The sequence below is a fragment of the Paenimyroides viscosum genome, assembly GCF_003858535.1.
GTDB lineage: Bacteria > Bacteroidota > Bacteroidia > Flavobacteriales > Flavobacteriaceae > Flavobacterium > Flavobacterium viscosum.
On the sequence record NZ_RQTJ01000004.1, the window covers coordinates 1 to 57,671 of the forward strand.

The following is a 57,671-nucleotide window of genomic DNA, read 5'->3' on the forward strand; positions in this document are numbered from 1 at the left end:
ATTCGACAGAAATATTAACAACCTAAAAATTAATCTCGTTTAATAATGCACTATGGGTTAGTATAGGTTGAGAGTACTTATATAAAAAGGAGTTCAATATAATTTTGAGCTCCTTTTTATATTTTGTCTAAAAAATAGGTTTAAATACAATTCCTAAGGAATTAAACATACAATTAATGTATATTAAAAAACTTTGGTCAGTAATTAAATTTTCAAACTGACATTTATCATATTTTATTTAATCTGCCAATTATAGTTTTGTACAAAGATTTAAGGTATGGGCGTAATTTATATTTTAATATGCATTAGCATATTTGTAGCTGCCGTTTTTATGATACTCTTCATAAAATCTGTTAAAAGCGGACAGTTCGATGATCAGTATACTCCGTCTGTGAGGATGCTTTTCGATGATGAAATCAAAGAGAAAAAAGAAAGAAAAACAAAAAAACAATCAAATTAATTATTATTTATGGAAGTGCAACAATTTTATTACGACAACAAAATTGTTAAGAAGTTTCTGTATGCGGCAATTCTTTTTGGAGTTGTTGGTATGCTTGTAGGATTGCTTTTAGCAGTTATGTTTATATTTCCAAACATCACAGATAATATTCCGTGGTTAAGTTTTGGAAGGTTAAGACCTTTACACACCAATGCGGTAATTTTTGCTTTTGTAGGAAATACCATTTTTGCGGGGGTTTACTATTCGTTACAACGTTTACTTAAAACGCGAATGTATAGCGATTTTTTAAGTAATATTAATTTTTGGGGTTGGCAGTTAATTATTGTAGCAGCAGCAATTACTTTACCGTTAGGTTATACTTCATCTAAAGAATATGCCGAATTAGAGTGGCCTATAGACATTGCCATTGCAGTAGTATGGGTAGTTTTTGGTATAAATATGATTATGACCATATTAAACCGTAGAGAACGTCACTTGTATGTTGCTATTTGGTTTTATTTGGCAACGTTTGTTACGGTTGCAGTTCTGCATATTTTTAACAATATAGAATTGCCTGTAAATATGTGGAAATCGTATTCGGTTTACGCAGGGGTGCAAGATGCTTTAGTACAATGGTGGTATGGTCATAATGCGGTAGCATTTTTCTTAACAACACCGTTTTTGGGTCTTATGTATTACTTTTTACCCAAAATTGCAAACCGTCCTGTTTATTCTTATAGATTATCTATTATTCACTTCTGGTCGTTAATATTTTTATATATCTGGGCAGGACCACACCATTTATTGTACACATCATTACCAGAATGGGCTCAAAATTTAGGTGTAGTATTTTCTGTAATGCTTCTGGCACCATCTTGGGGTGGTATGATCAACGGTTTATTAACACTTCGTGGAGCTTGGGATAAAGTACGTACAGAACCTGTTTTAAAATTCTTTGTAGTAGCAATTACAGGTTATGGTATGGCTACGTTTGAAGGACCAATGTTATCATTTAAAAACGTAAATGCTATTGCGCATTATACAGACTGGATCGTAGCACACGTGCATGTTGGGGCTTTAGCTTGGAATGGATTTATGGCATTTGCTGTTATGTATTGGTTGTTGCCAAGAATTGCAAAAACAGAATTATATTCTAAAAAACTAGCAAATTTCCATTTTTGGATTGGAACTTTAGGAATCATTCTTTATACTATTCCTTTATATGTTGCAGGTTTCAGTCAGCACATGATGTGGAAACAATTTAATCCAGACGGAACTTTAAAATATGGTAACTTCTTAGAAACTGTAACAGCTATTATGCCAATGTATGCAATGCGTGCTATAGGCGGATCGTTATACTTAATTGGTATTTTGGTTCTTGTGTACAACATTTATAAAACAATGACGGCTGCACCACAGGTTGAAGATGAGTTGGCAGAAGCTCCAGAATTGGTTCGTATATCTCCAACTCGTGTAAAAGGAGAAAGATTTCATGCTTGGTTAGAACGTAAACCAATTCAATTAACCATTTTAGCAACCATAGCTATTTTAATTGGAGGAATTGTCCAAATTGTACCTACATTGGTGGTCGATTCTAATATTCAAACCATATCAAGCGTAAAACCTTACACACCATTAGAACTAGAAGGACGTGATTTATATATACGTGAAGGTTGTGTGGGTTGTCACTCACAAATGATTCGTCCGTTTAGAAGTGAAGTAGAACGTTACGGCGAATATTCAAAATCAGGCGAATATGTATACGATTATCCATTTTTATGGGGATCAAAACGAACAGGTCCAGATTTACACCGTTTAGGTGCAAAATATTCAGATAACTGGCATTTTAATCACATGTACGATCCGCAAAGTACCTCACCAGGTTCTATAATGCCGGGTTATAAATGGATGTTCGACAACAAAGAAATGAACATTGCCGATACCGAGAATAAAATGCGTGTATTACAAAAATTAGGAGTTCCTTATACCGATGAAGATATTGCCAATGCTAAAGCTACAATGAAACAACAAGCACAGCAAATAGAAGATAATTTAAAGAACGATCCTGATTTCGTAAAATCTTATGAAGCAAGTAAAAAGACAGCACAAGCAAATGGTGAAAAGTTTGTTCCAATGAGCGATCGTGAAATCACTGCTTTAATTGCATATTTACAACGTTTAGGAACCGATATTAAGGTAAAAGAAAATAAATAGAATGTTATGTTAAAATTTATTAAACACAATATGGAAACTATTTCAGGAATTGAAATATATCCAATAATAGCCTTACTAATATTCTTTTTATTTTTTACAGGATTAATTGTTTGGGTTTTTACTTACAAAAAAAGTGTAATAAACGAAATAAGTAGGTTGCCTTTACAAAATGATAACGAAAACGAAAATCAAACCAATACGAATTTATAGTTATGAAACGATTTTTTCCAGTATACGTCCGTGTTCCACTGATATTTTTCACCTGTTATGGTCTGTTAGAATATTTTATAGATTCTGGTGATAAACCTGCAATAATAGCTTACCCATCTGTAATGTTGCTTTTAGCATTAGTGTTATTAGTGATAATAGCGCTAGAAATTGTAGCAAGTGCATCAAATAACATCATTAATCAGCTAATGACGCCAGAAGAACGAGCTGAAAAGGAACGATTAGAAAATTTGCCTATATCGCAAATACCATTTGTAAAAAATCTTTTACAAAAGTTAACCAAAACTAAACCTATTACTAGTGAAAAAGAGATAGAGTTAGATCATGATTACGATGGAATTAAAGAATTAGACAACGATTTACCACCATGGTGGGTGTACCTTTTTTATGCGACTATTATTTTTAGTGTGATTTATCTTGGAAAGTATCATTTATTTGGTGGCGATAATCAATTCCAAGAATTAGAAAAAGAATTAGCAATTGCACAAAAAGATATCGAAGAATATAAAAAAACGGCTCCTGATTTACTTACTGCAGATAAAGTTATTCTATTGACTGATGCTGGCGATATTGCTGCCGGAAAAGCTATTTACGATGCTAATTGTGTGGCTTGCCACCGTGCCGATGGTGGTGGAGGTATTGGGCCAAATTTGGCAGATGAGTATTGGATATTAGGCGGCGATGTAAAAGAAATTTTTAATACTATTATGGAAGGTGGTCGCGATGGTAAAGGAATGGTTGCTTGGAAACAACAAATTAAACCAAGTGATATACAAAAAGTATCAAGTTATATTTTATCATTACAGGGCAAAAACCCTGCAGACGGTAAAGCACCCGAAGGTGATAAAGTTACAAACAATCCGGCTAGTACAACTGTTGCCACAGACAGCTTAGCAGTAAAACAAGCAAGTGCACCGGATGCATAATAATTTCCAACCAAATTTGGAGAGTTTTTAGTTTTATTTTTCTTCCACAGCTCTTCTATAAAAGGGCTGTGGTTATTTAAACTAAATTTAAAAGATCTTAGAAATGATTAATGAAGATAGCAATTTTAGAGACAGATTAGGTACTGTTGATAAAGAGGGTAAAAGAATTTGGGTGTATCCAAAAAAACCATCGGGTAAGTTTTACGATTTACGCAAAATTGTAAGTTATTTACTATTGGTAATTTTAATGGTTTCGCCTTTCATTAAAATAAACGGAAATCAACTTTTTTTATTTAATGTTTTAGAGCGTAAATTTTCAATTTTCAGCTTTACATTTTGGCCACAAGATTTTTACATAGTAGTTATTGCAATAATTATTTGTGTCGTATTTGTAGCACTATTTACTGTTGTTTTCGGAAGAATTTTTTGCGGATGGATCTGTCCGCAAACTATTTTTTTAGAAATGGTTTTTAGACGAATTGAATATTGGATAGAAGGTGATCGCGGAGCACAAATAAGGTTAAACAAGCAACAATGGAATGCCGAAAAAATAAGAAAAAAAGCATTAAAATGGTTTGTGTTTTTTATTATATCTTTTGTAATAGCAAATGTTTTTCTTGCCTACCTTATTGGTTCAGATCAAGTTTTGGCTATGGTAAAACATGGACCATTTGTAAATATATCAACCTTTATATCACTAATTGTTTTTACAGCAGTTTTTTATTTTGTATTTGCATGGTTTCGTGAACAGGTTTGTATTATTGCTTGCCCATACGGAAGGTTACAAGGTGTTTTACTTGATGAAAAGTCTATTGTTGTAGCTTACGATTATAAACGTGGTGAATCAGAAAAGGGTAGGGCAAAGTTTAAAAAGAATGAAAACAGAACAGAAAAGGGACTAGGCGATTGTATTGATTGTGCACAATGCGTACAAGTTTGTCCAACAGGGATTGATATTCGTAACGGCACACAGTTAGAATGTGTAAACTGTACCGCTTGTATTGATGCTTGCGATTTTATGATGGAATCTGTAAACCTGCCAAAAGGTTTAATTAGATACGCATCAGAAGTTGAAATTGACAAAAAAGAGAAGTTTGTATTCACTGCCAGAATGAAAGGTTACTCTGCCGTTTTATTAATATTAATGGGTATTTTAACCGGATTGCTTTTTTTACGAAGCGATGTTGAAGCCAAAGTATTGCGTTTACCAGGGCAGTTGTTTGAACATAAAGGAGAAAATATTAGCAATGTGTACACTTATAAAATTGTAAATAAAACAGCTCGTAATTTCGAGAATGTGACTATTAAACTTGTACATCCGGAAGGTAAGATTGATTTAGTTGGAAAAAAATCAATCATTATACCTAAAGAACAAATGATTCAGGGTACGTTATTTATAGAAATTCCGCAGGCTTTACTTAAAAGTGATAAAACCGAAGTTCAGCTAGAAATCTATAATAACAATGAATTAATAGATCATACCAAAACCAACTTTTTAGGACCGCGAAGTTTTAATTAGAATAGAAAATTTGAATACTAACATATATCAAAATTGAAATGAATGTTGTCAATCCAACGAAGCAGGAATCTTTTTCAGAATATATAGATTCTTCGATTCCATTAAGAATGACAATTTTTAATGATATATGTTAGTTCAATGATAAAAAAAAAGAAAAACTAAAACTTGAACAAATGAAATTTAATTGGGGAACAGGCATAGTTATAGGTATTGCAGCCTTTATGATATTTATACTGCAATATGTTATTCGTGTACAAATGTATGCACGTTATGATAATGAATTGGTAACAGAACAATATTACCAAAAAGAAGCTGAAATTAACGGCAACCGCTTAAAACAAGAAAATGCTGTTGATTTAGGAGAAAATTTATATGTAAAAACAACCGAAAAAGGTATCGAGGTTTTTTTTCCTGAACATTTTAATGCAACAGAAATTAATGGCAGAGTATCCCTTTACAGACCGTCTAACCAAGCCTTTGATCAGACAATTCCTTTAGAATTGACTTCCAATCATTTGCTTATACCTAAATCTCGCTTGGTAGACGGTCGTTGGGATATTACAATAGATTTTACATATAAAAACACAGCATACTTAAAACAACAAATTTTAGTTTTATAATGATAATTCCGTTACTGTTAGGTTTATTAGGTAGTTTGCATTGTGTTGCAATGTGCGGACCAATAGCTTTAGCATTACCAGTACATCAATTTAATACTACAAAAAAAACAGCTTCAATATTATTGTATCATTTAGGCAGAATAAGTGTTTATGTAGTATTAGGTGTTGTTTTTGGAACTGTAGGTAAAGGTTTGTTCATAGCCGGGTTTCAACAAAATGTTTCAATAATTTTAGGGATACTTTTAATACTTGGTGTGCTTTTTTTTAATGAAAAAAAAATGCAAAATTTGGTATTAAGCCCAAATTCTAAAGCATATATAAAATTTAAGAATACATTTGGTACTTATATTCGTAAAAAAACACCTGTATCATTTGTTATTATGGGTATGTTAAATGGTTTGTTGCCTTGTGCAATGATTTATATGGCACTATTTGGCGCTACTGCAACGCAAGGTAGTTTATACGGTGGCTTGTTTATGTTATGGTACGGTTTAGGAACTATTCCGTTACTTTCGCTTTTGGTTTTAATGGGAAATTGGGTTACAAACAACTTTAAAAATAAATTTAAAAAGGCTGTGCCGGTATTTTTAATATTCACAGGATGTTTATTGATTATACGAGGTTTAAATTTAGATATTCCGTATTTATCACCATCGAGTTTGCAACTATTTATTTCGGGAAATCCACAGTGTTTTTAATAAAAAAACGAGATTCGCAATGAATCTCGTTTTTGTTTTTATTTGATTAACGATAATCTATATTCCACTTTACTCCAGTCAACCAACTGCCAGAAGTTTTCAATATATTTAGGTCGTTCGTTTTTATATTTTAAGTAGTAAGCGTGTTCCCAAACATCAATATTCATTAAAGGATATCCTTTAACTTCTGCATTTGGCATTAACGGATTATCTTGATTGATTGATGTAGTGATTTTCAATGTACCATCGTTCTGATATACCAACCAAACCCAGCCCGAACCAAATACTCCTTTTGCGGCATCGGTAAACTGAGTTTTAAATTGATCGAAACTTCCAAAATCTTTATTAATTAATTCGGCAACTTTACCTGTTGGACGTCCGCCTGCTTTTGGTCCTATAATTTCCCAAAAAATATTGTGATTATAGTAACCACCTGCATTATTTCTCAACGCACTATTTTTAAGATCCATCCCTTTTAAGATTTCCTCAATAGACATTGTTTCTAAAGGTGTTCCTTTAACAGCATCGTTTAATTTATTGCAGTATCCTAAATGATGCTTACCATAATGTGTTTCAACGGTTTGTCCGTCCATATAAGGATCTAAATCGTTGTAACCGTAATTTAAACCTTTCATTTGAAAAGCACCTTGATTAGCTACTACCGATTTTGGATCTCCTTTTGCTGGGATAGAATCTGTAGCTGTAGCACTTGGTACTTGTACCTCTGTCATTTCTTCTTTATTTTTACAACTAAATAATAATAAAGAAGTAATTGTTGTTAGTAATAAAATGTTTCTTTTCATACAATTTATAGCTTTAATGATTTTACAAGGTCAATATACAAAATTTTAGCTTCTTCTTGTGTTAAATGTGTTACTTGTTTCCAAGCATTAAATTTAAAACCTCTAATAAGATCTACCTCTTTATATACAAAATCATGAGAATAATTTAACGTTGCTTGTTTATAATAGGCATATAAGCGCAAGCGTATATCTGGCGGTAATTTAATAATTGTTTCAGATGCTTTTTCAAAAGCTTCTTTAAATAATTGATCGGTATTTTGTGACATTTATTTATTGGCGATTACCGTTTTGTTTCCGCGTGCTTTTTGATTTAAAACTACGTTTACATTTGTTCCCAAAGGAAGATACAAGTCCACACGTGAACCAAATTTTATAAATCCTGCGTCTTCACCCTGATTAACTCTGTGACCAACTTTTGCATAATTTACAATTCTTTTTGCCAATGCACCGGCAATTTGGCGGTACATAACTTCTCCGTATACAGGATTATCTATAACAATGGTGGTACGTTCGTTTTCTTCACTTGCCTTAGGATGCCATGCTACTAAATATTTACCTGGGTGGTATTTGCTATAAGTAACCATTCCGTTTAAAGCATATCTGGTAACGTGTACGTTTATAGGCGACATAAAAATAGATACCATTAAACGTCTGTCTTTAAAATATTCTGGTTCGTAAACTTCTTCTATTACAACTACTTTACCATCTACAGGAGCCAATATCAAATGATCGGCAATATCGTCTAATGTTCTTTTTGGATTTCTAAAAAACTGAAGTACAATTACCAAAAACAATAAAGTAACTATTTGTACAACTTTTACCAACCAAGGAATAGAAATTAAATATTCAACCCCCAATATAATAGAAACTGCAATTAAAAGTGAGAATAAAATAATTTTAGCGCCTTCTTTATGAAACATTAGATAATAATTTTATAAATTAAAAATAAAAATGGTGCAGCAAATAAAATGCTGTCTAACCGGTCTAAAATACCGCCGTGCCCAGGCATAATTGCTCCACTGTCTTTTACACCAGCTTGTCTTTTGTATTTAGATTCTACCAAATCGCCTATGGTACCAATTACACTTATTGTTAAGGCAAGAAGCATCCAAAATGGCAAAGTTGCTTGAATTCCGGTGTATTTAAATAAAATAAATGCTGCAACTTGGGTAAACACTACACCGCCTATAAAACCTTCAATTGTTTTTTTTGGCGATATTTTTTCGTAAAGCTTGTGTTTACCTAAAAGTTTGCCACAAATATAAGCAAAAGTGTCGTTACACCATATCATTATAAAGATACTTAATAATAACAAGGGTGTATATTGTTGGTTATAATAGGGTAGTTGTGTAATAATTAGAATAGGAAGTACTACATAGCCAACTAAATGCAGATATTTTATAAAATTTGTTGGCTGTGTAAAACTTTTATTTTTAAAAAGATCAAAAATTAAATAGATAGAAAACGGTAAACCTATTAAGTAGAAAATGTTTTCCGGAGTATTATCAAGCAAAAAGAACGAAACCGAAATAGCTAATGAAATTAAGTAACCAGCTATTTGGTTTATTTTATATAGTTTACAAAATTCGTAAACTGCTACCATAAAAATAAGTACAAAAAGAATAAGAAAAGTATCTTTTGAAAATAAAATTGCACCAACTAATAGTGCAATATAAACAATTCCCGAAAGGGTACGTTTTGTAACTTCATTCATACTTTAAAAATCTTCTAGTAACAATAGGTAAAAGTTTTTTGCTTGTATTCCATATTGCAAAAAATCATCATTTTTACTTTCTTTAAAATGCTGCATGGTTGTAATGTTTGTTGGGATTTCATTAGCGTAACGTATTTTTATATTACGTAAACCATCGCTTTTAGAACGTGTAATCTGGCTTGCTTTTGCAACTACTATAATGTTTTTAGGTAACTCGTTTGGTTTGTAATGATATAGTTGTTTAGACGAGAACAGGATCGATCCGTCTTGTGCAATTAAACTTTCGCAACTTGTTAGTAAAAATATAGGGTTTATAGGGTTTTTATAATTTAGTTTATTGTCTGATAAAAAATGTTGAAGTCCTTTTTCAAAGGTTAAAGCTTCAATTTCAAACCAATCATTTTCTTGTAAAATACTTATAAAGTTATCTTCAAGCTCTTCATCATTTTCACAATATAAAAACTTGCCGCCATTTATCTTAAAGTTGTAAGTAAACTGTTCGTCTACAGGAGTTTCTTTTTCAGGCAGATACTTGCTTTCCTCATCGTTATTATTTTGACGAGGAGAAGTAAAACTACTTAAAATTTTTTTAAATATATTCATTGGCAATTTAAAAAGTACACTTTGGTATTATCTTCAAAGATAAAAAAAAACTTGGTTTAACTAAAGGCTAAACCAAGTTTTTGTATTGTAAGCTAAAGTGCTTATTTTAAATAACTTCAGACTCGTTTTCGGTAGTAACATCGATAATCTCTTTGTTGTCGAAGGTACGTTTTCCAAAAATATCTTCTAAATCTTCTCTAAAAATTACTTCCTTTTCACAAAGTAAGTCCGCAAGCTGAATTAATTTATCTTTATTTTCTGTCAATAATGTAATTGCTCTTTGATATTGCCCTTCAATTAATCCTGAAATTTCTTTGTCGATCAATTTTGCAGTTTCTTCTGAATAAGGTTTAGAAAAATTATATTCGCTTTGCCCGGATGAATCATAGTATGTAATATTTCCTAATGAATCATTTAAACCGTAGATGGTAACCATTGCACGTGCTTGTTTGTTTACTTTTTCAAGATCACTTAAAGCACCTGTTGAAATTTTATCGAAGATTACTTTTTCTGCAGCTCTACCGCCCATGGTTGCACACATTTCGTCTAACATTTGTTCTGTTCGCACAATTTGGCGCTCTTCTGGTAGATACCATGCAGCACCTAAACTCATACCACGTGGAACAATAGTAACTTTAACCAATGGCGCAGCGTGTTCTGTTAACCAAGAAACGGTTGCATGACCAGCTTCGTGTATAGCAATAGCATATTTTTCTTCTGGGGTAATAATTTTGTTTTTCTTTTCTAATCCACCAACAATACGGTCAACAGCGTCTAAAAAGTCTTGCTTGTCTACTTCTGTTTTACCTTTACGTGCAGCGGTTAAAGCTGCTTCGTTACAAACGTTTGCAATATCTGCACCAGAGAAACCTGGTGTTTGTTTTGATAAAAAGTCAACATCAAGGTTGTCTACTTTTTTAATGTTTTTTAGGTGAACAATAAATATTTCTTTACGTTCATTAACGTCTGGTAAATCAACATAAATTTGTCTGTCAAAACGTCCGGCACGCATTAAAGCTTTATCTAAAATTTCAGCTCGGTTTGTTGCAGCTAAAACAATTACGTTGGTGTTTGTACCAAAGCCATCCATTTCGGTAAGTAATTGGTTCAGTGTGTTTTCACGTTCGTCATTAGATCCTGAAAAGTTCGATTTTCCTCTGGCTCTACCAATAGCATCAATTTCATCGATAAAAATAATGGCAGGCGATTTTTCTTTAGCTTGTTTAAATAAATCACGTACACGAGATGCACCTACACCTACAAACATTTCAACAAAATCAGATCCTGATAAAGAGAAAAAAGGTACTTGTGCTTCACCAGCAACTGCCTTGGCAAGTAATGTTTTTCCTGTTCCTGGAGGTCCAACTAATAAGGCACCTTTAGGAATTTTACCTCCGATAGATGTATATTTTTCTGGATTTTTTAAGAACTCTACAATTTCTTGAATTTCTTCTTTTGCGCCAACTAATCCGGCAACATCGTTAAAGGTTACGCGAATGTCGTTCTTTTCATCAAACAAACGAGCTTTAGATTTTCCTATAGAAAATATTTGTCCGCCACCGCCACCGCCGGCACCGCCACTCATTCTGCGCATCATGAAGAACCAGAAAGCAATAATTAAAATAATAGGTAGTAAGGATAAAAGTATCGATCCAAAATTACTTTCTTTCTCGGTTGTAAATTCTTTTAATTTTCCTTCGCTAGTAGCTTGTACTAATTTTTCTTCGAATAAATCTTTATTAGCAATTTCTACGACATAATCAGGTCCAGTAGACATAGAGCTTAATAAAGTCGGCTTGTTTTCTTTTTTGTGTTCTGCGGTTTTTTTAACAGCTTCGTTTAAATATACTTGTGCAGATGAGTTGTTAAAAACAACTTTTTCTACCTGACTTTTATCTAGATATTCATAAAATTTAGATAAGCCAATTGTTTTACCATCGCCAAAACCACCACCGCCTGTGGTTAGTGAAATAGCAAAAAGTATAAATATAATGCCGCCATAAAGCATCCAAGGATTGTACTTTGGCTTATTGTTTACGGGATTTTTCATAAAATTTGTTACTGGATTGATTGGTTAGAAGTTACTTGGGTAATTTTAGCATCGCCCCAAAGATCTTCAATATTATAGTATTCACGGGTTTCTTTTTGAAAAACATGAACTACCACATTTATATAGTCCATTAAAACCCAATTTGCTTGTTCAGAGCCTTCTACGTGCCAAGGTTTATCTTTTATTTCTTTTGATACGGTACGTTGTACAGATCCTGAAATAGCGTTAACTTGTGTGTTAGAATTTCCGTCGCATATTACAAAATAATCACAAGCGGTATTTTCTATGTCTCTTAAATCTAAAATGGTAATATTTTCTCCTTTTACGTTTTCTATTCCTTCAATGATAAGGGCTAATAAAGCCTCATTATTCTTTTTGTTTTCGTTCATGTATGTATTTTGTACTTAATTTATTGCAAATTTATTAAATTGTATTGTCTTATAAAGTAATTTTGTTCTAAAGATAGTATTTATAATGTATTTAATCAAACTCAGTGCCACATCTTCCACTAACGATTTCTTAAAGAAACTGTCAGCCACATCGGTTTTAGAGAACTTTACTGTTGTTTGGGCAAACGTACAGTTGCAAGGTAAAGGACAAATGGGTAGTGTTTGGGTTACAGAAGATGCTAAAAACCTAACGTTTAGTATCTATTTAAAAGAAAATAATACTTCGATTGATAATTTATTTAACCTGAATGTATTGGTTGCCAACGCTGTTTTAAAGGCTTTGTTTTCTTTAAATTTAACGAATATTTATGTAAAATGGCCAAACGACATTTTGTCATACAACAAGAAGATTGCAGGCATTTTAATTGAAAATAACATTCATGCTAATGGCAGTATAAGTTCGGTAATTGGTATTGGAATTAATTGTAAACAGACAAATTTTGAAGGATTTCCGCAAGCATCGTCTATTTTAAAGCAGTATGATATCATTCCAAATAAAGAAGAATTGCTAACTGCGATTGTTGATAATATAAAAAAGAGTTTAATTGATTTAGATGATCAATCTGATGATGAATGGAATTACTATCACAACTACTTATTTAAAAAAGATGTTGTAAGTACTTTTGAAAATAAAGACGGAACGTTATTCAACGGTATTATAAAACAAGTAAATCGCCATGGTCAGCTGGTTTTACAGCTAGAAAATGACGATTTAAAATGTTATAACTTAAAAGATATTAAGTTGATGTATTAATCTGCAGGAATAAATTTCATGGAAACAGAATTCATACAATAACGTGTTCCTGTGGTGTCTTTGGGACCATCATCGAAAACATGCCCTAAATGCCCTTTGCATTTTGCACAAGTAACTTCGGTACGAATCATTCCGTGCGTGGTATCTTTTGTGTAAACTACCGACCCTTCTATAGCTTTATCAAATGAAGGCCACCCGCATGAAGAATCATACTTTGCATCAGAATTAAATAGTTTGTTTCCGCAAGCAGCACAAACGTAAGATCCTTTTTCAAAAAAATCATTGTATTTGCCACTAAAAGGTCTTTCTGTACCTTTTTCGCGTAAAATATAATATTCTTCGGGTGTTAGTTTTTCTTTCCAATCTTTTTCTGTCATAGCTTTTGTTGTTTGGGTTTGTGCGTTGGCGTTGTGTTCTTTACAGCTTATAAATTGTATACATAAAAATATCCAAAATATTTTAACTGGTAACGAACTGTATAATTTTTTCGATAACTTTTTCATCTCCTAAAATTTTTCTGTGACCTAAACCGGTAGTTATTAATAATTCGTTGTTTTGCAGGTTTGCTGAAATTGCTTCTGCAGCAGTAAAAGGCACGTCTTTGTCATTTTTGTCATGAATAATTAAAACGGGAACATACACTTTTAAGGCTTTTTCGGCAACATCGTAATTATTCATTTTATCATTATACTTTCTTTCGAACAAATTAATTAGTACAGGTGTAATTTTTTTGCTCATACTAATAGTATTTAAAAAATCTTCGGTAATGGCTTTTGTAGTGTTTCCACTTCCTATAATTACTGCTTTATCGGTTTGCAAACCTCGACCTAAAGAGTTTATAACACTCATTCCGCCTAATGAATGACCAATCATAACATCGAAACCATTGTGTTTTTTATCTAATTCAAAAATAGCTTCAATAAAATCCTTCATGTTCGATGCTGATTTTGGACTGTTTCCATGCCCAGGAGCATCAAAACTAATAATGGTATAATTTAATTCTTTAAAAGCCTTTGCTATTGATACCAATTGTGTACCGCGACCATTCCAACCATGAACAAGTAATACTTTTTTAGAACCGAACTTATTTTCATAAACCATTATTTCTTTACCACATTTAGGTAATAATATTTTTGATTTATGAGAAACCTCGAACATTTTTTGTTCTCTTTTAGGAGTTTTATATTTAATAGGGGTTTCAAATAATTTTAATGCAAATGCAGCCGCTAAATTTTTATTAAGCGCTTGTAAAACTTTCGATGTATTTTTGATATAACGTGGAACTTCTAAAACTTTTGCTTGTTTTTGTGCCATATTTTATATTTTTGTACACAAAGTTAAAAGGTATTCTTGGGAATATTTTATAATTTTAGAAAAATTTAAAGATTAAATTATATAGCTATGAAAAGATTATTAGTACTATGCAGCGTAGCAGCTTTAATGCTGGCGTGTGCTACCAATCCATTAACAGGAAAAAAGGGATTGGCGTTAACAAATGAAAATGAACAGTTAATACCTATGGCGTATCAACAATATACTACCTTTTTAAAGGAGAATAAAGTTATTACAGGTACTGCCGATGCTACAAAAGTACAGAATGTTGGTGCAAAAATTAAAGATGCCGCAGTAAAATGGATGGCATCTAAAGGAGCACAAAACCAAATAGCTTCTTATAAGTGGGAGTACAATTTAGTTCAAGGTAAAGAAATTAACGCTTGGTGTATGCCTGGCGGGAAAATTGCTGTATTTACAGGAATTATGCCTGTAACTAAAGACGAAGCTGGTTTAGCAACAGTAATGGGGCACGAGGTTGCACATGCATTATTAAGTCATAGCCGCAAACGTATGGATAAAGCCTTAATTCAAGCAGGTGTAGCACAAGGTTTAGGTGCAGCGACATCTGGTAGTTCGGCAGCAGTACAGCAAGGATTAGGATTGTTGTACGGAACCGGATCAAACTTGGCAATGTTAGCTTATGGTAGAGGTGATGAATCTGAAGCAGACCGTTTAGGATTAATGTTAATGGCAATTGCAGGTTACAATCCTGATAATGCTATTGGTTTTTGGCAACGTATGTCATCGCAAGGCGGTAGTAAAACACCCGAATTGTTAAGTACGCACCCAAGTGATAAAACACGTATTGCCGATATTCAAAGATTAATTCCCGAAGCAAAAGCTGAAGCTACCAAATTTGGTAAAAAATATTAAATACATTTAAAAGGCAGTAATTAAACTGCCTTTTTACTTCTTCTTTATGAAAACACATATTAAAGGCGACAAAAAAGTTCTTAACGCTTGGGCTTTTTACGATTGGGCAAACTCTGTATATGCTTTAGTAATATCATCTTCTATATTTCCATTGTTTTATGGAGCATTATTTAGGTTAGAAGATAAAGAATCTGCTTCGTTTTTTGGTATCGAAACTCCAAGTGAATCAATTATAAGTTACGTAACTGCCATTGGTTTTTTAATAATAGCTTTTATTTCTCCGCTTTTATCAGGTGTTGCAGATTATTTAGGTAACAAAAATTTTTTCTTGAAATTGTTTTGCTTCGTAGGATCTATTTCATGTATGATGCTTTACTTTTTCGATTTAAACAACCTATATTTAAGTCTGTTCTTTTATATGATGGCGTTAATTGGTTTTTGGGGAAGTTTGGTTTTTTACAATTCTTATTTGCCCGATATTGCTTACCCTGAACAACAAGATGCTGTTTCTGCAAAAGGGTATTCGTTAGGATACATTGGTTCGGTAATTTTACTTATAATCAATTTGGCAATGGTTATGAAAAGTGAACTTTTCGGGTTTGATGGACCTATGCAAGCAATGAAATTCTCTTTTGTTTTGGTTGGAATTTGGTGGTTAGGCTTCAGTCAGATATCATACAGATTGTTGCCTAATTTCAGAAATTCAAAGAAAATAAGTACACAAGCTTTCTTTTCGGGTTTCACAGAATTAAAACGAATTTTTAATGAATTAAAGCAATACCCCGTTTTAAAAGGATATTTAAGTGCCTTTTTTGTTTACAGCATGGCAGTACAAACTGTTATGATTATTGCTGCTTATTTTGGTGAGAAGGAAGTTCAATGGGAAGATAACGATCAAAGACAAATGGGGTTAATAGTAAGTATCCTTCTAATTCAATTGATTGCAGTGGTTGGAGCGATTCTTACATCAAAATTATCAAAACGTATCGGTAATATTTATGCATTAATTGTTATAAATACCGCGTGGATTTTTATCTGTATATGTGCTTATTTCGTTGTAAAGCCAATAGAATTTTACATAGTTGCAGCAATGGTTGGTTTAGTAATGGGCGGAATACAGTCACTTTCACGATCTACCTATTCAAAATTACTGCCCGAAACAACAGATACAACTTCGTTTTTTAGTTTTTATGACGTTACCGAAAAAATAGGAATCGTAATTGGAATGTTAATTTACGGAGTAATAGCTCAAATTACAGGAAAAATGCAAAATGCAATTTTATTTTTGGTTGTGTTCTTTGCAATAGGTATTATTTTATTGATAAAAACAGCAAAAAAACAAGCAGTTAGTTAAAATAAATAATATTTTTACAAATACTTTCGTATGTAAAAAAAATAATTTTATATTTGGATAAATTTAACATTCTTACTAAATCTTATGAAAAAATTAAAATATATTTTGGCATCTGTAGTTTTGGCAACTGGTTTTGCTTCATGTGAAACAGAATCTATAGATGAAAAAGTAAAGGATGATAGTTTAACAGGAACCCCAATTCTTAGTTTTGATTTAAATTCTAAAGAAACGGTTGTAACTGATAAAGTAGAAGTTGGTTTTACAGGTAATGGGGTATCTATTTATGCGCGTTTATCTTTAGTAAATCAAGATGACACCTCAAATCCTGAAATTCGTTATAAAGCAGCTAATTTAGAAATTAATTTTAGCTCTTTAGCAGTTGCTAATTTCCCTACTGTTTTAAGTATTGATAATCCAAGCAACCTTACCAGTATGGCTTCTTTACAAGTTCAAGAATACACACCTGCTGAAGAAGAAGGTAAATTTGATAAAGTATGGGTTAGTTATTCAACCTCTTTTGCAGCAGAAAATCAAAATGCTGGTTACGGAAACATTACACATGTTAACGGAACTGCAGAATACATGAATGGTAATTTTGATTATATTCTTTTTCCACAAGAACCAACAGAGGAAACACAAGATATAGACTTACAACCACAACGTATAACTAAAGGAAACTTTAATTACTTACATTACTAAAATAGAAAAAATATAAAACCTTACCAACGTAAGGTTTTTTTATTGGCATAAATATTGAAACATTAAGTACTTAGTTAGAAATACATACGAACTTAATGTTTTAAAATGTTATTTATCTTTTATAATGACATTTTGACTTATAAAATATTTATGTCACACGAAAAAATTATATCATTAGACAATTTGTCACTTCAAGATTTAGATTCAAACGCAGAATTTATTCCGTTGTTTTCGCAGGAAGACGAAGAGGCAATGAACAAAGAAGAAATCCCTACAGAACTTAGCATATTACCTTTACGCAACATGGTTTTGTTCCCGGGTGTTGTAATTCCTATTACGGCAGGTCGCGACAAATCTATTAAATTAATTAACGAAGCTTTAGAAGGAAATAAAACAATCGGAGTTGTTGCCCAACTTAACGAAGAAGTTGAAATTCCTGGTGGAAATGATGTTTACAGATTTGGTACTGTTGCTAAAATTTTAAAGACTTTAAAATTACCCGATGGTAACATTACCGTAATCTTACAAGGTAAAAAGCGTTTCGCAATTGATGAAATTATTCAGGAAGAACCTTATTTAAAAGCAAAAGTTGTTGAAGCAGAAGATGCAAAACCAAATACAGACGATTTAGAGTTCAAAACCATCATTGAAACCATTAAAGAAACGGCGCAGGAAATTGTTCGTGAAAACCCGAATATTCCTTCAGAAGCTGCTTTTGCGCTTAAAAACATCGAAAGTGATTCGTTTTTGGTAAACTTTGTTTCATCAAACTTAAATCTTGATGTAGAAGATAAGCAAGCGCTTTTAGAAAAAAATGATCTAAAGGAACGTGCGCTGGAAACGCTGCGCAGAATGAATACCGAACTTCAGAAACTGAATTTAAAGAACGATATTCAAACTAAAGTCCGTATCGATTTAGATCAGCAGCAAAAAGAATATTTCCTACATCAGCAAATAAAAACCATTCAGGAAGAATTGGGCGGCGTTTCGCATGAGCAGGAATTCGAAGAAATGCGCACAAAAGCGAAATCTAAAAAGTGGGATACTAAAATTAAGGAGCATTTTGATAAGGAATTAAGCAAAATGCAGCGTATGAATCCACAGGTTGCAGAGTTTTCGATCCAAAGAAATTACCTGGAACTTTTATTGGAATTACCTTGGAACGAATATACAAAAGATAAATTCGATCTTAAAAACGCCAAAAAGATTTTAGATAAAGATCATTACGGGTTAGAAGATGTTAAACGTCGTGTAATTGAACACATGGCTGTTTTAAAACTTCGAAACGATATGAAATCGCCCATTTTATGTTTGTATGGTCCGCCGGGTGTCGGTAAAACATCTATCGGAAAATCGGTTGCAAAAGCATTGGGTCGTGAGTATGTTCGTATTTCGTTAGGTGGTTTACGTGACGAAGCCGAAATTCGCGGACACCGTAAAACCTATATCGGAGCTATGCCTGGGCGTATCATTCAATCGATAAAAAAGGCAAAAACATCAAATCCGGTGTTTGTTTTAGATGAAATCGATAAACTTTCAAGCAGTAATCAGGGTGATCCGTCAAGTGCAATGTTAGAAGTGTTGGATCCGGAACAAAACAAAGAATTCTATGATAATTTCGTAGAATTGGGCTTTGATCTTTCAAAAGTAATGTTCATTGCCACATCAAACAGCTTAAATACCATTCAGCCTGCGTTGTTGGATCGTATGGAAGTTATTGAAATGAACGGTTATACTATTGAAGAAAAAACCGAGATTTTAAGACAACATTTGCTTCCAAAACAATTGAAGGAACACGGTTTAGATGCAAAAATAATCAGTATTTCTAAAAAGGTTATGGAGTTTATCGTTACCAAATATACGCGTGAATCGGGTGTGCGCAGGTTAGATAAAGAAGTTGCAACGATTGTTCGAAATATTGCAAAATCGATTGTTTTAGAGGAAGAGTACAACGAAAAAATGACCGAAGAAGATATCGTGAAAATTTTAGGCGCACCTAAATACGATTACGATAAATACGAAACAAACGATGTTGCTGGTGTGGTTACAGGCTTGGCTTGGACACGCGTTGGTGGTGATATTTTGTTTATAGAGTCGATACTTTCGGAAGGAAAAGGAACGCTTACAATGACCGGAAATCTGGGTAATGTAATGAAAGAATCGGCAACGATTGCATTGGAATACATTAAATCGAACAGTAATTTGTTTGGAATTGATGCTAAAGTGTTTGAAAAATACAAAATTCACGTTCACGTACCAGAAGGTGCAACACCAAAAGATGGACCTTCTGCAGGTATTGCTATGCTAACATCAATGGTTTCGAGTTTTACCCAGCGAAAAATCAAGAAAAATGTTGCAATGACCGGTGAAATTACCTTACGTGGAAAAGTACTTCCGGTTGGCGGTATTAAAGAGAAAATATTGGCTGCAAAACGTGCAAATATTAAAGAAATAATTCTTTGTAAAGAAAATAAACGCGATATCGATCAGATAAAACCGGAATATTTAGCAGGATTAACGTTTCATTACGTAGATAAAATGACCGAAGTTATTGATTTAGCATTGACAAATCAAAAGGTTAAAAATGCAAAAGAGCTTACTGTTAAAGAAGCTTAATTGAAATATAAATTGATTACAAAAGCCAATACAGAAATGTATTGGCTTTTTTTGTTATATTAGTAGTTGTTGATATCAGTAATAAATGGAAAAAGATTTTATAATTTATGAAGTGAATAAAAGTAATATTTTAAAAATGTGTCTTTTAATGTTTCTATTTGGGATTGTTGGGACGCTGTTTCTTTTTTTTCCAACTTTTTTCGTTTCTAGTATTTATAGAAATATCTTAATTATAAAACTAATAGGCATTTTGGGCGTTATTACATCTGTCATTTTTTTAATAGGGCATATTACATTATTTGGTAGTAGTTATGGATTTAAAATACTTAAAGAAGGAATAATTAATAAAAGCAATTTGACTAATTGTGGAATAATTTATTTTAAAGATATCATTAAGATTCAAACTAAAAATCTGAAAAAGAATAACTTTATTTTAATCTTTGTAAAGAATGAACATGAATATTTAAAGAGAGTGAAAAATCCGTTATTAAAAATCAATCTAATGATGTATAAACGCTCATACAATACTCCTTTTATAATCGAAATCAAAAATCTCAATTGCACAATTCAACAATTAGAACAAGATCTAAAAAAAGCACGTATAAAAATACAAAATTAATATCATAAATATTTTTCAAAATAAAATGAAGAATGTTAAACGAAAACATACCATTTTTTTTATTCTGTCGTTATAAAGTTATATATTCGTTTTCATGTAATTCAACTAAACATGCGTAAACTATTAACTTTAGTTTCTTTAATAACATTAACAACCGCAACCGCGCAGGTAGGCGATAAAAACGCTTATCAGTTTTTACAAATGCCAACATCGCCCAAACAAGCGGCGTTAGGCGGTAGCAACGTAACCATAACGAACGAAGTAAATCAGGTACTATATAATCCGGCATCGTTAAGCGACGAAATGAACAACATGCTGGTAGTAAATTTTGGTAGATATTACGGCGATACAAGTTTGGGATCGGCAGCTTATGCACACAAATTTAAAAACGGACGTAACTTTCATGTGGGCGTAACTTTTTTAAATTACGGATCTATGGATGGTTACGATGAAAACGGTATCACAACTGGATCGTTCTCAGGTAACGATATCGCGGTTTCAGTTGGTTACGCGCATCCTTTTCAAGATACCAATTTTTCTGTCGGAGCGAACATTAAAGCTATTTCATCAACTTTAGAAAGTTATAATTCGTTTGCTGTTGCAGCAGATATCGGTGGTTTGTACAATGATCCCGAAACAGGTTGGGCTGTAGGTTTAACTGCTAAAAACTTGGGTGGACAATTGTCTAGCTACGAAGATACGCGCGAAAGTTTACCGTTCGAAGTTGTTTTAGGTTTCAGTAAATTATTAGAAAATGTACCAATTCGTTGGCATTTAACGTTAGATAATCTGCAGAAATGGGATATTTCGTTTTCAAACCCAAACCGTTCGCAAGTCGATTTAGAAAATAACGTAACCGAAGAAAAAGTTGGTTTTGGTAACAATCTTATGCGACATGTAGTGGTTGGTATCGAACTGTTTCCCGAAAAAAACTTCAACATTCGTTTAGGATACAACTTTAAAAACGGCGAAGAAATGAAATTGGTAGAACAACGCAGTTTTGCAGGTTTTACAGCAGGTTTTGGCTTACAAGTGAAACGTTTTAGAATAGAATACGCATACAACCGCTTTACATTGGCAGGAAACACCAATTTGTTTGGCTTATCGGTTAAACTGTAATATTTTTGCAGATAAAATAAATTGTTTTGAAAAAAATAACCATAGCTATTGATGGTCATTCATCAACCGGAAAAAGCACGCTGGCAAAACAGCTGGCAAAAGCCTTAAATTATATTTATATCGATACCGGTGCTATGTACCGTGCCGTAACCTTGTTTGCCATGCAGCAAGGTTTTATTTCTTCTGATTCTTTTGATGCCGACCAATTGGTCGCTAATTTAAATCATGTTTTTTTATCGTTTAAGTTTAATGAAGGTTTGGGTTTTGCCGAAATTTATCTGAACGATGAAAATGTAGAAGATAAAATCAGATCGATCGAAGTATCGAATTTTGTAAGTAAAATTGCCGAAGTTTCTGCAATTAGAACAAAATTGGTTCAACAGCAAAAAAAATACGGCATTGATAAAGGTGTTGTAATGGATGGTCGTGATATTGGAACCGTTGTTTTTCCTGATGCTGAATTAAAAATCTTTATGACAGCTTCGGCAGAAATTAGAGCAGAACGCAGATTTTTAGAAATGCAGGAAAAATCGACTGATATTACTTTTGATGAGGTGCTGAAAAATGTAGAAGAGCGCGACAAAATCGATTCTACCCGAGAAGATTCTCCTTTAATTGTTGCAGAAAATGCTGTAATGATTGATAATTCAAACCTGAGCAAAGACCAACAATTTAATATGATTTTAGATTTGGCACATAAAGCCATAAATGTTGTTTAGGTTTTTTCTTACCGTTAAAAATTAATACTTTTACACACTTTTTTATTCAAAACGATACAAATGGGCATAAAATCGAAATTAATAGCTATGAATTTCCTGCAGTTTTTTGTTTGGGGAGCTTGGTTAATAACAATTGGTAATTATTGGTTTGGCGATAAACAGTGGGATGGAACCCAATTCGGAGCCGTTTTTGGAACCATGGGTATTGCATCTATTTTTGTGCCTACACTTACCGGAATTATTGCCGATCGTTGGATAAATGCTGAACGTTTGTACGGTTTGCTTCATATTTTATACGGATTGGTACTGTTTTATCTGCCACAGGTAGATAATCCATCTTCGTTTTTTTATGTGATGCTTTTGGCAATGTGCTTTTACATGCCTACAATTGCGCTGAATAATTCTATATCATACACCATTTTAAAAAATAAAGGGTTCGATGTTATTAAAGATTTTCCACCAGTGCGTGTTTGGGGAACAGTAGGTTTTATTGCGGCAATGTGGTTGGTAAATCTATCGGGAAACAAAGCAACAGAAGGACAGTTTTACATTGCAGGTGTATCTGCAGTTTTGTTAGGATTGTATGCTTTTACATTACCTAAATGTCCACCACAGCGATTAATCGATAAAAATGCGCCGTTAACAGAACAGTTGGGGTTAAATGCCTTTAAATTGTTCGGTAATTATAAAATGGCATTGTTCTTTATATTCTCAATGTTTTTGGGTGGTGCGTTACAGTTAACCAATGCCTATGGGGATGTTTTTATAGATGAATTCAAACATTTTCCGCAGTATGCAGATTCTTTTGTAGTGAAATATTCTACCATAATCATGTCGGTTTCTCAAATATCTGAAACGTTGTTTATTTTGGCAATTCCGTTTTTCTTGAAACGATATGGAATTAAAAAAGTAATGATTATATCAATGCTAGCTTGGGTTTTACGATTTGCTTTGTTTGCTTACGGAGACCCTGCAACGGGTTTATGGATGATACTTTTCTCGTGTATTGTTTACGGAATGGCGTTTGATTTCTTTAATATTTCTGGATCATTGTTTGTTGAAACCAATACAAATGCTAAAATTCGTTCATCGGCTCAAGGATTATTTATGATGATGACCAACGGTTTTGGAGCAGTTATAGGAAGTAATGTTGCCGGCTGGGCGATTGACAAATACTTTACAAAATCGTTTACATCGGCTACAGATTTAGCTGCAGAATTGAATACAACAGCTGATAACCCAACATTTCTAACTATTTTAAAAGATTCTTTTAGAGTAAATATTAATGAAAGCGGAGTGTTAAGCAACGAAGTTTTATTGAAAGATTGGCAAGGAATCTGGCTAACATTTGCGACTTATTCTTTTGTGGTGGCTGTTTTGTTTGCATTGTTTTTTAAACACAAACACAACCCGAATGAAATTCAAAATATATAAAAAAAACGGAAACTCTAAGTTTCCGTTTTTTTATAAAAATAAATGAGTCAATGTGTAAATAAGCAAACCTACAAGTCCTCCAACCAACGTTCCGTTTATGCGAATGTATTGTAAATCTTTACCAACTTCCAATTCCATTTTCTCGCTTAATTCGGTACCATCCCATTTTTGAACCGTATTTGTAATGATTTTCCCAACCTCGTTACTGTTTTTCAATACCATTTTGTAGACGTATTGTCGGGCATATTTGTCGATATTTTCCTGCATAGTTTTATCTTCTCTAAAACTTACAATCATTTGCTGGATATTTTGTTTGATATACTGATTAAAAGTCGCATTACGATCGCTCAACTTCTTTAACATATCTTCTTTCAGTCGCAACCAGATATCTTTCGTGTACTCATACAATTTTTCTTTTGTGATGAATTCTTCTTTAATCTGATCGAATTTCTCTTGCCAATCGTCTTTTTCGTTCAAATCTTCCACCACCTGATACAATTTTAAAGTAACGGCTTTTCTAATATCATGATTTGGATTTTTTTCAATTTCTTCTAAAAATGTTGTAATGCCCGAAATCAACTGATTTGTAACAGATTTTCCGCCGATTAAACCCAATATTGGTTGTTTCTCTACAACTTTCTTGTAAATCAATTCTCGGTTATTCTCAACATAATGTTGTGCCTGCGGTAGAATAATGTTCAGTAAACGATCATGTTCATTCTGTTCTAAAAGATAGAGTAGGGAAGTAGCTGCTAATTTTTCTAATCGAATTTCGCTTGTAAGTTCAAAACCTTTAATTGCTAAAAATTCGGCAATAGATTCATCATCCAAATTACTAATGATACGCTGAATAATCTTACTGCATTCGTTGTAAATAAGCTGTTGGTTTTTGTCTTTAGAAAGCCAGTCGTTCAAATATTCACTGATTGATAGTTTATCGATATACGGACGAATAGTATCGGGAGTTAGGAAATTCGTGGTGACAAAGTTTCCTAAATTTTCGCCTAACGAATCTTTATTGTTTGTAATAAGGTTTGTGTGCGGAATTTTTATACCCAAAGGATATTTAAATAAAGCGGTTACTGCAAACCAATCTGCCAATGCACCCACCATTCCAGCTTCTGAAAACGCTCGTACATATTCCATCCATTTTTGCGGATTGTTTTTTAAAAGATACATCATTACAACATAGACAACAGCCATAAGTATAAACAAGCCTGTTGCTAACATTTTATGTTTTTTTAGTTGACTTTTTTTTAGGTGATCATTCATGATATATGTTTTAATGAAGCTACGATTTTTTGGCTGAATTTTCAAATTTAATTTTTTGTAAATTCTTGGATTTACGTTTCGTGACATTGTTTAATTCTTGATAAGAATTATTTAATTATAAATAAAAAACATTTAATTTAATTGATTTTTATTCTTTAATAAATATAATATTGATGTTTTTTTTGTAAACAATTATTTTTTATTAAGTTTAATTTTAGGTTTAAATAATGTTGTTGTAAATATTGATAATCAATTTATTATATTTTAATATAGATTTTGTTTATATGTTAATTTCTGATTTATTTTAGAATTTAAAAATTTACTTATTTAAAATAAATTTGTGTTTTTGATTTATAGAAATAAAAAAATCGCACTAAATAAATAGTGCGATTTAAATATTACGTTTTAAGTTATTTTAAATACTTGGAACGTTAACTTGTTCGTCAGCTTCTGCTTCGTAATCTATAGAGTCAAAATTAAATCCAAATAAATTAAAGAAGTCATTTCTGTATCCTTCAATATCCGAAATCTCTTCTAAATTTTCTGTTGTAGCTTGTTTCCATAATTTGTCAACTTCTTGCTGAACATCTTCACGCATTTCCCAATCATCAATTCTAATTCTACCTTCAGCATCTAACGAAATATTTCCATCATCAGTATATAATCGGTCATTGAATAAGCGGTACATTTGCTCAATCGTTCCTTCATGAATACCTTTTTCTTTCATTACTTTATATAAAAGCGAAATGTAAAGTGGTACCACAGGAATTGCAGAACTTGATTGTGTAACTAAAGCCTTGTTTACAGAAACGTAAGCTTCGCCGTTTAAATCTTTTAAAATGTTGTTTATGGTAGATGCTGTAGCTTCTAAATCGTTTTTCGCCTGACCAATAGTTCCGTTGCGGTAAATTGGGAATGTTAATTCTGGTCCTATGTACGAATAAGCAACCGTTTTAACTCCATCAGCTAAAACTCCCGCTTTTTGTAGATCTTCCATCCAAAATTTCCAATCTTCTCCACCCATTACGGCAATTGTATTGTCAATATCTTCCTGACTTTCAATAGGATTTATAGTGATATCTGAAACTACACCTGTATGGAAATCAACCGTTTTGTTTGAAAATGTTTGTCCGATTGGTTTTAAGACAGAAGAATACGCAACGCCTGTTTTTGGGTGCGTTCTGCGTGGCGATGCCAAACTATACACAATCAAATCAACCGTTCCTAAATCTTTTTTGATCAATTCTATTGTTTGCTGCTTAATTTCGTCTGAAAATGCATCTCCGTTGATTGATTTTGCATACAATCCTGCGTTTTGAGCTTCTTTTTCAAAAGCAGCAGAATTGTACCAACCTGCAGTTCCTGGTTTGCCTTCGGCAGCTGGTTTTTCAAAGAAAACACCAATTGTTGCAGCACCAGAACCAAAAGCAGCTGCTATACGAGAAGAAATTCCGAAACCGGTAGAAGCGCCAATTACTAAAACTTTCTTTGGTCCGTTTTTAATTTCGCCTTGTGATTTAACATAATCAATTTGATTTTTAATGTTAACCGCCGTTCCGTCTGGGTGCGATGTTAAACAAATAAAACCTCTTGTTCTTGGTTTAATAATCATTTTGCTATATTTTAATTTATTTTGAATCTTGTTTTAAACATCAAATTTAACTATTTATATCTTATTTTAAAATTATATTTTCTCACTTAAAAATTGGACTGATATCAATTGATTTTTGAAAATATATTATTGCGTTTTTTGTATTGTAAATCATTTTTAACAACACAATTTATTTATAAATAATTATTTTATTGCATTTTTTGTAACTTTAGGTTTGAATAATTATAAATATTTGCGCTATGAAAAGAAATTATAGTTTTATTCCTGTTTTTATGTTGCTGGGAATTTTCTCTTGTAACGATGATAATACTACCAAAACTGAAGCGGTTACTTTGGGTGATCCGGTTGAAACACAGCAACCAAACACCAATTATAAGCCTGCTTTTGAAGGGCAAACGCGTATTGGAAGTGTAAAAACAGCTACAAATCTTAAAATTGATGTTATTGCTACCGGTATTGGTCGTCCGTGGGCGATTGTTGCAATGCCAAATAATAATTTGTTAGTGACCGATAAAAGTGGTTCAATGAAGATTTTTTCTGAAATGGGAACAATGATGACCGAGGTTTCAGGATTTCCTGCTGTTGATGACGGTGGACAAGGTGGAATGTTAGATGTTGCGTTAGATCCTGATTTCACATCAAACAGAATGATTTATTGGTCGTTTTCTGAATCATTTGGAAATGGAAATCTAACATCAATTGCTAAAGGAAAATTATCTGCAGATGAAAAATCGATAGAAAATCCGACAGTAATTTACAGAGCAGAACCTTCATATAACGGCAGTTTACATTATGGAAGTCGCTTAGCTTTTGACGATGCCGGAAATTTATATGCAACTATAGGCGAGCGGTCTGATTTAGTTACACGTGCGCAAGCACAACAATTAGATAAAGCTTTGGGTAAAATTGTTCGAATTACTAAAAATGGTCAAGCGGTTTCGGGCAATCCGTTTATGTCTACAGCGAACGCAAAACCTGAAATATATTCTTACGGGCACAGAAATCCGCAAGGTTTAGCGTTTCATCCGGTTACAAAGCAATTATGGGAATCGGAGTTTGGAGCCAAAGGCGGTGATGAGATTAATTTTATAGAGCCTGGTAAAAATTACGGTTGGCCAATTATTACGTATGGGTTGGAGTATAGCGGAAACAAAATAGGCGAGGGAATTACTCAAAAAGAAGGCATGGAGCAACCTATTTATTATTGGGATCCTTCGGTTTCGCCAAGTGGTATGGATTTTTATACCGGAAATGCAATTCCAGAATGGCAGCATAATTTATTTGTAGGTGCTTTAAGCGGTCAGCATATTATTCGTTTGGTCATTAAAAACAATAAAGTAACGGGTGAAGAGCGTTTGCTCGCAGATAAAAACGAGCGTTTTCGCGATGTATTGGCATCGCACCAAAATCAGTCACTTTATGCGGTTACCGATAACGGTAAAATCTATAGAATCAGTAAAAATTAAATAAAAAAAAACAATCTTCTCAAATTGCTTTTTTTTATTCAATATCCTTATCCATAATATCAGATAGGTATCTGTTTTCTAAAACTTGCAATAAAGCATCGCGAGCATCCTGAAAAATACCGCGTAATCCACAGGTTGCTTCACAACAATCGTCACAGGTTGCATAAAAATTCAAACTTACACACGGCAGCATAGCCAAAGGTCCGTTTACAACTCTGATAATGGAAGAAACTTTAGTTTTTTCTGGTTCCTGAGACAAAGTGTAACCGCCAAATCTGCCACGATGGCTGGTTAAGAAACCTGCTTTTTTCAGTTCATGAAAAATATTTTCTAAAAAAGCCTGTGGAATTTTTTTCTCTCGGGAAATGGTACTCATAAGCACAGGACCTCCTGCTTGATTCTTTGCAAGATACCCTAAAGCTTTTAGCGCATATTTCGATTTTTGTGATAGCATATACAAAATTGTCTGTTTACAAAATTAACAATAATTTATTAGTAATAAACTTCATTGTTTTAGTGAAGATTTACTTATGTTTACTATTTTTGTGAAGATTAATTTAAAAAGATAGAATATGTCATTAAGATTAGGAGATGTAGCACCAGACTTTACCGCTGATACCAGTTTAGGAATATTGAATTTTTATGATTATTTAGGTGATAGTTGGGGCGTTTTGTTTAGTCACCCAGCAGATTTTACACCTGTTTGTACTACAGAATTAGGTAAAACAGCAGTGTTAAAAGAAGAATTTGCAAAACGCAATGTAAAGCCTATTGCAATTAGTGTTGATGGTGTTGAAAGTCATAACAAATGGATTGAAGATATTAACGAAACACAGGCTGTTTCTGTGCAGTTTCCTATTATTGCAGATGAAGATAAAAAAGTTGCTGAATTGTACGATATGATACACCCAAATGCTAGTGAAACTGTAACGGTTCGCAGTGTATTTATTATCGATCCTACTAAAAAAGTTCGACTAACAATTACTTACCCAGCAAGTACAGGCAGAAATTTTAATGAAATTATTCGTGTTATAGATAGTTTACAGTTAACCGATCAGCATAAATTAGCCACACCAGCCAATTGGAATAACGGTGATGATTGTATTGTTACACCTGCTGTTGATACTGCAAAAGCACAAGAAATTTTTGGCGAAGTAAACATAGTAAAACCCTATTTACGTTACGTAAAACAACCATAAACAAAACCACCTTGATTTTATCAAGGTGTTTTTTTATAAATTAAATTCTATCAGCAGATATTCAGATTTTGATACATCATCTTTTTGGTTTGTATGAACAGCTTCAACAATCAGACTTTTTTCATTGATCCAAAATAAAGTATTTGGTACAATTTTAAAATTTGTGAAGTTCGCTAGAAGCTTCTCTTTAAATCGAAAATTATTATCTAAACCTGAAATCACAAGCAAACAACCTACATCATTATTATTTGTTAATTCGGCAAATTGTTGCGATTCTTTATTGTAAATCGGCAACGTACTTTTATATTGAATTTTTTCTTGTGCATTTCGTTTGCTGTAGAAAGAATATATGGTTTCATTGTCTTCATTAACCCTGAAAACATACGATTGCAGAACGGGAGAGAAACCAATTGGAGTTGCTAGATATTCTAATCCGGTTTCTTCTGAAGTTGCTTTAATAGGAACTTCAACTTGCTCTCCAGAATTTGTGCTAAAAGAATAAACACCCGTTTGACTATTAGTTTCGATGTTTCGTGTCGAAAAAATAAAAGTAGTATTTCCTTTGCGTCTGTTTTGCAGATAACTTTGCTTACTGATTAGCTTTACTGTACCGTATTTTTCAAACGATTTTGATTGATCATCATATACACCATTTAAATTGCTGTATCGAATTTCGTTTAAATCAACAGATTCTAAAGAAAAATCATCTTTCATTTTAAAATGCTTTTTCTTTACAAAACCATTATAACTTAACGGATTGCTTCCGTACGAAAAATAATTAACTTCATAAAACTCATCTGATTCATTTACAAGAAAAATTCTTTGGGAAGGCGAATTTTCAATTGTTTTAATCTGACTTTTTATGGTATCTGTTGAAGCAAATAATGTGACTTGCTTATTGTTTACAAAATACAATTCATTTTGTTGCTCCTCAATATCAAAAGAAATCTCTTTAAATTGAATAATGGTATCATTTACAGATGTTTGTTCTTGATTCGCTTCTTTTTTACAAGAAGCTATTGAAATTAAACCAATAACACAAACCGTTTTTATAATGATGTTTTTCATAAATTAATCTTTAAATGAACAAAAGCACCCGAAGGTGCTTTCAAATTATTTTTTATTAGTTACACACCAATTGCGTGCGTTAACAAAAGCTTCAACCCATGGAGAAACTTCGTCTTTTCTTCCTGCCGGGTAATTTGCCCAGTTCCAAGGAAACACAGAACGCTCAATATGCGGCATTGTAACCAAGTGTCTTCCTGTTGTATCGCACATCATGGCTGTATTATAGTCAGATCCGTTCGGGTTTGCCGGATATGCATCGTAGGCATATTTTGCAACAATGTTGTATTCGTTTTCGCTGTTTGGCAAATTGAATTTACCTTCACCATGCGAAATCCAAACTCCTAATGTTGTACCAGCTAAAGTTGACAACATAATTGAATTATTTTGTTGAACTTTTACCGAAACGAAGTTCGATTCGTGTTTTTGCGAGGTATTATGATGCATTTTTCCATGCACTTCATGATCCGGATTGATCAATTCTAATTCCATAAACAACTGGCAACCGTTACAAATACCAACCGACATAGTATCAGGACGAGCAAAGAAATTCTTTAATGCCGTATTTGCCTTTTCGTTGTACATAAATGCACCAGCCCAACCTTTTGCCGAACCTAAAACATCTGAATTCGAAAATCCACCAACAGCACCAATAAACTGAATATCTTCTAATGTTTCACGACCCGAAATTAAATCGGTCATGTGAACGTCTTTTACATCAAAACCAGCTAAAAACATTGCATTAGCCATTTCTCTTTCAGAATTAGATCCTTTTTCACGAATAATTGCTGCTTTTGGTTTTGCACCTGCATTAATTACTGGTTTCGCTCCATTAAAATGGGATGGGAAATTAAACTGTAAAGGTTGTTTTTTATAGTTCATTAAACGCTCGCGCGCCATACCGTTTTTAGATTGTTTTTTATCTAAATAATACGATGTAATGAACCAAGTATCACGTAATTCGTTAATATTAAAATTATACAAATCTTTACCAAAGAATACTTTTAGTTCATGACCTTCAGACGGAACCCCAATTTTTACAAACTCAATTCCGTTTAAAGACATTTTGTTTTCAAAAGCTACATCACTTTGTGCTTGTAAAACAACTGCAATGTTTTCGTTGAATAATGCTTTAATTAAATCTGGTTCGTTTAATCCTGTTAAATCAATATCTGCATCTAAATTATAGCCTGCAAAACACATTTCTAACAAGGTCGTGATTAATCCACCCGAACCAACATCGTGACCTGCAGCAATTTGATTATCGTTGATTAAATCTTGAATGGTATTAAATGCTTTTTTGAAATAAGCAGCATCTGTTATTGTTGGAACATCGTTACCGATCTTGTTTAAAATCTGTGCAAAAGCTGATCCTCCAAGTTTAAGTTTGTCTTTAGATAAGTTAACGTAATATATTGAGCCTGAGCTTTTTGATAAAACTGGTTCAACTACTTTTTTAATATCAGAACAGTTTCCTGCTGCTGAAATAATTACCGTTCCCGGAGCAATAACGTCTCCTTCAGGATATTTCTGTTTCATTGAAAGGGAATCTTTTCCTGTTGGGATATTAATTCCTAATTCAATCGCAAAATCAGCACAACCTTTTACAGCTTGATACAAACGCGCATCTTCACCTTTATTGTTACAAGCCCACATCCAGTTTGCAGATAATGAAATTCCGCTTATACCGTCTTTTATAGGTGCAAAAATAATGTTCGATAGTGCTTCACCAATGGCGTTTCTACTTCCTGCAACGGGATCAACCAAAGCAGTAATAGGCGAGTGCCCTACAGTTGTTGCAATACCTTCTTTTCCTTTAAAATCAAGTGCCATAACACCCACATTGTTTAAAGGCAATTGTAACGTACCAACACATTGTTGTTTAGCAACTTTTCCGCCAACACAACGGTCAACTTTATTGGTTAACCAATCTTTACAAGCAACAGATTCTAATTGTAAAACTTGGTTTAAGTAGTTATAAACTTCTTCTTTTTCGTATTCTAAATCTGCATAATTATAAACAACAGTTTCATCGTTCATAATTGTTTTTGGCGATGAACCAAACATATCTTCTAAAGCAAAATCCATTGGTTTTGCTCCGTTTGTAGCCGATTCAAAAGTAAAACGGTGGTTGTTTGTAACTTCACCTACATTGTACATTGGCGAACGCTCACGGTCTGCAACACGTTTTAATATTTCAATATCGTTTTTACCAATAACCAATCCCATACGTTCTTGCGATTCGTTACCAATGATTTCTTTAGCCGATAAGGTAGGATCACCAACAGGTAATTTATCTAAATCGATTAATCCACCGGTGTTTTCAACCAATTCAGACAAACAGTTTAAGTGTCCACCTGCACCGTGATCGTGAATTGATACGATTGGGTTAATGTCGGCTTCAACCATACCACGCACCGCATTCGCAGCACGTTTTTGCATTTCTGGGTTTGAACGTTGAATGGCGTTTAATTCGATACCAGATCCAAACGCACCTGTATCTGCAGATGAAACTGCTGCACCACCCATACCAATACGGTAGTTTTCCCCACCTAAAATTACAATTTGATCGCCTGGTTTGGGTTCGTGTTTCTTAGCTTGCTCTTCTTTTCCGTAACCAATACCGCCCGCCTGCATAATTACTTTGTCGTAACCTAATTTTCTAGCCTGTGCTGAGCCTGTCGAAGTATTTTCTTCGTGTTCAAAAGTTAAAACAGAACCGGTAATTAATGGTTGACCGAATTTGTTTCCAAAATCTGAAGCTCCGTTTGATGCTTTGATTAAGATATCCATTGGTGTTTGGTACAACCAATTACGCTCTTTCATTCCGTTTTCCCATTCACGATCGCCAACCAAACGTGAATAAGATGTCATGTAAATCGCTGTTCCTGCCAATGGCAACGAACCTTGACCACCTGCTAAACGGTCGCGAATTTCACCCCCCGAACCTGTTGCTGCACCGTTGAATGGTTCAACCGTAGTAGGGAAGTTATGAGTTTCTGCTTTTAATGAAATTACCGAATCAAAGTCTTTTTCTGAATAGAAATCAGGTTTATCGGCAGAATTTGGAGCAAATTGAGTTACACGCGGACCTTTTACAAAAGCTACGTTGTCTTTATATGCTGAAACAATTCCGTTTGGATTGGTTTCAGAAGTACTTTTAATTAATTTGAATAAAGAAGTTGGTTGTTCTTCGCCATCGATTACAAAAGTTCCATTGAAAATTTTATGACGACAGTGTTCTGAATTTACTTGTGAAAATCCAAAAACTTCAGAATCGGTTAATTTTCTACCAATTTTGTTAGCAACATTGTTTAAGTAAGCAACTTCTTCATTACTTAATGCTAAACCTTCTTGTTGGTTATAGGCTGCAATATCTTCAATTTCTAAAATAGGTTGTGGTTCAACATTAACCGTAAACATATCTTGGGTAAGAGAAGTGTATTTTTGAGAAATCATTGGATCGAAATCACTGAAATCTTCTGTTGTTTTTTGAAATTCTTCAATACGGATAATTCCGTTCACACCCATATTTTGTGTGATTTCTACCGCATTTGTACTCCACGGAGTAATCATTGCGGCACGTGGACCAACGAAATTTTGAGTTATTGAAGGTGTTTCTATTTGCGTAGCATTGCCAAACAGCCAATTTAGTTTTGCTACATCTTCTGTGTTTAAAGGAATTGAGGTTTGTACAGCGTAAACTATACCAGACGCATTTTCAAAAAATTGAATCATCGTTAAAAGATTTGTTGTGTGTGTTGTTTGAAAATAAAGAACAAAATTACTACTAAAAATTCATATTAGCAATACTAATCTGCCGAAGAACTAACGTGTTGGTATGCACCTAAATCTGCCGAAGTTAGTCTGCTTTTTCCTAATAAATCTTGTGGAACTTGCTGTGCAAAAAGTAAATTACCATAATTAATTAAGGAAGTGGCTTTTTCAGTAATCATTAATTCATTTTTATTTGTATTGTAAAAATACGGTTGATGTTCGTTGAAATTTTTAGCAATTAAACAGTTATTGAAATTGGTAATGTTGCTAAAATTGTAAGGGAAACTGTCGGTATTAAACCTATTCGCCGAATTTAAAAACTTGACTAACGAATATTCAAACTTAAAGGTGAAATTAGTCTCTTTATTTGCTGGAACCATCAATAACGATTCGCTTGCATTTCCGTAAATAATACTGTTTTTAAAATGTGCATTTAACGCAAAAGCATTTGTACCATCGCCATTATTCATTACTACCGCCGTTTGATTTTGTCGACTCCAGAAGTTAGCAAAAGTACAATGAGTAAAATCGTAAGTTCCGCCAAAATTAATGTTTAAGCCTGCAACACCGCAGTTATTGGTTACAATGTTTTTACCAATTACGTTTGCAACCTGTAAAAGAAGTGCGTTTTTTTCGCAATTATAAATTTGTAAATTGGTAAGGTTAACAGGAAGTTTGTTTTTATTTATAAATAAACCGTCAACGGCATTTTTAATAATTGCATTTGATATTGAAGCATCACTATCTTGACTAATCCAAATACCATCCCATTGCCCCGGAGTATCTTCAAAACTTGGTTCTAAACGATCGCCTTGAAAAACAGCAAGATTTTCTATAGATCCATTAACATTAAGATTAGCATTAGGAAAGGTAACCAAACCCGAATTTCTGTGAAAATGTACTTGTGTTCCTTCTGATACATTTAAGGTTTTATTAGGTGGAACAGCTGCATAACCATAAATTACATAGGGTTTGTTGTTATTCCATTCTAATTCGTTACCATTTGTAGCATCATTTTCATCTAAAAAGAAACCATAAATTTTAGTGTCGCCAAAGTTTAAGCTTTCATAAGATCCGTCTTCAAATTTTTGTGGATAAAGAAAAACAGCATCTTTTACCAAGGTTACCAAATTTACTTTTTGCTGATTGCTGCCTGCCTGAAACAGAATTTCATCGGTATATAAAAACTCTTTTCCGTTGGTTTGCTGTTTGATATCAACTGTGGTTTCAACAAAAATAAACAGACTGTCTTTTGCTAAAAGTTCAATGTTTTCGAAACTTTTTCCAGGCATTCCATCAACCATTAATCTAAAGTTTGAACTTTCTCCTTTCCCTAACTTAATAGAAGGAATTTTAATGTCTTTATTGCTTTTGTTGTACACTTTTAAATTGTAAGTGCTTGATCCAATGTTCGAAAAAATAGTATCAAGATAAACAGTGTCTTTAGAAAAAGCTAATTCTGAACCGGTTGCAGGTTCAAAATTAAAATCATCGCGGCAAGATGCTAAGCTAATGATGCTTACTAAAAGAATTATATGGTATAAAAATTTCATTTATTGTTTCTGTATTTGGGTTTTATTAAAAGTAACGAAAATTTACAAAATTATGATGTGTAATAAGTTAATTATTTAAAATATTCTTTAGTGTTTGATAGTGTAACTCGTTACTTTTTGCAGCTTGTAAGTTTTTATTGTAAGCTTTTAATGCTTTATCTGCTTTTTGTTTTGCTAATGTTGGGTTGTTGTAAATTGTTTCAATTTGTGTAACAAAATCATTAATATCTAAATAATTGGCATAAAAAATACAATCATCAGTTAAAACTTCTGCTGCGCCAACAGCATTTTTAAACATTATTGTAGGTTTTTGAAACCTTGCTGCATGCATTGCCATTAAAGAAAAAGCATCTTCTCTAGACGGAATTAAATATATATTGGCAACATCTAAATAATTTAATGGCGTTTGCGTATGTGGAACCAGTTCGATATAATTTTCTAGGTGAAGTTTGTCAATATCTAACTGAATTGCTTTTAAATATTCGTTGTTTTGTAATACACCAACAATATAAAATTTAAACTGTAAGGTTGGATTTTTTTCTTTTAATCGGTGTGCAATTTGCGGAATTAAATCAGTCCCTTTGGTAAGATTTGGGTGACCAATTGTTACAAGTACTAATTCGTTAACTTTAAAATTATTTACAAATTGTGGATCTTTAGAAAATGATTCTTCTGGAATTGTAGGATAAATAATTGTACAAATTTCTTTAGGTACATTATAATTTTCGACCAAATTAGTAACCGATGCTTGCGATACTGCAAAAACATAGTCTATATTTTTAAACTGATTAGCAGCTATGTCTTTATCTAAATAAATATCGGTTAAAAATTTACCTTCATGCACATACAATAACGTTTTAAGATTGTTGTTGTGGTGTTTTAAACTGCTTAATAAATTTAAAGTTACAATGGTGTTTCCGTAAATTAAATCGTATTTATTTTTTTTTAGAATACTTTCAATGTTTGCACTAAATAGTTTTGCTATTTTGCCAAAAACAGTCTTTCTTTTCTTGTTGATATAAAAATTTCTACAAATTTCTTTTAACTCTTTTTCAATTCCGCCAAAATAACTTAATACATAGATATCTATTACAAATTCATTTTTGTGATGTGCATTTATAAATTTCAAAAACGATAAAAGAGCATTTGGTGCACCTGTTTGTGAATCTTCATGTAAAACAAATAATATTTTTTTCTTTTGCATTTTTATAAAAGTATAATAAGACGTTAAATATTAAATATGTTTTTCACCCAAGACTGAATTGTATATTTTTTAAAAACTTTTTCATCTAAAGGACTATAAGGAGTATTTAAGAAATCTGCTGGAATTTCAATACTGTCCTCATTGATAACTAAAATATTTTGTGGGTCATAAAAGTCATAATTAATTACATTTTTGTTAGTTGTAATTATTTTCTTTTGATATGCCATAGCTTCAAAAAACCGAAAACTTAATCCGCTTTGATTTTCTCTAATTAAATCAATTAAAATAAAACTGTCTTTAGTAAATTGCTCCACTTCGGTTAGATTTTTATTTTCATTAAAGAAAATAATATTTTTATTAACCTTGCTGTTAGGTTTATCTTTTATAAAAAAAAGATAGTTGGAATAATTTAAAGAATCGAATGCATCGGCAATTCTACTTAAAACATACATACGTTCTTTATCAATTGATTGTATTGCAAAAGAAATATATTTAGGAGAACTATTTAATTTTATAGGGATGTTAGAAATATAGTTAAAGTTTGTAGTATGTTTAAATGGATATTTTGCCACATCTTCATCGTCAAAACAATAAATTTCATCAAATAAATCATTATAGTCTTTTGGTAAGGGTACACGTGTTAAGCTATCGTAATTATAAGCAATTAATTTATCAGTATACTTGCGCGCCAATAGAGAATAATTATCTGGAAAATAGCCTGGATTCACCATAAAGGTTATATCACTTTTATTTTTTGCATTTGTAAGTCTGTTTATTATTTTTTGTTGTTGAATTCTTTTTTTAAGGTTGATTTTTAAAATGTTTTTAGTAAAAAAATTCAGAATACGCACTCCAAAATTTGGATATTCATACTTAATCAAACAAGTGTTTACATAATTAACTTCGTGCCCAAGGTTTTCAAGTTCTTGTGCAATTTTTTGGTTAAACCCCCATAAATCAAAGCTAAAAATTGTTATTTTCATTAGTATAATTAAAATTTATATATTGATAACTGTTTTTATCCAGTTGTTTAAAGTGTATTTGTTATAAATGTTTTCTGGGATTGGCTGGTAATTTGATTTTAGAAAATTGGTTGTTATAGTTGGATTTTTTGCATCTATTACTAAAATGTTATTTGGATTGTAAAAATCATAATCAATGATATTTTTATTTGTAGTTATAAGCTTCTTTTGAAGTGCCATAGCTTCAAAAATTCTAAAGCTTAATCCATTTTGTCCATCGCGAACCAGATCTAATAAAATTTCTGAATTATCCATTCTCTTTTGAAAAGTTTCTAAACCAATTCGTTCGTTAAAAAAAATAATATTTTTATTAATTTTAGTATTAACCTTTCCGTAAACAAGAAATTCATAATTTTTAATATTTAACGAATCAAGCTGATCAGCAATTTTACTTAAAGTGAAAATTCGATCTTTACTTTTAGATTGAATAGTAAATGCTTTTAAAGTGTTTTTAAAATTTATAGGTGATTTTGGTAGATATATAAAATTGGTTATAAATTTAAAATCGTGTTTTTTACAATCGTTTTTATCGAACGAATAAATTTCATCAAAATAAGACATTTTATCGGCAGGTAATGGTAATTGCGCCATGCTGTCATAGTTATAAGCAATTAATTTTTTTGATTTTTTCCGAACTTCCTTTAAAATAGTATGATTAAAATGAGCCGGATCTACAACTAATGTAATGTCTTGAATTTCATTTAAAATTTTATCTAATACAAATTGGGTTTGTTTATTTTTTTTAAGATTTTTTTTTAAAATAGTTTTACTAAAAAAATTAATAATTTTTTCACCAAAATTTTTATAAACATGTTTAAATGCAGCACTATTTATATAAGTAGCTTCAATACCTTTGTTTTGAAGTTCATTAGCAATAAATTTATTAAAACCATATAAATCTAAACTTAAAATAGTTACTTTCATAAATTACAAATTAGTATAAAAATTATAATAATTTTCTTCTAAATTTTTTAAATCAAACTGCGATAAAACTATATCAAACGAACGTTCTTTGAATTGATTTGCTATATCGGGTTGCTCTAATAAAGATACACATTTTTCGGCTAAAAGATCTGCATCGCCAATATCTGTTAAATAACCGTTAGTTCCATCTTTTATTACTTCTGGTATTCCACCTGCTTTTGTTGATACAATTGGAATTTTTGATGCAAAAGCTTCGTAAATAGTTAAAGGCAATCCTTCTGTAATCGACGTCATTAATAAAATATCAAATTCTTTTAAATAATCGGCAACATTTGTTTTAAAACCTAAAAAACAGACAATGCTTTCTAATTTTTTTGTTTGTACTAATTCTTTTAAAATAGTTTCTTCAGATCCGGTTCCAAGAATAACAAACCGTACGTTTGATTTTTTTTTAATTACTTTTTCAGCGGTATTTATAAAAGTAACTAAATCTTTTTGTTTTGCTAAAGAAGAAATATTTCCAATAATCTTTAATTCTTTAGAAAAATTTAATTCTTTATGAATTAAACCTGTTTTGCTTTTATCTTTAAATTCCGAAACATTAATGGCGTCATAAATTGTCAACAGTTTCTCTTTGGAAATATTTATGTTAACAAATATTTTTTCTACAGCCTTTGAAACGGAAACAATTTTGAAAATATATTTATTGTCATATTTCAGTTTTTTTAAAAAACTATTTTTAATAATATTGTTTCTTTTGCGGCTGTAAATAAGTTTCACATCTTTTTTTAATAGTGCTTTGGCTATGATTGCAGCAGATAACGCACTTGAATCATGAATGTGTAAAACATCGATATTAAACTTTTTAACACAATTTATAATTGGTTTTATTAACGAAAAAACTTTATTTTTTTTTGTGTATGCAATTACTTGTGCTTTATCATTTAAAGCTTTTTTATAAAGAACAGCATTTTCTGGGCATAAAATATATTGGTCTAATTCGCCATACTTTTTTAAAAGGTTGTATATGGTGTACATTTGCGCATCGCCTCCACGCCATTCTACAATTGATGTTACATTTAAAATATTCATGATATGTATTTAGACCAAAATTTTACAACGCCTTTTTTATTAAATCCATGACAAGCAAAAGGTAATTCGCCATTTAAAAAGCCAAAAGCAACTTCAGGTTTCCTGTCTACACAAAAACATAAAGCGGTTTTATAATCCGGCTTTAAAAATGAATGTTTTTGTGGAACATACAATGACCAAAAAACATCTTCTATATGATAATTTTCTTTTTCTTTATTTGATAGAAAATAAGTGATCTGTTCTTTTTCTTTTAATGAAATATTGTAGAAAAGTTTTGTTTTTCTTAAAGAAAAACCTCCGTTTCCAACTTGATTTATGTGATTGTACAATCTTTGTTTTAACCCAAATATTCGCTTTATTTTATTAAAAATAAATCTTGATTTATGGTTAAATAATATTTTTTCACTGTCTAACCATGGGGCACCAATGTAATCAAATCCTTTTGAAATCCATAAAGACAATTCGTTTTTAAAAACATACGCATCGGTTTGGAAAATAAGCATATATTCATAATTTAAAAAAGCTTCATAGAAATGCGATGAAAGTAATAATTGATTATAACCGTTTATAGATTTAAAAAAGTGATCTTCAAATCTACAGATTTCATAATTAAATTGAATTTCATATTCTTTAAGGAAATCAATATCTAAAGATTCAGGAGCAATAAAAATAATTGGAAAACTTTTAAGGTGTTGATTAACACTTTTCAATGATTTCTTTTCAAAATCATCAAAAAACGCTCTGTATATAGGAATTAAAATAACTACTTTTTCTGTGTCATTTTTCATTAAGCAATAACATTTTCATACAAATATAGATATTATTATATAATTGAAAAGCTATAATATTGGTGTTTGTCAATATTTGTTAAATAATAAGCCAAAGAGATTGCTATTATCGTTATTTTTGTAGGTGTAATATTAAATTAAATGAAATTTATAATTAATCAAATTTTTAATAAAAGACAATCTGAAATTGAAAATTTTATTTTGAATTTTGATGTTGATGGGAAATTATTAGTAAAAGGTAGTAGAAATACCATTAAAATTTTTTCTTTAAACGATCAGTTGCTGAATATTAAAGCTTTTAAGAAACCTAATTTGCTTAATTCTTTTGTATATAGATTCATTCGTGATTCTAAAGCAAAACGATCATATAATTATGCTTTAAAATTATTAGAAAAAAATATTGGAACGCCACAACCTATTGCATTTGCTGAATATAATGATGCAATTGGTTTAGGTAAAAGTTTTTATGTGTGTGAGCATATTACAACCGAATATACTTACCGCGATTTAGTTGAAAACCCCAATTTAGAAAATCACGAAGCTATTTTGCGCGCGTTTACTGTTTTTTGTTATAAACTACATGAAGCAGGAGTAGAGTTTAAAGATCATTCGCCAGGAAACACGTTGATAAAAATAAATAAAGATCAATCGTATTCTTTTTATTTGGTTGATTTGAATAGAATGCAGTTTCATGCCGAAATGCCGTTTAAACAACGCATGTATAATTTACGCAGACTAACGCCTAAAAAAGAAATGATTGCCATTATGGCAAACGAATATGCGAAGTTGTACACGCAAAAAACTGAAACCGAAATTTTTAGCTTAATGTGGAATTTAACAAGCGAATTTCAAATGAAATTTCATAGCAAACAAAAAATGAAAAAGAAAATTAAATTTTGGAAACGCTAGATTTATCTAGCTTTTTCATTTCATTGTAGCGCTCTTTTATACCTTGGGCGTACACTTTACAAATTGTAAATCCTTTTGATCCATCTAAAAAACCTAACCTAAAAAAATAACGGTTTAAAAACGTATAAATTGGATGAAACACAGCTAAAAAAGTATTAGGTTTTGTGCCGTTATTTAATTTTTCAATAGCTTTTAAACGGTTGTAATAAAAAACTTTGTCTTTAAAATGCTGATGGTGTGCGTACGAATAATGAATTAAATAATTATTTAATGTACCTAAATTATCATTAAAGTTTAATTTTTCATGCACAATACCGTGGTATTTAGCATTTTTCTTTTGAAACAAACGTAGGTTTTTGTCCGATTGTAATCCAGAAAAGTTAACAGGTTCATTAAAAAAGTAAAACTTTCGTTTTAAGTAATATCCTCTTTTAGTATTATTTGAATTTAAAACACCCTGAATTTCCTGCTTTAAGTCATTTGAAATTCGTTCATCACCATCAATAAATAAAATCCAATCATTAGTTGCGTAATCAATTGCGATATTGCGTTGTTCAGAAAAATTATTAAAAACGTGTTGATAAACTTTAACCTGTGGAAAATCTTTTAAAATTTCTAAAGTATTATCGGTACTAAAAGAATCAACCACGATAATCTCATCTGCAAAATCTAAATTAAGCATAAGATTCCTAATGTTTTTTTCTTCATTAAGGGTAATAATTAAGGCAGTGAGTTTATTATTGTTCATTAATCAAATTACTTTTGATAAAATGGGTTAGCAAATCTCCGAAAAATTCGGGTAAAAATAAATTATAAAGGTTGTTGTTTTCTTTTTTTATTTGTTTTAAGCGCTTATTTTTAAAAAGATCCGGTTTGTAATCGTTTAAATGAACCGATATGTGTTTTATCCCGTCTTCAAAAGTACTCCAAGCTATTTTTTCAATCCAAGGCGAAAATATAATAAAAGTTGGTTTGTTTAAAGCTTTTGCCATATTCATGGTGCCACCATCGTTACCAATTACAAAACTACATTGGTTTAACAAGGCAAGTAAACCGCGTAAATTGTTGCCTAAAACATTAAAAAATATTCTTTTCTGCGTTTCTACCGAACATAAATTTAAAACTTTTTTTGCAGTTTCAATTTGGTTGGGAATATAGTTTAATAAAATTTGCACATCGCTTTTTGCAACCATATCAACCACTTTTGCCATGTGTTTTAGCGGATATGTTTTTGTTTCGCTACTACCAATAATATTAAGCATTACAATTGGTTTTTGCAAATTAACGTTGTGTTTTTTTAAAAGATTTATTGCATTTTCATTTTCTTCATCGGTTATTTTAATCGTAGGATGCGTTACATATAAATCTTTGGATATTTTTAATGGATCTAATAATTTTAAACGATGCTCTATGACCAACCCTAAGTTTGTTTTTGGTTGCTGATCTCTTTCTATTAAATGGGTAAACAATAAATTAGAAATTTTCTTTTTAAATGAAATTTTGGTTTTTGCATTTGATAATCCTACAATTAACCAACTTTCTAACTTGCTGTAAGCATCAATTATAACATCGTAATTTTGTTCTTTTAATGATAAAGCAAAGCTAATAAGTGCCTTTTTGTTGTCTCTGTATTCATTTTTAAAAAAGATAACATTATAATTTTTATCGTTTTCGGAAATTACAGGATAGGTGTTCTCATAAATTAGGTAATCAATCTGCGCAGTAGGATAGGCTTTGCAAAGTGTTTCGCACAAAATAGTGCTTACTAATACGTCGCCAATCATTTTTTGTTGAATCACCAATATTTTTTTCATACTTTTTACAAAAAGTTATTTCTACAAAAATATTAAAATACTCTATATTTGCTTGCATGAAACCAAATATTTCAATAATTGTTAGTACATATAATTCTCCCGAATGGCTAGAAAAGGTTATTTGGGGATTTTCCGCACAGACATATACAGCGTTTGAATTGATTATTGCCGATGATGGATCAACTACAGATACCAGCGAATTAATTAAAAATTTACTGCAACAAGTGTTTTTTCCTATAAAACATGTGTGGCATGAAGATAACGGTTTTCAAAAAACCATTATACTTAATAAAGCAGTTTTAGAAACATCGACAGATTATATTATTATGACCGATGGCGATTGTATTCCGCGTAAAGATTTTGTTGAAACTCATGAAAAATTACGGAAGCCAAATGTTTTTCTTTCGGGCGGATATCATAAATTATCAATGGATCTATCAAAATTAATTACAAAAGAAGATATTATTTCTGGCAATTGTTTTAATGTTGATTGGCTTGTGACTAACGGAATGAAAAAATCTTTTAAAAACAATAAATTGAGCGCTTTTGGCATTAAAAGTTCTTTTTTAAACTTTATTACACCGACAACACCTTCATGGAACGGGCATAATTCTTCTGCCTGGAAAAAAGATATTTTATCTGTAAACGGTTTTGATGAACGTATGGAATATGGTGGCGAAGACCGTGAATTAGGCGAGCGTTTAGTTAATAAAGGTATAAAAGGTAAACAAATACGGTATAGCACTACTTGCGTACATTTAGATCATGCGCGTGGTTATGTAAATGAAAAAGCATTAGCTGTTAATAAACAAATTAGAGAAAATACAAAAAATACAAAAAGCATTTGGACAGAATATGGTATTAAAAAAGGAACTCGTTAAAAGTTCCTTTTTTTATTAGATTTTAATATAATTAATCTCGTTTTCGTACGATCTAACCGCACCGCTTTTCAAAACAACAAGCAATCTGCCTTCGTCACTCCATCTTGCAGCCTCGATTTCTTCGCCAACAAAAAGTTCTAATTCGTGATTGTTTTCGTCAACAATATATAAAAGCTGACCGTTAATTCTAAAATTATTCGATTTTTTAAAGTTCTCTGTAAATTCCATATCAATTATCTTTTATTCAAAAATACAAAACAGATTTTTAATTGCAACCAAATAAATCTTTATTAATACAATTTTAAGTGGTATTTTTGAAAAGTATCAAAATTATATACAAAAAATTATGTCAGACGATAAAAAAGTAATCTTTTCAATGTCGAAAGTGAGTAAAACCTACTCTTCGACAAACAAAACAGTGCTTAAAGATATTTATCTAAGCTTTTTTTATGGAGCCAAAATCGGAATTTTAGGTTTAAACGGTTCAGGTAAATCATCCTTATTAAAAATTATTGCAGGCGTTGATAAAAATTATCAGGGCGATGTAGTTTTTGCACCAGGATATTCGGTTGGGTACCTAGAACAAGAACCGCAGTTAGATGAAACCAAAACCGTAATTGAAGTGGTACGCGAAGGAATGGCAGAAGTGGTTGCTATTTTAGACGAGTTCAATAAAATTAACGATATGTTTGGCTTGCCAGAAGTTTATGAAGATGCAGATAAAATGCAGAAACTTATGGATCGCCAAGCAGATTTACAAGATAAAATTGATGCAGTAGGCGGATGGGAATTAGACAATAAATTAGAAATTGCCATGGACGCGCTTCGTTGTCCTGAACCAGATACGCCAATTTCGGTACTTTCAGGTGGTGAACGTCGTCGTGTGGCTTTATGTCGATTGTTATTACAAGAACCTGATGTATTACTTTTAGATGAGCCTACCAACCACTTAGATGCAGAATCGGTTCATTGGTTAGAACAACATTTACAACAATATAAAGGAACCATCATTGCGGTAACGCACGACCGTTATTTCTTGGATAATGTTGCCGGATGGATTCTTGAATTAGACCGTGGCGAAGGTATTCCATGGAAAGGAAATTATTCTTCTTGGTTAGATCAAAAATCTAGCAGAATGGCACAAGAAGAAAAAGTGGCATCAAAACGTAGAAAAAATTTAGAACGCGAGTTAGATTGGGTTCGTCAAGGTGCTAAAGGTCGACAAACAAAACAAAAAGCACGTTTACAGAATTACGATCGTTTATTGAATGAAGATCAAAAACAATTAGAAGAAAAATTAGAAATCTACATTCCAAACGGACCACGTTTAGGTACAAATGTTATTGAAGCTAAAGGTGTTGCGAAAGCATTCGGAGATAAAATTTTGTATGATAATTTAAATTTCACGTTGCCACAAGCGGGTATTGTTGGTATTATTGGACCAAACGGTGCAGGTAAATCTACTATTTTCCGTATGATTATGGATGAACAAAAAGCTGATGCTGGTGAATTTGTTGTGGGTGAAACTGTAAAAATTGCGTATGTAGATCAATCGCATACAAATATAGATACAGAAAAATCGATTTATGATAATTTCGCAGATGGTCAGGAATTAATCATGATGGGCGGTCGTCAGGTTAATGCTCGTGCTTATTTATCGCGTTTTAACTTTGCAGGATCAGATCAAAACAAAAAAGTTTCAACATTATCGGGTGGTGAACGTAACCGTTTGCACTTGGCTATGACTTTAAAAGAAGAAGGTAACGTATTGTTATTAGATGAGCCTACCAACGATTTGGATATTAACACCTTACGAGCTTTAGAAGAAGGTTTAGAGAATTTTGCAGGTTGTGCTGTAATTATTTCTCACGACCGTTGGTTTTTAGACCGTGTTTGTACGCATATTTTAGCTTTTGAAAACGATTCTGAAGTTTATTTCTTTGAAGGATCTTTCTCTGAATACGAAGAAAATCGTAAAAAACGTTTAGGTGATGTAGCACCAACGCGAATTAAATACAAAAAATTAGTTCGCTAATTAAACTTAAAAAGCTGTTCAACTGAACAGCTTTTTTATGTTGTTATTTATTCTGCGGCTGCATTAAATTAATTTCTTTGTATGCAACGTTTGTAAGTTTTGTATCTGCATCTTTTTCTTATTTAAGTGTTTGTTCTAGTAACTTGGCAACTCCTTTTTCACCTAAAGTTTTAGCAAAGGCTACCAAAGTTCTATAAAATGCAATTTCGGAATGTTCAATTTTTTGCTATGAAGAAATAATAGCTGCATCACGAATAGCTCTGGGTTGCGTTTCTTCTAATATTCTGTTATTTTCTTCGATTAAACTTTCAATAGCACTACATTTTATTTCACGGTCTGAGTCACCTAAAAGTTTAAAAACTTTTTGCAAACGTTCAATTTGTCGTTCGGTAACAATTATATGCTCTTCAATATCATTTTTAATTTTTTCAGCTGTTCGGTAGCTGTTTTTTATCATTTGTTTTCATAGCATATAATTTTAATTAAGTTGTAATTCACAACTTTAATTGAGCCTCTATTTTTTAAGGATGCACATAATAAGTGATTTTAAACGGGTTAAATGCATTTATACCTTCAATTAGTTTTTCTCTATCGTTAGAATCGTACCATTTCTTGGTGTTTTTATCAAAAAAAGAAAGAACTGTCATATACACATTATGTGTTTTAAAATTAACTACGTATAAACCTGATTCCTCTGGTTGAGATAGAGGATATGTTACCCATCGCATTGCTTTCATAAGTGTATTTTTTAATAGTTCTACATTGGTTTTTTTAAATTTAATAGTTTAAAACGTTTTATAAAAAACACACTCATTAACCTACCAAAGCAATGAGTGTGTAAATTCTTATATTCAAAACTATTTATATTAGGTCAAGATGTATGCCAATGCGTATTCATATATAACATATTTATGTTAGGTACAGTACATGCTGTTTTTTTATATTTTAATTATATATAATGTAATATTGTTAATGATTTTTTTTTTGGTGAATAATTTCCACAAAATGTATAAAATATCGTTAAAATGTCATTATTTATTAAATAAAATTATAATATAGCGCTGTGTGTGTTCTAAAAGTTATAGCGTTTTGCCATGTATTAATTATTAGCGGTGAAAAACTAAGGTTTACTTAATAATTTAAATGAGGTTAGGGTGTAATAATTGATTGCAAATCCTTATTTTTGGGAAAATTTAAACAAATTTATATAATGAAAAGTATTTTAGAAAACATCGTTTCAGAAATGGAAACATTAAAAACAGACGCTAATGCACAAATTGAAAGTGGTAACAAAGCAGCAGGAACACGTGCGCGTAAATCGACTTTAGCTTTAGAAAAATTAATGAAAGAGTTTAGAAAAGCTTCTTTAGACGCATCTAAAAAATAATGTAGAAATTTAGTTTTACATAAAACACCCGCCGATGGAAGCGGGTGTTTTTAAATGCAAACTTAATTTAAATAAACAACAGCAAATTTATTAGTCTTTTTTATAGAACCAAATAGGTATTTTACCTATTAACATATTTAAGATTAAAAAATTACTCTCAAAATTCTGTATAAGTGAAGATGTAAACTAACTGCTGTTTTTCACTGTAAATACCCTACACACAAAATTATTTTAATGTAAATTGCATTATATTCTGCAAAAAAATAGTTGTTAACCATAAAAGGGTTCTTTCAAAATTTTAAAGCATAATATAAATTTCAAGCAACATTTATGTTAAAGAGAATTAAGAGTCACACCATATCGCATTATTTCATTATAACATTAAGGTTTGTTGTAGGAACTGTATTTATTCCATCTGGATTATTAAAATTTCAAGGTAAAAGATTTTCTACAATTTGTTCAGAAATGTATCAAGATTTCTTTTTTCATGAACTGCATGAAACCGGTATTTATTGGAATTTTTTAGGATTTTGCCAATTACTTACTGCCTTTTTATTATTTACACAACGATACACAACCTTGGCAGCTTTGCTTTTTACAGGAATATGTACCAATATTTTTATTTTTACATTAAGTGCTAATATGATTGATAAGGTGGTAATTATGAGCTTTATGATGCTTGCCGCTATTCTTTTAATTTTGTGGGATTTTAATAAATTTTCTGTATTATTTAAAAATTACAATCACCATTTTGATCAAATACAAAATACCAAGCAGCCTTCTTTACTCATGCAGTTTGTAGGCTTAATACTATATATAGTGGTAGTTGTAGTTTTTTTGTTTTTTGATACTTATTATTAGGTATTTAGTGTTAACGAATTGTTTTTATCTACTTATAGGTAATTTGTATGGAATTTAATATATACTTAAACATTAATTTTTGTAACGTTTTTAAACTTTAGTGATCTGTAAGCGTTGTGCTACCTTGTTGAGCTTCGTTCAGTTTTTCAAGCTCATGTAAGTATTAAAAAATTATATGAGATTTAGCATAAAGCACAGGATGCATAGAAGATAACTACTATACTCGTTAAAAAAAAACTCCATATCTATTAAAACCAAAAACTCCGTTTCAAAATTCTGAAACGGATTTTTTTATGATAAGAAATACTACTTATTTACTTAAGTACATTTTTCTGCGAGCATATAAATCGTAGAAAGCATCATCTTTTAAACTGTCTATAAACAAGATACTTTCTCCAGTCGATTTCATTTCAGGTCCCAAAGCTTTATTTACACCTGGGAACTTATTGAAAGAGAAAACCGGTTGCTTAATGGCGTAACCATTTAACTGTGGATTAAATGTAAAATCGGTAACTTTTGCACCTAACATTACTTTTGTAGCGTAGTTTACATAAGGTTCACCATAAGCTTTAGCAATAAACGGTACCGTACGAGATGCACGTGGATTTGCTTCGATAATATAAACCGTATCATCTTTAATAGCAAACTGTATGTTGATTAATCCTTTTGTTTTTAAGGCAACTGCAATCTTTTTAGTGTGATCTTTAATTTGTTGTAAAACAAATTCACCTAAATTAAACGGAGGCAATGTTGCATTTGAATCACCCGAGTGAACTCCACATGGTTCAATGTGTTCCATGATTCCGATGATGTACACATTTTCGCCGTCGCAAATTGCATCAGCTTCTGCTTCAACTGCACCAGACAAATAATAATCTAATAATAATTTGTTACCAGGAATCGATTTTAATAAATCAATTACATGCTCTTCTAACTCTTTTTTGTTGATTACGATTTTCATTCCCTGACCACCTAAAACATAAGACGGACGTACTAAAAGAGGGAAATCTAATTCGTCTGCTAATTTCGATGCTTCGTCTGCAGTTGTTGCTACACCAAATTTAGGGAACGGAATATTTAATTCGGTTAACAATTCAGAGAAACGTCCGCGATCTTCCGCTAAATCTAAAGCTTCGTAGCTTGTTCCAATGATTTTTATTCCGTATTTTTCTAACTTTTCAGCCAGTTTTAAAGCAGTTTGTCCACCTAATTGTACAATAACTCCTTCTGGTTTTTCGTGACGAATAATGTCGTAGATATGTTCCCAATAAACAGGTTCAAAGTACAATTTATCAGCTGTATCAAAATCCGTAGAAACCGTTTCAGGATTACAGTTAATCATAATGGTTTCGTAACCACATTCAGCTGCTGCCAAAACGCCGTGCACACAAGAATAATCAAATTCAATTCCTTGCCCAATTCGGTTTGGTCCAGATCCTAAAACAACAATCTTCTTTTTATCGGTACGAACAGATTCGTTTGATGTATAAGTAGTTCCGTCTGCTTTTTCAATATCAGCTTCAAAAGTAGAGTAGTAGTAAGGTGTTTGCGCTACGAATTCTGCCGCGCACGTATCAACCAGTTTGTACACACGGTTAATGTTCATTTGTTCGCGCAATGCATGAATTTCACTTTCTAAACAACGCAACATGTGAGCAATTTGGCGGTCTGCAAAACCTTTTTGCTTCGCTTCTAACAACAAATCTTTAGGCAATGAAGCTAATGTGTGTTTGGAAACTTCTTGTTCTAAAGCATACATTTCTTCGTATTGCTTTAAGAACCACATGTCTATTTTAGTTATTTCATGAATAGTGCTTAACGGAATTCCCAATGCAATAGCATCGTAAATTACGAAAACGCGATCCCATGAAGCATGTTCTAATTTATCTAAAATTTGGTCGTAATTTGTGTAACCTTTTCCGTCGGCACCAATTCCATTACGTTTTATTTCTAACGATTGTGTTGCTTTTTGTAAGGCTTCTTGGAACGATCGACCAATTCCCATTACTTCACCAACCGATTTCATTTGTAAACCTAAGGTACGATCTGCACCTTCGAATTTATCAAAGTTCCAACGAGGTATTTTTACGATAACGTAATCTAAAGTTGGCTCGAATAATGCCGAAGTTGATTTGGTGATTTGATTTTGTAATTCGTCTAACGTATAACCCAACGCTAATTTTGTAGCGATTTTTGCAATAGGATACCCCGTTGCTTTTGATGCCAATGCAGATGAACGAGATACACGCGGATTGATTTCAATTGCCACGATGTCTTCTTTTTCGTCTGGAGATACAGCAAACTGAACGTTACATCCGCCGGCAAAATTACCAATAGAACGCATCATTTTTATTGCCATATCGCGCATACGCTGAAACGTACGGTCTGATAATGTCATTGCTGGCGCAACAGTAATAGAATCACCTGTGTGGATTCCCATTGCGTCCATATTTTCAATGGTACAGATAATTACAACGTTGTCGTTTTTATCGCGTAATAATTCTAATTCGTATTCTTTCCAACCTAACAAAGCTTTATCAATCAAAACTTCGTGAATTGGCGATGCTTCTAAACCGTAAGTTAATAAACCATCGAAATCTTCTTCTTTATGAACAAAAGCAGCACCCGTTCCACCTAAAGTAAATGATGGACGAATCACTAATGGGAAACCAAATTCCTGAGCAATTTCTTTTCCTTCTAAAAACGAAGTTGCTGTTTTAGCCGGAGCAAATGGAATGTCGATTCTTGATAGTAACTGTTTAAATTGTTCGCGGTCTTCAGTTACATTAATAGCATTGATATCAACACCAATTAATTTTACGTTGAAATCTTGCCAGATACCTTTTTCGTCTGCTTCCAAACATAAATTCAAAGCTGTTTGTCCGCCCATTGTTGGTAAAACCGCATCGATTTCCGGATGTGCTTTTAAAATTTCAACAATAGATTTAGTGTTTAAAGGCTTTAAATATACATGATCTGCCATTGAAGGATCGGTCATGATGGTTGCAGGGTTAGAATTTATCAAAATAACTTTGATACCTTCTTCGCGTAATGATCGTGCCGATTGCGACCCTGAATAGTCAAATTCACAAGCCTGTCCAATGATGATTGGACCAGAACCAATGATTAAAACAGTTTTAATTGAATTATCTTTAGGCATTTTAATAATAGGTGTGTTATTTTATTGAGAGTAAATTTACTGATAATTAGTTGAATTTCAACTTAAAAAACAGACAATAACGATAAGGTATAAAAAAAGGCGATACACTTAAAGTAACGCCTTTATTTATGATGAAACATCATTATTTTTTATGTCTTGGTTCACTAGAAACTGTTAACTTATGTCTTCCTTTAGCTCTTCTACGTGCTAATACTTTTCTTCCGTTAGCGCTAGCCATTCTGTCCATGAAACCGTGTTTGTTTCTTCTTTTTCTTTTTGATGGTTGAAACGTTCTCTTACTCATTGCTTCTTATCTTTAAATCTATAAAATTTTACGAATGTTCAGCTTTGAAAACAAGTAGCTTCAAAACCGAGTGCAAATATACAAATCCTTTTATTACCTACAAATTGTTTTTAAAAATTATTTAAAATTATGTTGTACTATAATTTTAACTTAAAAACATCTTTTGTTGCTGCGTAGGATTTACTACATTTGCAAAGTTAAAAATAAAAGAAATGATTAACAAGAATATAAAAATTATAGTTGCAGCCGCTTTATTAGCAACGGCAATTTGGCAGTTTACAGAAAATAATATTGGAAATGGTATTTTTTTAATATTATTAGTTTTAATAGTAGTGTTAATTTACTTTAAGAACGAAATGTTGATTATGACCTTGTTTAAATTTAGAAAACAAGATATGGACGGTGCTAAAAAAATTCTTGCTAAAATAAACCCAGATACAGCATTAATTAAAAATCAACAGGGATATTACTATTATTTAAATGGTATTATTAATGCGCAAAATAACTTAAATCAGGCTGAAAAAGATTTTCGTAAAGCAATTGATTTAGGGTTGAACCAGAAAGAAGATTTGGCAGTATCTAAATTGCAGTTGGCTGGTATTGTAATGAGTAAAAACCGTCCGGCTGAAGCTCAGAAATTAATTGCCGAAGCAAAACAACACGATACTAAAGGAATGTTGAAAGAGCAAATTTCTATGATTGAAGGTCAAATGAAACAAGCCCGCGGACAAAAAGTTCCAATGTGGTACAACCAAAGCAAGAAAAGAGGTTTTTAATTTCTTTACAACATAAATATTAAGCCATTCGTTTACAGAGTGGCTTTTTTTTATAATTTTTTCCATCAAAAAACTAAACACTATTATGTATCATAAAATACTATCCGTTCTACTGTGTGTATTTTTTATCAGTTGTAATAAATCAGAAAATGATAGAACCATTGATTTTTCCAAAGACCGCGATTTTAGAATTATCAATGTTTTTAACGAACAGATGTATGCCGATTTAGAGCAAAGGCTTCCAGATAACATTAAACCCGACGCCGAAAGTGAAGAATCGTACGTAACTTATTCTTATTTATCGCTTAAATCTAATAAAGAATATACTTTCTTGATTGGAAATAAATTTATGTACGGAACTTATTCTGTAATCAATAAAGATGAAATCTTATTAAAATCAGAAGAATTTGGCGATATTCCTTTAAAAATTATGAAGGAAGAAAACGGTTGCATTCAAATTCATGGAGATTTTAAAGCTTACAAAAGCGATATGATGATTGAGTTAGATGGAAACACGAAGTATTATTTAAACCTAAATACTGATTTTGAAAAATTGGGAAAAGAAAATGATATTCGATCTGTAGCATTTAACCAATGGCGCTTTGAACCGCAACAAAAAGAAACCGACGACGAAATTAAAAACCGCTTAATTTTAAACTTAAAATATATAGCTGCTTATATGCGCGTGCACATGTACGGCGGCTTCAATCAAATTCATACTGCAGGAATTCATTCGCCTTTTCTTTATGCAAAAAATGGTTTGTTTTTGTATGAATGGCAGCGTGTACCTTATTTCTGGAAACATGTTTTTCATGATGAAAAAGATGCTAAAAAAGCTTTTAAACTTTTACACAAAACATTTAATGAAGTAGAAGCGCCAAAGTTTATTGATAATTGGCTGGCTTACAACGAAAGTTGCTTGCAAATCGTAATTAAAAAACTTGAAGACGAAGATAATCTTTAAGAAAATCAAAAGCCTCAATTTAATATTGAGGCTTTTAATCTATAAATTATTTCCTTTTATAACCTTCGGTAGGAATTTGTATGTTGTAAGATTTACTGCCGTTTACAATCAAAGAAGTGTCAATTAACCAAGGATTGTACAACTTTAAAAGTTTGTAATTGATACCTTGCTCTAATGCCCATTTTTGTAGATCGTCTATGTTTGAATTTACAGCAACGGTTTTAGTTTTCACAGGCTGATACAATTCATCTTTAGAAAAAACATAACCGTATTTGTCTGCATTATTCATAATTTCCTTTAAAGCCAAAATCCTAAAAACGTAGCGCGATGTTTCTTCGTTTAAAAATAAATCGTAATAATCGGTAACGCCTTGCGCAATTTGCTGGCGTTCAACACCTGCCATTCCTCTGTTATATGCAGCCGCTACCAATGTCCAATTTCCAAATTTAGCATAAGCTCTTTTTAAATAAACACACGCAGCTTCGGTAGCTTTAATTACATCGTATCGTTCATCAACGGTGCTGCTTACTTCCAAATTATATTCTTTAGCCGTTTCGGGCATAAATTGCCAAAAACCTTTAGCGCCTGCGCTTGATGTTGCATTGGTTAACGCACTTTCTATTACACACAAATATTTAAAATCGTTTGGAATACCGTTGCGCTTTAAAATAGGTTCAATATCAGCAAAATGTCTGTTAGCCCTTTTAATAATTAGGCTTGTTGCAGAATGCAGGTTAATGTTCACCATCATTTCACGATCTAAACGCTCTCTTACATCAATAATTTCCAAAGGCACACGCTCACCGCAGAAATCGGCATTCTTTATATAGAAGTTTGTTTCAGATGCATTTTTTTCAACAGTCGTAAACTGATAAAAACCAGCCGACAATGCAACTACACCAACTATTAAAGCAATTTTTTTATACGTTTTTTTCATATTTATTTTTCTAAAATTTCCAATAGCTTTTTATTGATCCATTTTGCGTTTACAAGCACCATAACATGCGTTCCGTTCTCTAAAAACTCGGCGTTTTTAATTCGTTTATGTGGAAAAATATGATCTTTTGTTCCGTGTAAATGATACACATTTTCAACTGGATTTTTGTTTTCCCATGAAATTACGGACTTAAATGCCCAATCTAAATAATTTACAGAACGAATAGATAGATATTTGTGGTACATATCGATACGCTGATGGATTTTTTTTGAAGATACTATTTTTTTTGTAACATTTTCAATTAAAGTAATATATGATGTTGGAAAAAATCGATAAAGTTTCCATTTTTTAGCCCAATGTATCCTAACCGGAAATTCCGATGGATCTTTTACACTTGATATTATAATTACTTTTTCTACAGATATAATCTTGGCAATTTCCTGTACAATGATTCCACCGAACGAAACGCCGATTAAAATAGGGTTCTCTAAAGTAATTTGCAAAGCAATGCGCTCGCTGTATTTTTGCAATGATTCGTCTTTTTCAGGTTCAAACCAATCAATAAAATGGAGGTTGTATTTTGAATCATCCAATTTAATATTTTCAAAAATGTCACAATTTGCAGCCATTCCCGGCATAAAATAGATGTTTTTCATCTAAATAAATTTGTAATTATGGATACTGTTTTGCATTATTAAAAACTATTTCATTAATTTGCAATCAAAATAAATAAGAAATTAAGTTTTAATTTTTAATAATTCTTTATTTTCATTAAAATTCATTTCTTACCGAAAGAACCTTTGAAATATATAAAAATAGAAAAAAATGTTATATGGAATTTAAAAACAATGAACTGTTAAGACAGTTTGAATGTAGATGTGGCGACAGATTTGTAATTATTGAATACTCTATACAAGAACGAAAACTTTTTTTAACCAAACTAAACCCTAATGGATGTGAAGATGAAGTGTTAATTAATGATTTTATTAAAGGCATTTTAGATCAGGCAGAAGAAAAAAAATTGCGAATTGTACCAGTAAACTCAGGTATTGTTGCATTTTTTAAGAAAAATCCAAGTTATAGGGAGTTATTAGCTGCAGGAATTAAAATATAAATCATAAAAAATCCCGAAACTTTCGGGATTTTTTTATTGTATTTCGACACTTAAACCGGCATCTAACAAAGCAGAACACATTGGCACCAAATCTATTATATCACCCGATTTTACATCACATTTGCCTTTGTAATGAACCAGCATTGCACATTGTTCCGCCTGTAAAGCTTCATGATTACAAACTTTAACCAAGGTTTCAATAACATGGTCAAAAGTATTTACATCGTCATTAAAGAGAACAATTGTATTTTGATTACCTAATAATTCTTCAATTTTTACTTCTTCTAAGATTTGCTCTTTTGTACTCATTTTTACTTCTTTATAAATTTTAACGACGCCCAGTTATTTCGTTCTAACTGATAGTCTAAAAACATATTTTGTTGGTTTGCAGCTTCTTCAATCGCAGCAATATCTTCTGTGTAAAATCCGCTGAATAAAATAATACCGCCGGTTTTTAATGTTTTGGCATAAGCTTCCATATCATTCAGTAAAATATTACGGTTAATGTTGGCTATAACCAAATCGTATTTGTTTGTTTTGTCTGCCAATAAATCTGCATCGCCTTCATAAACGTCGATATTTTTAATATTATTGCGTTCTGCATTTTCTATAGAATTTAAATAACACCAATTGTCAATATCAATAGCATCGGCATGTTTTGCACCTTTCATTAATGCTAGAATGGCTAAAATAGCAGTTCCGCAACCCATATCTAACACTTCCATATTGGTAACATCTATATTTAATAAATGTTTCATCATCATAAAAGTAGTTTCGTGGTGTCCTGTTCCAAAACTCATTTTTGGTTCGATCACGATTTCATACAGAACGTTTTTAGCTTCGTGGAACGGTGCGCGAACATAGCAAAGATCGTCTACATTAATAGGTTCAAAGTTTTTTTCCCATTCTTCGTTCCAGTTAACTTGTTCTATTTCTTCGGTTTGATAGGAAACTTTAAACTCCGGATTACTCAAAATATAAACATCATTCAACAAATCTGTTGTGTTGTCGTGTTCTTGAATATATGCAGATAATCCTTCTTCGGTTTCCACAAAACTGTCAAACGCCAATTCGCCTAATTCGGCTAATAATATATCTGCACCTGGTTCTTTTGGTTCTATTTTAAAATGATATGCTATGTATTTAGATTCCATTTACAATTACTTAACGATTATTTAATATTGTATTTTTAAACACTACAAAATTACTCATACTTTTGCACAATAGTTTAATAAAACGTATGAAAAAGATTATTTTTTTATTAAGTATGTTAAGTTTTGGTGCTGTTAATGCCCAAATAGATACAAAAAAGGATATAGAAGATATAAAGATTTCTTCATTACCTTATTACAGTTATGGTAAAGGATTAGGAATGACATCGGCAGATAGTTTGTTTCAGTTAAACATTCGTTTTAGAATGCAAAATAGGGTAACTTATTTTGATTATGAAGAACAAGAATCAAATTACGAAGCACAGATTAGAAGATTGCGCTTACGTTTAGATGGATACGTGGGTAATCCAAAATTTCAATATGCCTTACAACTTTCTTTTTCACCAGGCGATGTTGGTGAAATTGAAGAAGGTAAAAATTTGAACATTATACGTGATGCGGTTGTAAGTTATAACCCAAATAAAAATTGGAGTTTTCTTTTCGGACAAACAAAGTTACCGGGTAACCGTCAACGTGTAAATTCATCGGGATCTTTACAGCTAACAGATAGATCTATTAATAATGCGCAGTTTAATATTGATCGTGATTTTGGTTTTCA

The 57,671-nt window shown here is 31.9% G+C and carries 57 protein-coding genes and 1 pseudogene (1 of these 58 running past the window's edge); 27 read left to right on the forward strand and 31 right to left on the reverse strand.

Annotated features, from left to right (window positions below; all coding sequences use genetic code 11):
- Positions 1 to 277: 277 nt before the first annotated feature.
- The 7 genes from ccoS (at position 278) to EG242_RS02920 (ending at position 6,644) form a co-directional block, all read left to right on the forward strand.
- Positions 278 to 460, forward strand: a complete 183-nt coding sequence (gene ccoS, locus EG242_RS02890) for a cbb3-type cytochrome oxidase assembly protein CcoS (RefSeq protein WP_124898418.1) — start codon at positions 278 to 280, stop codon at positions 458 to 460.
- Positions 461 to 469: 9 nt separating this feature from the next.
- The gene (gene ccoN, locus EG242_RS02895; protein ID WP_124898419.1) at positions 470 to 2,653 is read left to right on the forward strand and encodes a cytochrome-c oxidase, cbb3-type subunit I; all 2,184 of its coding nucleotides are present in this window, start codon (positions 470 to 472) and stop codon (positions 2,651 to 2,653) included.
- A gap of 6 nt (positions 2,654 to 2,659) precedes the next feature.
- Positions 2,660 to 2,863 (forward strand): CcoQ/FixQ family Cbb3-type cytochrome c oxidase assembly chaperone, encoded by a 204-nt coding sequence (locus EG242_RS02900; RefSeq protein ID WP_124898420.1) that lies wholly within the window; start codon positions 2,660 to 2,662, stop codon positions 2,861 to 2,863.
- 2 nt (positions 2,864 to 2,865) lie between these two features.
- The gene (locus EG242_RS02905) at positions 2,866 to 3,807 is read left to right on the forward strand and encodes a cbb3-type cytochrome c oxidase N-terminal domain-containing protein (protein WP_124898421.1); all 942 of its coding nucleotides are present in this window, start codon (positions 2,866 to 2,868) and stop codon (positions 3,805 to 3,807) included.
- A gap of 103 nt (positions 3,808 to 3,910) precedes the next feature.
- The gene (gene ccoG / locus EG242_RS02910; RefSeq protein WP_124898422.1) at positions 3,911 to 5,326 is read left to right on the forward strand and encodes a cytochrome c oxidase accessory protein CcoG; all 1,416 of its coding nucleotides are present in this window, start codon (positions 3,911 to 3,913) and stop codon (positions 5,324 to 5,326) included.
- 173 nt (positions 5,327 to 5,499) lie between these two features.
- Positions 5,500 to 5,946: a FixH family protein gene (locus EG242_RS02915; protein ID WP_124898423.1), complete on the forward strand. Its 447-nt coding sequence runs from the start codon at positions 5,500 to 5,502 to the stop codon at positions 5,944 to 5,946.
- A complete protein-coding gene (locus tag EG242_RS02920) occupies positions 5,946 to 6,644 on the forward strand; it encodes a sulfite exporter TauE/SafE family protein (protein WP_124898424.1) in 699 nt (232 codons plus the stop codon). The genes EG242_RS02915 and EG242_RS02920 overlap by 1 nt, the downstream gene beginning before the upstream one ends.
- A gap of 38 nt (positions 6,645 to 6,682) precedes the next feature.
- Here EG242_RS02920 and EG242_RS02925 read toward each other — a convergent pair whose 3' ends face one another.
- The 7 genes from EG242_RS02925 to rsfS form a co-directional block, all read right to left on the reverse strand.
- Positions 6,683 to 7,447, reverse strand: coding sequence for a superoxide dismutase (locus EG242_RS02925; RefSeq protein ID WP_124898425.1), 765 nt, complete (start codon positions 7,445 to 7,447; stop codon positions 6,683 to 6,685).
- Positions 7,448 to 7,452: 5 nt separating this feature from the next.
- The gene (locus tag EG242_RS02930; RefSeq protein WP_124898426.1) at positions 7,453 to 7,713 is read right to left on the reverse strand and encodes an acyl-CoA-binding protein; all 261 of its coding nucleotides are present in this window, start codon (positions 7,711 to 7,713) and stop codon (positions 7,453 to 7,455) included.
- Complete coding sequence (locus EG242_RS02935) at positions 7,714 to 8,367, reverse strand: phosphatidylserine decarboxylase family protein (RefSeq protein WP_124898427.1); 654 nt, start codon at positions 8,365 to 8,367, stop codon at positions 7,714 to 7,716.
- Positions 8,367 to 9,161, reverse strand: a complete 795-nt coding sequence (locus EG242_RS02940) for a phosphatidate cytidylyltransferase (protein WP_124898428.1) — start codon at positions 9,159 to 9,161, stop codon at positions 8,367 to 8,369. Before EG242_RS02940 ends, EG242_RS02935 begins: the two co-directional genes overlap by 1 nt.
- A 3-nt stretch (positions 9,162 to 9,164) precedes the next feature.
- Complete coding sequence (locus EG242_RS02945) at positions 9,165 to 9,764, reverse strand: LUD domain-containing protein (RefSeq protein WP_124898429.1); 600 nt, start codon at positions 9,762 to 9,764, stop codon at positions 9,165 to 9,167.
- A gap of 106 nt (positions 9,765 to 9,870) precedes the next feature.
- Positions 9,871 to 11,814 (reverse strand): ATP-dependent zinc metalloprotease FtsH, encoded by a 1,944-nt coding sequence (gene ftsH, locus EG242_RS02950; protein ID WP_124898430.1) that lies wholly within the window; start codon positions 11,812 to 11,814, stop codon positions 9,871 to 9,873.
- Between the two features lie 8 nt (positions 11,815 to 11,822).
- Entirely contained in the window at positions 11,823 to 12,203 is a 381-nt protein-coding gene (gene rsfS, locus EG242_RS02955; RefSeq protein ID WP_124898431.1) for a ribosome silencing factor, read from the reverse strand.
- Positions 12,204 to 12,288: 85 nt separating this feature from the next.
- On the opposite strand from rsfS, the gene EG242_RS02960 reads away from it, so the two are divergent.
- A complete protein-coding gene (locus EG242_RS02960; RefSeq protein ID WP_124898432.1) occupies positions 12,289 to 13,017 on the forward strand; it encodes a biotin--[acetyl-CoA-carboxylase] ligase in 729 nt (242 codons plus the stop codon).
- Here EG242_RS02960 and msrB read toward each other — a convergent pair.
- Together msrB and EG242_RS02970 are read right to left on the reverse strand one after the other, a co-directional pair.
- Complete coding sequence (gene msrB / locus EG242_RS02965) at positions 13,014 to 13,520, reverse strand: peptide-methionine (R)-S-oxide reductase MsrB (protein WP_124898433.1); 507 nt, start codon at positions 13,518 to 13,520, stop codon at positions 13,014 to 13,016. The two genes, EG242_RS02960 and msrB, sit on opposite strands and share 4 nt — an antisense overlap.
- Positions 13,477 to 14,331: an alpha/beta hydrolase family protein gene (locus tag EG242_RS02970; RefSeq protein ID WP_124898434.1), complete on the reverse strand. Its 855-nt coding sequence runs from the start codon at positions 14,329 to 14,331 to the stop codon at positions 13,477 to 13,479. Before EG242_RS02970 ends, msrB begins: the two co-directional genes overlap by 44 nt.
- Positions 14,332 to 14,418: 87 nt before the next feature.
- Here EG242_RS02970 and EG242_RS02975 point away from each other — a divergent pair, with 87 nt between their 5' ends.
- The 8 genes from EG242_RS02975 (at position 14,419) to EG242_RS03010 (ending at position 23,785) form a co-directional block, all read left to right on the forward strand.
- Positions 14,419 to 15,225 (forward strand): M48 family metallopeptidase, encoded by an 807-nt coding sequence (locus tag EG242_RS02975; RefSeq protein WP_124898435.1) that lies wholly within the window; start codon positions 14,419 to 14,421, stop codon positions 15,223 to 15,225.
- A 46-nt stretch (positions 15,226 to 15,271) separates the two neighbouring features.
- The gene (locus tag EG242_RS02980) at positions 15,272 to 16,579 is read left to right on the forward strand and encodes an MFS transporter (protein ID WP_124898436.1); all 1,308 of its coding nucleotides are present in this window, start codon (positions 15,272 to 15,274) and stop codon (positions 16,577 to 16,579) included.
- Positions 16,580 to 16,663: 84 nt separating this feature from the next.
- Entirely contained in the window at positions 16,664 to 17,278 is a 615-nt protein-coding gene (locus EG242_RS02985) for a hypothetical protein (protein WP_124898437.1), read from the forward strand.
- Positions 17,279 to 17,428: 150 nt separating this feature from the next.
- Positions 17,429 to 19,894, forward strand: coding sequence for an endopeptidase La (gene lon / locus EG242_RS02990; protein ID WP_124898438.1), 2,466 nt, complete (start codon positions 17,429 to 17,431; stop codon positions 19,892 to 19,894).
- An 85-nt stretch (positions 19,895 to 19,979) separates the two neighbouring features.
- A complete protein-coding gene (locus tag EG242_RS02995) occupies positions 19,980 to 20,513 on the forward strand; it encodes an STM3941 family protein (protein WP_124898439.1) in 534 nt (177 codons plus the stop codon).
- Between the two features lie 111 nt (positions 20,514 to 20,624).
- Positions 20,625 to 21,632, forward strand: a complete 1,008-nt coding sequence (gene porQ / locus EG242_RS03000) for a type IX secretion system protein PorQ (RefSeq protein WP_124898440.1) — start codon at positions 20,625 to 20,627, stop codon at positions 21,630 to 21,632.
- 26 nt (positions 21,633 to 21,658) lie between these two features.
- Entirely contained in the window at positions 21,659 to 22,351 is a 693-nt protein-coding gene (gene cmk / locus EG242_RS03005) for a (d)CMP kinase (RefSeq protein WP_124898441.1), read from the forward strand.
- A 60-nt stretch (positions 22,352 to 22,411) separates the two neighbouring features.
- Positions 22,412 to 23,785 carry a nucleoside permease gene (locus EG242_RS03010; protein WP_124898442.1) on the forward strand — a complete coding sequence of 458 codons (1,374 nt, stop codon included), beginning with the start codon at positions 22,412 to 22,414 and terminating at the stop codon, positions 23,783 to 23,785.
- Positions 23,786 to 23,815: 30 nt separating this feature from the next.
- On the opposite strand, the gene EG242_RS03015 is transcribed toward EG242_RS03010, so the two are convergent.
- Together EG242_RS03015 and fabV are read right to left on the reverse strand one after the other, a co-directional pair.
- Positions 23,816 to 25,015 (reverse strand): DUF445 domain-containing protein, encoded by a 1,200-nt coding sequence (locus tag EG242_RS03015; RefSeq protein WP_235831856.1) that lies wholly within the window; start codon positions 25,013 to 25,015, stop codon positions 23,816 to 23,818.
- A 457-nt stretch (positions 25,016 to 25,472) separates the two neighbouring features.
- Entirely contained in the window at positions 25,473 to 26,669 is a 1,197-nt protein-coding gene (gene fabV, locus EG242_RS03020) for an enoyl-ACP reductase FabV (RefSeq protein ID WP_124898444.1), read from the reverse strand.
- A gap of 239 nt (positions 26,670 to 26,908) precedes the next feature.
- On the opposite strand from fabV, the gene EG242_RS03025 reads away from it, so the two are divergent.
- Positions 26,909 to 28,135 (forward strand): PQQ-dependent sugar dehydrogenase, encoded by a 1,227-nt coding sequence (locus EG242_RS03025; protein WP_124898445.1) that lies wholly within the window; start codon positions 26,909 to 26,911, stop codon positions 28,133 to 28,135.
- A 34-nt stretch (positions 28,136 to 28,169) separates the two neighbouring features.
- On the opposite strand, the gene EG242_RS03030 is transcribed toward EG242_RS03025, so the two are convergent.
- Positions 28,170 to 28,589: an RrF2 family transcriptional regulator gene (locus tag EG242_RS03030; RefSeq protein ID WP_124898446.1), complete on the reverse strand. Its 420-nt coding sequence runs from the start codon at positions 28,587 to 28,589 to the stop codon at positions 28,170 to 28,172.
- A 118-nt stretch (positions 28,590 to 28,707) separates the two neighbouring features.
- On the opposite strand from EG242_RS03030, the gene EG242_RS03035 reads away from it, so the two are divergent.
- A complete protein-coding gene (locus EG242_RS03035; protein WP_124898447.1) occupies positions 28,708 to 29,334 on the forward strand; it encodes a peroxiredoxin in 627 nt (208 codons plus the stop codon).
- Positions 29,335 to 29,367: 33 nt separating this feature from the next.
- On the opposite strand, the gene EG242_RS03040 is transcribed toward EG242_RS03035, so the two are convergent.
- From EG242_RS03040 to EG242_RS03075, 8 genes are all read right to left on the reverse strand, one after another.
- On the reverse strand, positions 29,368 to 30,402 hold the full coding sequence (locus EG242_RS03040) for a hypothetical protein (RefSeq protein WP_124898448.1): 1,035 nt from the start codon (positions 30,400 to 30,402) through the stop codon (positions 29,368 to 29,370).
- A gap of 45 nt (positions 30,403 to 30,447) precedes the next feature.
- Positions 30,448 to 34,137, reverse strand: a complete 3,690-nt coding sequence (purL, locus tag EG242_RS03045) for a phosphoribosylformylglycinamidine synthase (protein WP_124898449.1) — start codon at positions 34,135 to 34,137, stop codon at positions 30,448 to 30,450.
- Between the two features lie 74 nt (positions 34,138 to 34,211).
- Positions 34,212 to 35,729, reverse strand: coding sequence for a hypothetical protein (locus tag EG242_RS03050; RefSeq protein ID WP_124898450.1), 1,518 nt, complete (start codon positions 35,727 to 35,729; stop codon positions 34,212 to 34,214).
- Between the two features lie 67 nt (positions 35,730 to 35,796).
- Positions 35,797 to 36,933, reverse strand: coding sequence for a glycosyltransferase (locus tag EG242_RS03055; protein WP_124898451.1), 1,137 nt, complete (start codon positions 36,931 to 36,933; stop codon positions 35,797 to 35,799).
- Positions 36,934 to 36,956: 23 nt separating this feature from the next.
- Positions 36,957 to 37,916 carry a hypothetical protein gene (locus tag EG242_RS03060; RefSeq protein WP_124898452.1) on the reverse strand — a complete coding sequence of 320 codons (960 nt, stop codon included), beginning with the start codon at positions 37,914 to 37,916 and terminating at the stop codon, positions 36,957 to 36,959.
- A 15-nt stretch (positions 37,917 to 37,931) separates the two neighbouring features.
- Positions 37,932 to 38,879: a hypothetical protein gene (locus EG242_RS03065; RefSeq protein ID WP_124898453.1), complete on the reverse strand. Its 948-nt coding sequence runs from the start codon at positions 38,877 to 38,879 to the stop codon at positions 37,932 to 37,934.
- A 3-nt stretch (positions 38,880 to 38,882) separates the two neighbouring features.
- A complete protein-coding gene (locus EG242_RS03070; RefSeq protein WP_124898454.1) occupies positions 38,883 to 39,971 on the reverse strand; it encodes a glycosyltransferase in 1,089 nt (362 codons plus the stop codon).
- Positions 39,968 to 40,759 carry a DUF5672 family protein gene (locus EG242_RS03075; RefSeq protein WP_124898455.1) on the reverse strand — a complete coding sequence of 264 codons (792 nt, stop codon included), beginning with the start codon at positions 40,757 to 40,759 and terminating at the stop codon, positions 39,968 to 39,970. The genes EG242_RS03070 and EG242_RS03075 overlap by 4 nt, the downstream gene beginning before the upstream one ends.
- Before the next feature lie 141 nt (positions 40,760 to 40,900).
- On the opposite strand from EG242_RS03075, the gene EG242_RS03080 reads away from it, so the two are divergent.
- Positions 40,901 to 41,668: a lipopolysaccharide kinase InaA family protein gene (locus EG242_RS03080; RefSeq protein WP_124898456.1), complete on the forward strand. Its 768-nt coding sequence runs from the start codon at positions 40,901 to 40,903 to the stop codon at positions 41,666 to 41,668.
- On the opposite strand, the gene EG242_RS03085 is transcribed toward EG242_RS03080, so the two are convergent.
- Together EG242_RS03085 and EG242_RS03090 are read right to left on the reverse strand one after the other, a co-directional pair.
- Positions 41,649 to 42,416, reverse strand: a complete 768-nt coding sequence (locus EG242_RS03085) for a glycosyltransferase family 2 protein (RefSeq protein WP_124898457.1) — start codon at positions 42,414 to 42,416, stop codon at positions 41,649 to 41,651. The two genes, EG242_RS03080 and EG242_RS03085, sit on opposite strands and share 20 nt — an antisense overlap.
- Complete coding sequence (locus EG242_RS03090) at positions 42,406 to 43,482, reverse strand: glycosyltransferase family 9 protein (protein WP_124898458.1); 1,077 nt, start codon at positions 43,480 to 43,482, stop codon at positions 42,406 to 42,408. The genes EG242_RS03085 and EG242_RS03090 overlap by 11 nt, the downstream gene beginning before the upstream one ends.
- A 56-nt stretch (positions 43,483 to 43,538) precedes the next feature.
- On the opposite strand from EG242_RS03090, the gene EG242_RS03095 reads away from it, so the two are divergent.
- Positions 43,539 to 44,363 carry a glycosyltransferase family 2 protein gene (locus tag EG242_RS03095; protein ID WP_124898459.1) on the forward strand — a complete coding sequence of 275 codons (825 nt, stop codon included), beginning with the start codon at positions 43,539 to 43,541 and terminating at the stop codon, positions 44,361 to 44,363.
- A 15-nt stretch (positions 44,364 to 44,378) separates the two neighbouring features.
- On the opposite strand, the gene EG242_RS03100 is transcribed toward EG242_RS03095, so the two are convergent.
- Positions 44,379 to 44,591, reverse strand: a complete 213-nt coding sequence (locus tag EG242_RS03100; protein WP_124898460.1) for a hypothetical protein — start codon at positions 44,589 to 44,591, stop codon at positions 44,379 to 44,381.
- A gap of 118 nt (positions 44,592 to 44,709) precedes the next feature.
- Here EG242_RS03100 and ettA point away from each other — a divergent pair, with 118 nt between their 5' ends.
- Positions 44,710 to 46,398 (forward strand): energy-dependent translational throttle protein EttA, encoded by a 1,689-nt coding sequence (gene ettA, locus EG242_RS03105; RefSeq protein WP_124898461.1) that lies wholly within the window; start codon positions 44,710 to 44,712, stop codon positions 46,396 to 46,398.
- A 118-nt stretch (positions 46,399 to 46,516) separates the two neighbouring features.
- Here the strand turns inward: ettA and EG242_RS03115 are convergent.
- Positions 46,517 to 46,855 (reverse strand): annotated as a pseudogene (locus EG242_RS03115) (DUF892 family protein).
- Positions 46,856 to 46,919: 64 nt separating this feature from the next.
- Positions 46,920 to 47,135: a hypothetical protein gene (locus EG242_RS03120; RefSeq protein WP_124898463.1), complete on the reverse strand. Its 216-nt coding sequence runs from the start codon at positions 47,133 to 47,135 to the stop codon at positions 46,920 to 46,922.
- Between the two features lie 473 nt (positions 47,136 to 47,608).
- On the opposite strand from EG242_RS03120, the gene EG242_RS03125 reads away from it, so the two are divergent.
- Entirely contained in the window at positions 47,609 to 47,785 is a 177-nt protein-coding gene (locus EG242_RS03125) for a histone H1 (RefSeq protein ID WP_124898464.1), read from the forward strand.
- 330 nt (positions 47,786 to 48,115) lie between these two features.
- Entirely contained in the window at positions 48,116 to 48,646 is a 531-nt protein-coding gene (locus EG242_RS03130) for a DoxX family membrane protein (protein ID WP_124898465.1), read from the forward strand.
- 310 nt (positions 48,647 to 48,956) lie between these two features.
- Here EG242_RS03130 and carB read toward each other — a convergent pair whose 3' ends face one another.
- Together carB and rpmH are read right to left on the reverse strand one after the other, a co-directional pair.
- A complete protein-coding gene (carB, locus tag EG242_RS03135) occupies positions 48,957 to 51,806 on the reverse strand; it encodes a carbamoyl-phosphate synthase large subunit (RefSeq protein ID WP_124898466.1) in 2,850 nt (949 codons plus the stop codon).
- A 142-nt stretch (positions 51,807 to 51,948) separates the two neighbouring features.
- A complete protein-coding gene (gene rpmH, locus EG242_RS03140; RefSeq protein WP_008464848.1) occupies positions 51,949 to 52,110 on the reverse strand; it encodes a 50S ribosomal protein L34 in 162 nt (53 codons plus the stop codon).
- A gap of 212 nt (positions 52,111 to 52,322) precedes the next feature.
- Here rpmH and EG242_RS03145 point away from each other — a divergent pair, with 212 nt between their 5' ends.
- Entirely contained in the window at positions 52,323 to 52,886 is a 564-nt protein-coding gene (locus EG242_RS03145) for a DUF2892 domain-containing protein (protein ID WP_124898467.1), read from the forward strand.
- Positions 52,887 to 52,971: 85 nt separating this feature from the next.
- Positions 52,972 to 53,850, forward strand: a complete 879-nt coding sequence (locus tag EG242_RS03150; protein WP_124898468.1) for a hypothetical protein — start codon at positions 52,972 to 52,974, stop codon at positions 53,848 to 53,850.
- Positions 53,851 to 53,896: 46 nt separating this feature from the next.
- Here EG242_RS03150 and EG242_RS03155 read toward each other — a convergent pair whose 3' ends face one another.
- Both EG242_RS03155 and EG242_RS03160 read right to left on the reverse strand, forming a co-directional pair.
- The gene (locus EG242_RS03155) at positions 53,897 to 54,787 is read right to left on the reverse strand and encodes a lytic transglycosylase domain-containing protein (protein WP_124898469.1); all 891 of its coding nucleotides are present in this window, start codon (positions 54,785 to 54,787) and stop codon (positions 53,897 to 53,899) included.
- A gap of 2 nt (positions 54,788 to 54,789) precedes the next feature.
- The gene (locus EG242_RS03160) at positions 54,790 to 55,443 is read right to left on the reverse strand and encodes an alpha/beta hydrolase (RefSeq protein ID WP_124898470.1); all 654 of its coding nucleotides are present in this window, start codon (positions 55,441 to 55,443) and stop codon (positions 54,790 to 54,792) included.
- A gap of 176 nt (positions 55,444 to 55,619) precedes the next feature.
- Between EG242_RS03160 and EG242_RS03165 the strand changes: the two genes are divergently transcribed.
- Positions 55,620 to 55,901: a GNAT family N-acetyltransferase gene (locus tag EG242_RS03165; protein ID WP_124898471.1), complete on the forward strand. Its 282-nt coding sequence runs from the start codon at positions 55,620 to 55,622 to the stop codon at positions 55,899 to 55,901.
- A 33-nt stretch (positions 55,902 to 55,934) separates the two neighbouring features.
- Here EG242_RS03165 and EG242_RS03170 read toward each other — a convergent pair whose 3' ends face one another.
- Together EG242_RS03170 and prmA are read right to left on the reverse strand one after the other, a co-directional pair.
- Positions 55,935 to 56,210 carry an ATP-dependent Clp protease adaptor ClpS gene (locus tag EG242_RS03170; protein WP_124898472.1) on the reverse strand — a complete coding sequence of 92 codons (276 nt, stop codon included), beginning with the start codon at positions 56,208 to 56,210 and terminating at the stop codon, positions 55,935 to 55,937.
- A 2-nt stretch (positions 56,211 to 56,212) separates the two neighbouring features.
- The gene (prmA, locus tag EG242_RS03175; protein WP_124898473.1) at positions 56,213 to 57,055 is read right to left on the reverse strand and encodes a 50S ribosomal protein L11 methyltransferase; all 843 of its coding nucleotides are present in this window, start codon (positions 57,053 to 57,055) and stop codon (positions 56,213 to 56,215) included.
- Positions 57,056 to 57,141: 86 nt separating this feature from the next.
- On the opposite strand from prmA, the gene EG242_RS03180 reads away from it, so the two are divergent.
- Positions 57,142 to 57,671, forward strand: partial view of a porin gene (locus tag EG242_RS03180; RefSeq protein ID WP_124898474.1) — the start only. The gene runs 694 nt beyond the window's last position; 530 of the gene's 1,224 nt are visible here — the first part of the coding sequence; its start codon is at positions 57,142 to 57,144; its stop codon lies beyond the right edge, outside the window.

Excerpts from the sequence above, each read along its gene's own strand:
- ccoS (WP_124898418.1), top strand. The coding sequence starts at position 278 with ATGGGCGTAATTTATATTTTAATATGCATTAGCATATTTGTAGCTGCC.
- ccoN (WP_124898419.1), top strand. The coding sequence starts at position 470 with ATGGAAGTGCAACAATTTTATTACGACAACAAAATTGTTAAGAAGTTT.
- EG242_RS02900 (WP_124898420.1), top strand. The coding sequence starts at position 2,660 with ATGTTAAAATTTATTAAACACAATATGGAAACTATTTCAGGAATTGAA.
- EG242_RS02905 (WP_124898421.1), top strand. The coding sequence starts at position 2,866 with ATGAAACGATTTTTTCCAGTATACGTCCGTGTTCCACTGATATTTTTC.
- ccoG (WP_124898422.1), top strand. The coding sequence starts at position 3,911 with ATGATTAATGAAGATAGCAATTTTAGAGACAGATTAGGTACTGTTGAT.
- EG242_RS02915 (WP_124898423.1), top strand. The coding sequence starts at position 5,500 with ATGAAATTTAATTGGGGAACAGGCATAGTTATAGGTATTGCAGCCTTT.
- EG242_RS02920 (WP_124898424.1), top strand. The coding sequence starts at position 5,946 with ATGATAATTCCGTTACTGTTAGGTTTATTAGGTAGTTTGCATTGTGTT.
- EG242_RS02925 (WP_124898425.1), bottom strand. The coding sequence starts at position 7,447 with ATGAAAAGAAACATTTTATTACTAACAACAATTACTTCTTTATTATTA.
- EG242_RS02930 (WP_124898426.1), bottom strand. The coding sequence starts at position 7,713 with ATGTCACAAAATACCGATCAATTATTTAAAGAAGCTTTTGAAAAAGCA.
- EG242_RS02935 (WP_124898427.1), bottom strand. The coding sequence starts at position 8,367 with ATGTTTCATAAAGAAGGCGCTAAAATTATTTTATTCTCACTTTTAATT.
- EG242_RS02940 (WP_124898428.1), bottom strand. The coding sequence starts at position 9,161 with ATGAATGAAGTTACAAAACGTACCCTTTCGGGAATTGTTTATATTGCA.
- EG242_RS02945 (WP_124898429.1), bottom strand. The coding sequence starts at position 9,764 with ATGAATATATTTAAAAAAATTTTAAGTAGTTTTACTTCTCCTCGTCAA.
- ftsH (WP_124898430.1), bottom strand. The coding sequence starts at position 11,814 with ATGAAAAATCCCGTAAACAATAAGCCAAAGTACAATCCTTGGATGCTT.
- rsfS (WP_124898431.1), bottom strand. The coding sequence starts at position 12,203 with ATGAACGAAAACAAAAAGAATAATGAGGCTTTATTAGCCCTTATCATT.
- EG242_RS02960 (WP_124898432.1), top strand. The coding sequence starts at position 12,289 with ATGTATTTAATCAAACTCAGTGCCACATCTTCCACTAACGATTTCTTA.
- msrB (WP_124898433.1), bottom strand. The coding sequence starts at position 13,520 with ATGAAAAAGTTATCGAAAAAATTATACAGTTCGTTACCAGTTAAAATA.
- EG242_RS02970 (WP_124898434.1), bottom strand. The coding sequence starts at position 14,331 with ATGGCACAAAAACAAGCAAAAGTTTTAGAAGTTCCACGTTATATCAAA.
- EG242_RS02975 (WP_124898435.1), top strand. The coding sequence starts at position 14,419 with ATGAAAAGATTATTAGTACTATGCAGCGTAGCAGCTTTAATGCTGGCG.
- EG242_RS02980 (WP_124898436.1), top strand. The coding sequence starts at position 15,272 with ATGAAAACACATATTAAAGGCGACAAAAAAGTTCTTAACGCTTGGGCT.
- EG242_RS02985 (WP_124898437.1), top strand. The coding sequence starts at position 16,664 with ATGAAAAAATTAAAATATATTTTGGCATCTGTAGTTTTGGCAACTGGT.
- lon (WP_124898438.1), top strand. The coding sequence starts at position 17,429 with ATGTCACACGAAAAAATTATATCATTAGACAATTTGTCACTTCAAGAT.
- EG242_RS02995 (WP_124898439.1), top strand. The coding sequence starts at position 19,980 with ATGGAAAAAGATTTTATAATTTATGAAGTGAATAAAAGTAATATTTTA.
- porQ (WP_124898440.1), top strand. The coding sequence starts at position 20,625 with ATGCGTAAACTATTAACTTTAGTTTCTTTAATAACATTAACAACCGCA.
- EG242_RS03010 (WP_124898442.1), top strand. The coding sequence starts at position 22,412 with ATGGGCATAAAATCGAAATTAATAGCTATGAATTTCCTGCAGTTTTTT.
- EG242_RS03015 (WP_235831856.1), bottom strand. The coding sequence starts at position 25,015 with ATGTTAGCAACAGGCTTGTTTATACTTATGGCTGTTGTCTATGTTGTA.
- fabV (WP_124898444.1), bottom strand. The coding sequence starts at position 26,669 with ATGATTATTAAACCAAGAACAAGAGGTTTTATTTGTTTAACATCGCAC.
- EG242_RS03025 (WP_124898445.1), top strand. The coding sequence starts at position 26,909 with ATGAAAAGAAATTATAGTTTTATTCCTGTTTTTATGTTGCTGGGAATT.
- EG242_RS03030 (WP_124898446.1), bottom strand. The coding sequence starts at position 28,589 with ATGCTATCACAAAAATCGAAATATGCGCTAAAAGCTTTAGGGTATCTT.
- EG242_RS03035 (WP_124898447.1), top strand. The coding sequence starts at position 28,708 with ATGTCATTAAGATTAGGAGATGTAGCACCAGACTTTACCGCTGATACC.
- EG242_RS03040 (WP_124898448.1), bottom strand. The coding sequence starts at position 30,402 with ATGAAAAACATCATTATAAAAACGGTTTGTGTTATTGGTTTAATTTCA.
- purL (WP_124898449.1), bottom strand. The coding sequence starts at position 34,137 with ATGATTCAATTTTTTGAAAATGCGTCTGGTATAGTTTACGCTGTACAA.
- EG242_RS03050 (WP_124898450.1), bottom strand. The coding sequence starts at position 35,729 with ATGAAATTTTTATACCATATAATTCTTTTAGTAAGCATCATTAGCTTA.
- EG242_RS03055 (WP_124898451.1), bottom strand. The coding sequence starts at position 36,933 with ATGCAAAAGAAAAAAATATTATTTGTTTTACATGAAGATTCACAAACA.
- EG242_RS03060 (WP_124898452.1), bottom strand. The coding sequence starts at position 37,916 with ATGAAAATAACAATTTTTAGCTTTGATTTATGGGGGTTTAACCAAAAA.
- EG242_RS03065 (WP_124898453.1), bottom strand. The coding sequence starts at position 38,879 with ATGAAAGTAACTATTTTAAGTTTAGATTTATATGGTTTTAATAAATTT.
- EG242_RS03070 (WP_124898454.1), bottom strand. The coding sequence starts at position 39,971 with ATGAATATTTTAAATGTAACATCAATTGTAGAATGGCGTGGAGGCGAT.
- EG242_RS03075 (WP_124898455.1), bottom strand. The coding sequence starts at position 40,759 with ATGAAAAATGACACAGAAAAAGTAGTTATTTTAATTCCTATATACAGA.
- EG242_RS03080 (WP_124898456.1), top strand. The coding sequence starts at position 40,901 with ATGAAATTTATAATTAATCAAATTTTTAATAAAAGACAATCTGAAATT.
- EG242_RS03085 (WP_124898457.1), bottom strand. The coding sequence starts at position 42,416 with ATGAACAATAATAAACTCACTGCCTTAATTATTACCCTTAATGAAGAA.
- EG242_RS03090 (WP_124898458.1), bottom strand. The coding sequence starts at position 43,482 with ATGAAAAAAATATTGGTGATTCAACAAAAAATGATTGGCGACGTATTA.
- EG242_RS03095 (WP_124898459.1), top strand. The coding sequence starts at position 43,539 with ATGAAACCAAATATTTCAATAATTGTTAGTACATATAATTCTCCCGAA.
- EG242_RS03100 (WP_124898460.1), bottom strand. The coding sequence starts at position 44,591 with ATGGAATTTACAGAGAACTTTAAAAAATCGAATAATTTTAGAATTAAC.
- ettA (WP_124898461.1), top strand. The coding sequence starts at position 44,710 with ATGTCAGACGATAAAAAAGTAATCTTTTCAATGTCGAAAGTGAGTAAA.
- EG242_RS03120 (WP_124898463.1), bottom strand. The coding sequence starts at position 47,135 with ATGAAAGCAATGCGATGGGTAACATATCCTCTATCTCAACCAGAGGAA.
- EG242_RS03125 (WP_124898464.1), top strand. The coding sequence starts at position 47,609 with ATGAAAAGTATTTTAGAAAACATCGTTTCAGAAATGGAAACATTAAAA.
- EG242_RS03130 (WP_124898465.1), top strand. The coding sequence starts at position 48,116 with ATGTTAAAGAGAATTAAGAGTCACACCATATCGCATTATTTCATTATA.
- carB (WP_124898466.1), bottom strand. The coding sequence starts at position 51,806 with ATGCCTAAAGATAATTCAATTAAAACTGTTTTAATCATTGGTTCTGGT.
- rpmH (WP_008464848.1), bottom strand. The coding sequence starts at position 52,110 with ATGAGTAAGAGAACGTTTCAACCATCAAAAAGAAAAAGAAGAAACAAA.
- EG242_RS03145 (WP_124898467.1), top strand. The coding sequence starts at position 52,323 with ATGATTAACAAGAATATAAAAATTATAGTTGCAGCCGCTTTATTAGCA.
- EG242_RS03150 (WP_124898468.1), top strand. The coding sequence starts at position 52,972 with ATGTATCATAAAATACTATCCGTTCTACTGTGTGTATTTTTTATCAGT.
- EG242_RS03155 (WP_124898469.1), bottom strand. The coding sequence starts at position 54,787 with ATGAAAAAAACGTATAAAAAAATTGCTTTAATAGTTGGTGTAGTTGCA.
- EG242_RS03160 (WP_124898470.1), bottom strand. The coding sequence starts at position 55,443 with ATGAAAAACATCTATTTTATGCCGGGAATGGCTGCAAATTGTGACATT.
- EG242_RS03165 (WP_124898471.1), top strand. The coding sequence starts at position 55,620 with ATGGAATTTAAAAACAATGAACTGTTAAGACAGTTTGAATGTAGATGT.
- EG242_RS03170 (WP_124898472.1), bottom strand. The coding sequence starts at position 56,210 with ATGAGTACAAAAGAGCAAATCTTAGAAGAAGTAAAAATTGAAGAATTA.
- prmA (WP_124898473.1), bottom strand. The coding sequence starts at position 57,055 with ATGGAATCTAAATACATAGCATATCATTTTAAAATAGAACCAAAAGAA.